Source organism: Candidatus Desulfovibrio trichonymphae (assembly GCF_002355955.1).
Lineage (GTDB): Bacteria > Desulfobacterota > Desulfovibrionia > Desulfovibrionales > Desulfovibrionaceae > Desulfovibrio > Desulfovibrio trichonymphae.
The window spans coordinates 230687-287897 of record NZ_AP017368.1 but is presented as its reverse complement, the minus strand read 5'-3'; the positions used below and the strand labels follow the sequence as shown (position 1 = coordinate 287897).

Annotated in this window: 57 protein-coding genes, 1 tRNA gene, 1 pseudogene and 1 CRISPR repeat array (2 of these 60 cut by a window edge); of the genes and pseudogenes, 27 read left to right on the top strand and 32 right to left on the bottom strand. The window is 56.6% G+C overall.

Translation table 11 applies throughout. From position 1 onward, the window contains the following. Positions 1–214: direct repeats of the CRISPR family, unit length 31 nt; unit sequence GTTTCAATCCACGCCCCTGTGAAGGGGCGAC; it reaches 1131 nt to the left of the window's first position. Between the two features lie 320 nt (positions 215–534). The 5 genes and pseudogenes from RSDT_RS07805 to panC all read right to left on the bottom strand — a co-directional run. Next, a pseudogene (locus RSDT_RS07805) lies at positions 535–2181 on the bottom strand (CRISPR-associated endonuclease Cas3''); the annotation flags it as partial. A gap of 148 nt (positions 2182–2329) precedes the next feature. Beyond that, complete coding sequence (gene recD2 / locus RSDT_RS01385) at positions 2330–4570, bottom strand: SF1B family DNA helicase RecD2 (protein ID WP_408606737.1); 2241 nt, start codon at positions 4568–4570, stop codon at positions 2330–2332. A gap of 32 nt (positions 4571–4602) precedes the next feature. Beyond that, entirely contained in the window at positions 4603–5676 is a 1074-nt protein-coding gene (gene aroC, locus RSDT_RS01380; RefSeq protein WP_096399265.1) for a chorismate synthase, read from the bottom strand. 47 nt (positions 5677–5723) lie between these two features. Next, positions 5724–6896 (bottom strand): methionine adenosyltransferase, encoded by a 1173-nt coding sequence (metK, locus tag RSDT_RS01375; RefSeq protein WP_096399264.1) that lies wholly within the window; start codon positions 6894–6896, stop codon positions 5724–5726. A 44-nt stretch (positions 6897–6940) separates the two neighbouring features. Continuing rightward, entirely contained in the window at positions 6941–7789 is an 849-nt protein-coding gene (panC, locus tag RSDT_RS01370; protein WP_096399263.1) for a pantoate--beta-alanine ligase, read from the bottom strand. 230 nt (positions 7790–8019) lie between these two features. On the opposite strand from panC, the gene ligA reads away from it, so the two are divergent. From ligA to RSDT_RS07285, 7 genes are all read left to right on the top strand, one after another. Beyond that, positions 8020–10101, top strand: a complete 2082-nt coding sequence (ligA, locus tag RSDT_RS01365) for an NAD-dependent DNA ligase LigA (protein ID WP_096400364.1) — start codon at positions 8020–8022, stop codon at positions 10099–10101. Between the two features lie 23 nt (positions 10102–10124). After that, positions 10125–10913 (top strand): 4-hydroxy-tetrahydrodipicolinate reductase, encoded by a 789-nt coding sequence (gene dapB, locus RSDT_RS01360; RefSeq protein ID WP_096399262.1) that lies wholly within the window; start codon positions 10125–10127, stop codon positions 10911–10913. Positions 10914–11043: 130 nt separating this feature from the next. Then, complete coding sequence (rplM, locus tag RSDT_RS01355; RefSeq protein WP_096399261.1) at positions 11044–11478, top strand: 50S ribosomal protein L13; 435 nt, start codon at positions 11044–11046, stop codon at positions 11476–11478. A gap of 44 nt (positions 11479–11522) precedes the next feature. Then, positions 11523–11915, top strand: coding sequence for a 30S ribosomal protein S9 (gene rpsI / locus RSDT_RS01350; RefSeq protein WP_096399260.1), 393 nt, complete (start codon positions 11523–11525; stop codon positions 11913–11915). 319 nt (positions 11916–12234) lie between these two features. Then, positions 12235–12453, top strand: coding sequence for a hypothetical protein (locus RSDT_RS07295; RefSeq protein ID WP_231941869.1), 219 nt, complete (start codon positions 12235–12237; stop codon positions 12451–12453). 105 nt (positions 12454–12558) lie between these two features. After that, entirely contained in the window at positions 12559–12969 is a 411-nt protein-coding gene (locus tag RSDT_RS07290; RefSeq protein ID WP_231941868.1) for an efflux RND transporter periplasmic adaptor subunit, read from the top strand. A gap of 182 nt (positions 12970–13151) precedes the next feature. Then, entirely contained in the window at positions 13152–13310 is a 159-nt protein-coding gene (locus tag RSDT_RS07285) for a hypothetical protein (protein ID WP_231941867.1), read from the top strand. Here the strand turns inward: RSDT_RS07285 and RSDT_RS01335 are convergent. The 10 genes from RSDT_RS01335 to RSDT_RS01290 all read right to left on the bottom strand — a co-directional run bounded on the left by RSDT_RS01335 (position 13295) and on the right by RSDT_RS01290 (position 22134). After that, complete coding sequence (locus RSDT_RS01335) at positions 13295–13936, bottom strand: IMPACT family protein (RefSeq protein WP_096400361.1); 642 nt, start codon at positions 13934–13936, stop codon at positions 13295–13297. The two genes, RSDT_RS07285 and RSDT_RS01335, sit on opposite strands and share 16 nt — an antisense overlap. Before the next feature lie 11 nt (positions 13937–13947). Then, a complete protein-coding gene (locus RSDT_RS01330) occupies positions 13948–14907 on the bottom strand; it encodes an ABC transporter ATP-binding protein (protein WP_231941866.1) in 960 nt (319 codons plus the stop codon). Between the two features lie 42 nt (positions 14908–14949). Beyond that, the gene (locus RSDT_RS01325) at positions 14950–15795 is read right to left on the bottom strand and encodes an MlaA family lipoprotein (RefSeq protein WP_096400359.1); all 846 of its coding nucleotides are present in this window, start codon (positions 15793–15795) and stop codon (positions 14950–14952) included. Continuing rightward, positions 15785–16435 carry an MlaC/ttg2D family ABC transporter substrate-binding protein gene (locus RSDT_RS01320; protein ID WP_096400357.1) on the bottom strand — a complete coding sequence of 217 codons (651 nt, stop codon included), beginning with the start codon at positions 16433–16435 and terminating at the stop codon, positions 15785–15787. Before RSDT_RS01320 ends, RSDT_RS01325 begins: the two co-directional genes overlap by 11 nt. Positions 16436–16437: 2 nt before the next feature. Further along, positions 16438–16887 carry an outer membrane lipid asymmetry maintenance protein MlaD gene (mlaD, locus tag RSDT_RS01315; protein ID WP_096400355.1) on the bottom strand — a complete coding sequence of 150 codons (450 nt, stop codon included), beginning with the start codon at positions 16885–16887 and terminating at the stop codon, positions 16438–16440. A 151-nt stretch (positions 16888–17038) separates the two neighbouring features. Continuing rightward, positions 17039–17854: an ABC transporter ATP-binding protein gene (locus tag RSDT_RS01310; protein ID WP_096399257.1), complete on the bottom strand. Its 816-nt coding sequence runs from the start codon at positions 17852–17854 to the stop codon at positions 17039–17041. An 8-nt stretch (positions 17855–17862) separates the two neighbouring features. Beyond that, on the bottom strand, positions 17863–18648 hold the full coding sequence (locus RSDT_RS01305; protein ID WP_408606735.1) for an MlaE family ABC transporter permease: 786 nt from the start codon (positions 18646–18648) through the stop codon (positions 17863–17865). A 16-nt stretch (positions 18649–18664) separates the two neighbouring features. After that, entirely contained in the window at positions 18665–19498 is an 834-nt protein-coding gene (locus tag RSDT_RS01300; RefSeq protein ID WP_096399256.1) for an SPOR domain-containing protein, read from the bottom strand. Positions 19499–19512: 14 nt separating this feature from the next. Beyond that, positions 19513–21168, bottom strand: coding sequence for an arginine--tRNA ligase (argS, locus tag RSDT_RS01295; protein ID WP_096399255.1), 1656 nt, complete (start codon positions 21166–21168; stop codon positions 19513–19515). 21 nt (positions 21169–21189) lie between these two features. Continuing rightward, complete coding sequence (locus tag RSDT_RS01290) at positions 21190–22134, bottom strand: ACP S-malonyltransferase (RefSeq protein ID WP_096399254.1); 945 nt, start codon at positions 22132–22134, stop codon at positions 21190–21192. A 197-nt stretch (positions 22135–22331) separates the two neighbouring features. Between RSDT_RS01290 and RSDT_RS01285 the strand changes: the two genes are divergently transcribed. Genes RSDT_RS01285 through RSDT_RS07270 form a run of 9 tightly spaced genes read left to right on the top strand, consistent with a single transcriptional unit; the run spans position 22332 to position 29322 of the window. Continuing rightward, the gene (locus RSDT_RS01285; protein ID WP_096400350.1) at positions 22332–22985 is read left to right on the top strand and encodes a 16S rRNA (guanine(527)-N(7))-methyltransferase RsmG; all 654 of its coding nucleotides are present in this window, start codon (positions 22332–22334) and stop codon (positions 22983–22985) included. A 5-nt stretch (positions 22986–22990) separates the two neighbouring features. After that, a complete protein-coding gene (locus RSDT_RS01280; protein WP_231941864.1) occupies positions 22991–25111 on the top strand; it encodes an STT3 domain-containing protein in 2121 nt (706 codons plus the stop codon). Beyond that, positions 25095–25265: a hypothetical protein gene (locus RSDT_RS07280; RefSeq protein ID WP_231941863.1), complete on the top strand. Its 171-nt coding sequence runs from the start codon at positions 25095–25097 to the stop codon at positions 25263–25265. The genes RSDT_RS01280 and RSDT_RS07280 overlap by 17 nt, the downstream gene beginning before the upstream one ends. After that, entirely contained in the window at positions 25252–25956 is a 705-nt protein-coding gene (locus RSDT_RS01275; protein ID WP_231941862.1) for an L-threonylcarbamoyladenylate synthase, read from the top strand. The genes RSDT_RS07280 and RSDT_RS01275 overlap by 14 nt, the downstream gene beginning before the upstream one ends. A 54-nt stretch (positions 25957–26010) precedes the next feature. Beyond that, the gene (locus RSDT_RS01270; RefSeq protein ID WP_096399253.1) at positions 26011–26970 is read left to right on the top strand and encodes a metal ABC transporter substrate-binding protein; all 960 of its coding nucleotides are present in this window, start codon (positions 26011–26013) and stop codon (positions 26968–26970) included. Beyond that, complete coding sequence (locus RSDT_RS01265) at positions 26957–27868, top strand: metal ABC transporter ATP-binding protein (protein WP_231941861.1); 912 nt, start codon at positions 26957–26959, stop codon at positions 27866–27868. The genes RSDT_RS01270 and RSDT_RS01265 overlap by 14 nt, the downstream gene beginning before the upstream one ends. Beyond that, positions 27861–28727 (top strand): metal ABC transporter permease, encoded by an 867-nt coding sequence (locus RSDT_RS01260; protein ID WP_096399251.1) that lies wholly within the window; start codon positions 27861–27863, stop codon positions 28725–28727. Before RSDT_RS01265 ends, RSDT_RS01260 begins: the two co-directional genes overlap by 8 nt. Then, entirely contained in the window at positions 28693–29091 is a 399-nt protein-coding gene (locus tag RSDT_RS07275; RefSeq protein WP_231941860.1) for a DUF1848 family protein, read from the top strand. The genes RSDT_RS01260 and RSDT_RS07275 overlap by 35 nt, the downstream gene beginning before the upstream one ends. 54 nt (positions 29092–29145) lie before the next feature. Further along, complete coding sequence (locus RSDT_RS07270) at positions 29146–29322, top strand: DUF1848 domain-containing protein (protein ID WP_231941859.1); 177 nt, start codon at positions 29146–29148, stop codon at positions 29320–29322. Between the two features lie 20 nt (positions 29323–29342). On the opposite strand, the gene RSDT_RS01250 is transcribed toward RSDT_RS07270, so the two are convergent. Genes RSDT_RS01250 through RSDT_RS01240 form a run of 3 tightly spaced genes read right to left on the bottom strand, consistent with a single transcriptional unit; the run spans position 29343 to position 35114 of the window. Beyond that, a complete protein-coding gene (locus RSDT_RS01250; RefSeq protein ID WP_096399250.1) occupies positions 29343–31058 on the bottom strand; it encodes a 4Fe-4S binding protein in 1716 nt (571 codons plus the stop codon). Between the two features lie 6 nt (positions 31059–31064). After that, positions 31065–31985 (bottom strand): DUF362 domain-containing protein, encoded by a 921-nt coding sequence (locus RSDT_RS01245; protein WP_096399249.1) that lies wholly within the window; start codon positions 31983–31985, stop codon positions 31065–31067. A gap of 57 nt (positions 31986–32042) precedes the next feature. Next, positions 32043–35114 (bottom strand): autotransporter outer membrane beta-barrel domain-containing protein, encoded by a 3072-nt coding sequence (locus RSDT_RS01240; RefSeq protein ID WP_096399248.1) that lies wholly within the window; start codon positions 35112–35114, stop codon positions 32043–32045. 583 nt (positions 35115–35697) lie between these two features. Here RSDT_RS01240 and RSDT_RS01235 point away from each other — a divergent pair. After that, entirely contained in the window at positions 35698–36369 is a 672-nt protein-coding gene (locus tag RSDT_RS01235; protein ID WP_096399247.1) for an adenylate kinase, read from the top strand. A gap of 133 nt (positions 36370–36502) precedes the next feature. Here RSDT_RS01235 and ilvC read toward each other — a convergent pair whose 3' ends face one another. The 6 genes from ilvC to RSDT_RS01205 form a co-directional block, all read right to left on the bottom strand. After that, complete coding sequence (ilvC, locus tag RSDT_RS01230) at positions 36503–37546, bottom strand: ketol-acid reductoisomerase (protein WP_408606734.1); 1044 nt, start codon at positions 37544–37546, stop codon at positions 36503–36505. A 42-nt stretch (positions 37547–37588) separates the two neighbouring features. After that, positions 37589–38068: an acetolactate synthase small subunit gene (ilvN, locus tag RSDT_RS01225; protein ID WP_096399245.1), complete on the bottom strand. Its 480-nt coding sequence runs from the start codon at positions 38066–38068 to the stop codon at positions 37589–37591. Between the two features lie 11 nt (positions 38069–38079). After that, positions 38080–39771 carry a biosynthetic-type acetolactate synthase large subunit gene (ilvB, locus tag RSDT_RS01220; RefSeq protein WP_096400346.1) on the bottom strand — a complete coding sequence of 564 codons (1692 nt, stop codon included), beginning with the start codon at positions 39769–39771 and terminating at the stop codon, positions 38080–38082. Positions 39772–39773: 2 nt separating this feature from the next. Further along, the gene (locus tag RSDT_RS01215; protein ID WP_096399244.1) at positions 39774–40004 is read right to left on the bottom strand and encodes a DUF465 domain-containing protein; all 231 of its coding nucleotides are present in this window, start codon (positions 40002–40004) and stop codon (positions 39774–39776) included. Positions 40005–40125: 121 nt separating this feature from the next. Then, complete coding sequence (locus RSDT_RS01210; RefSeq protein ID WP_096399243.1) at positions 40126–40428, bottom strand: YggT family protein; 303 nt, start codon at positions 40426–40428, stop codon at positions 40126–40128. A gap of 78 nt (positions 40429–40506) precedes the next feature. Beyond that, positions 40507–41154: an HAD family hydrolase gene (locus tag RSDT_RS01205; RefSeq protein ID WP_096400344.1), complete on the bottom strand. Its 648-nt coding sequence runs from the start codon at positions 41152–41154 to the stop codon at positions 40507–40509. A gap of 461 nt (positions 41155–41615) precedes the next feature. On the opposite strand from RSDT_RS01205, the gene RSDT_RS01200 reads away from it, so the two are divergent. The 3 genes from RSDT_RS01200 to carA all read left to right on the top strand — a co-directional run bounded on the left by RSDT_RS01200 (position 41616) and on the right by carA (position 46188). Then, positions 41616–41692, top strand: a tRNA-Arg gene (locus tag RSDT_RS01200). A gap of 95 nt (positions 41693–41787) precedes the next feature. Further along, positions 41788–45039: a carbamoyl-phosphate synthase large subunit gene (gene carB / locus RSDT_RS01195; RefSeq protein WP_096399242.1), complete on the top strand. Its 3252-nt coding sequence runs from the start codon at positions 41788–41790 to the stop codon at positions 45037–45039. Positions 45040–45057: 18 nt separating this feature from the next. Next, the gene (carA, locus tag RSDT_RS01190; protein ID WP_096399241.1) at positions 45058–46188 is read left to right on the top strand and encodes a glutamine-hydrolyzing carbamoyl-phosphate synthase small subunit; all 1131 of its coding nucleotides are present in this window, start codon (positions 45058–45060) and stop codon (positions 46186–46188) included. Positions 46189–46192: 4 nt separating this feature from the next. Here the strand turns inward: carA and RSDT_RS07265 are convergent, their stop codons facing one another. The 3 genes from RSDT_RS07265 to RSDT_RS01180 are packed head-to-tail and all read right to left on the bottom strand — an operon-like array spanning position 46193 to position 47290. After that, positions 46193–46366 carry a hypothetical protein gene (locus RSDT_RS07265; protein ID WP_231941858.1) on the bottom strand — a complete coding sequence of 58 codons (174 nt, stop codon included), beginning with the start codon at positions 46364–46366 and terminating at the stop codon, positions 46193–46195. A 19-nt stretch (positions 46367–46385) separates the two neighbouring features. Then, positions 46386–46559 carry a hypothetical protein gene (locus RSDT_RS07260; protein WP_231941857.1) on the bottom strand — a complete coding sequence of 58 codons (174 nt, stop codon included), beginning with the start codon at positions 46557–46559 and terminating at the stop codon, positions 46386–46388. A gap of 14 nt (positions 46560–46573) precedes the next feature. Beyond that, positions 46574–47290 (bottom strand): hypothetical protein, encoded by a 717-nt coding sequence (locus tag RSDT_RS01180; RefSeq protein WP_096399240.1) that lies wholly within the window; start codon positions 47288–47290, stop codon positions 46574–46576. Positions 47291–47549: 259 nt separating this feature from the next. On the opposite strand from RSDT_RS01180, the gene RSDT_RS01175 reads away from it, so the two are divergent. Beyond that, the gene (locus tag RSDT_RS01175; protein ID WP_096399239.1) at positions 47550–49907 is read left to right on the top strand and encodes a heavy metal translocating P-type ATPase; all 2358 of its coding nucleotides are present in this window, start codon (positions 47550–47552) and stop codon (positions 49905–49907) included. A gap of 7 nt (positions 49908–49914) precedes the next feature. Here RSDT_RS01175 and dnaJ read toward each other — a convergent pair whose 3' ends face one another. From dnaJ to RSDT_RS01155, 5 genes are all read right to left on the bottom strand, one after another. Then, positions 49915–51024 carry a molecular chaperone DnaJ gene (gene dnaJ / locus RSDT_RS01170; RefSeq protein WP_096399238.1) on the bottom strand — a complete coding sequence of 370 codons (1110 nt, stop codon included), beginning with the start codon at positions 51022–51024 and terminating at the stop codon, positions 49915–49917. Between the two features lie 24 nt (positions 51025–51048). Then, positions 51049–51288, bottom strand: a complete 240-nt coding sequence (rpoZ, locus tag RSDT_RS01165) for a DNA-directed RNA polymerase subunit omega (RefSeq protein WP_096399237.1) — start codon at positions 51286–51288, stop codon at positions 51049–51051. A 246-nt stretch (positions 51289–51534) separates the two neighbouring features. After that, positions 51535–52038, bottom strand: coding sequence for a DUF4910 domain-containing protein (locus tag RSDT_RS07115; RefSeq protein WP_197702117.1), 504 nt, complete (start codon positions 52036–52038; stop codon positions 51535–51537). 24 nt (positions 52039–52062) lie between these two features. After that, positions 52063–52350 (bottom strand): DUF2172 domain-containing protein, encoded by a 288-nt coding sequence (locus RSDT_RS07110; protein ID WP_197702116.1) that lies wholly within the window; start codon positions 52348–52350, stop codon positions 52063–52065. 40 nt (positions 52351–52390) lie between these two features. Continuing rightward, positions 52391–52582 carry a P-loop NTPase family protein gene (locus RSDT_RS01155; RefSeq protein ID WP_096399236.1) on the bottom strand — a complete coding sequence of 64 codons (192 nt, stop codon included), beginning with the start codon at positions 52580–52582 and terminating at the stop codon, positions 52391–52393. 212 nt (positions 52583–52794) lie between these two features. On the opposite strand from RSDT_RS01155, the gene rpmH reads away from it, so the two are divergent. The 6 genes in view from rpmH to mnmE are tightly spaced (at most 37 nt apart) and all read left to right on the top strand, a layout consistent with a single transcriptional unit that may run on beyond the window. Next, positions 52795–52929 carry a 50S ribosomal protein L34 gene (gene rpmH, locus RSDT_RS01150; RefSeq protein WP_096399235.1) on the top strand — a complete coding sequence of 45 codons (135 nt, stop codon included), beginning with the start codon at positions 52795–52797 and terminating at the stop codon, positions 52927–52929. Positions 52930–52943: 14 nt separating this feature from the next. Continuing rightward, a complete protein-coding gene (gene rnpA / locus RSDT_RS01145) occupies positions 52944–53345 on the top strand; it encodes a ribonuclease P protein component (protein WP_231941856.1) in 402 nt (133 codons plus the stop codon). Next, positions 53342–53605 (top strand): membrane protein insertion efficiency factor YidD, encoded by a 264-nt coding sequence (yidD, locus tag RSDT_RS01140; RefSeq protein WP_096399233.1) that lies wholly within the window; start codon positions 53342–53344, stop codon positions 53603–53605. The genes rnpA and yidD overlap by 4 nt, the downstream gene beginning before the upstream one ends. Positions 53606–53613: 8 nt before the next feature. After that, positions 53614–55266: a membrane protein insertase YidC gene (yidC, locus tag RSDT_RS01135; protein ID WP_096399232.1), complete on the top strand. Its 1653-nt coding sequence runs from the start codon at positions 53614–53616 to the stop codon at positions 55264–55266. A 37-nt stretch (positions 55267–55303) separates the two neighbouring features. Beyond that, the gene (jag, locus tag RSDT_RS01130) at positions 55304–56269 is read left to right on the top strand and encodes an RNA-binding cell elongation regulator Jag/EloR (RefSeq protein ID WP_096399231.1); all 966 of its coding nucleotides are present in this window, start codon (positions 55304–55306) and stop codon (positions 56267–56269) included. 5 nt (positions 56270–56274) lie between these two features. Next, positions 56275–57211, top strand: partial view of a tRNA uridine-5-carboxymethylaminomethyl(34) synthesis GTPase MnmE gene (gene mnmE, locus RSDT_RS01125; protein WP_096399230.1) — the 5' portion only. It continues 461 nt past the right edge of the window; only the first 937 of its 1398 coding nucleotides appear in the window; the start codon lies at positions 56275–56277; its stop codon lies beyond the right edge, outside the window.

Genomic DNA, 57211 nt, shown 5'->3' with positions numbered 1-57211 from the left:
CCCCTGTGAAGGGGCGACTGAGGTCGACCTTGGGTTTCACCAAGTTGACATAGGTTTCAATCCACGCCCCTGTGAAGGGGCGACGGCGGAAATTGTGTGATTCTGGCTATATATATATGTTTCAATCCACGCCCCTGTGAAGGGGCGACCCTTGTAGTTCTGCGCGTTCTCTACGCTTGTCTCGTTTCAATCCACGCCCCTGTGAAGGGGCGACATGATGTTAAAAAAAAGGGCTTCGGCGTCGATGGTAAAAGCATCGGCCACAGAACGATAAGGCATATATCCATCCTTGGCCGTTGCGGCAATGCTTCCCAAAATATCTTTTTTATCCAATCCGCTCTCCCCTTCCATACTGTACAACTCGTCAAAATAACGACCCACAGCCCGACGGGAGAAAATGTTGGCCACTTCCCGCAAAGCCGTACAACAAGCAGACGCCTTGCGGCTCTGTTCTCCGCGCAATATACTGTTCGACTCAAAAATATATACCAAGCCTGCGTCGAGCGCGCCTTCCCGGTTGCAGCGTCCCGCAGCCTGATGGATGGAGTCAAGTCCGTTCATGGCGCGGTAAAGCACCGGAAAGCTGATGTCCACACCTGCTTCAATGAGTGATGTGGCAACAAGCCGACAGGTCTTTTGCGGATCCTTCAATCGGTCGCGAACCTGCCGTAGCATTGCTTTTCTGTGGGCAGGGCACATCCATGTGCTGAGGTGAAACACATCATCCCGCCCTTTATTTCGCAAAGCATCACACAGATCACGGGCGTGCGCTCTGGTGTTGACGATGCACAACACCTGCGGCTGTTCCGCCAGACGCATCGTCAGTTCTCCATCATCCAACTTGCCCAAACGTTCCACAGTAACACGCTTCAGGTCCGTAAACATCGCGTCAGGGCGTTGCACGATTTCACTGACGGTATCCAGGCCACCCTTGAGCCAGGGTTTGACGCCCACCTCCGGCTGTGTCGCCGTACACAGCACAATGGACGTTGCGTACAGGCGGGCCAGTTCCTTCAGAGCGGAGAGGCAGGGACGAAGAAACCGCACAGGCAGGGTCTGCGCCTCATCCAGAATAACTACGCTGCTGGTGATGTTGTGCAATTTGCGACAGCGAGAGGATCGAGCGGCAAAAAGAGACTCGAAGAACTGTACGGCAGTGGTTACAATAATAGGCGCATCCCAGTTTTCCCATGCCAGTGTAGGCAAATCTTCCAGTGCGTCAGCGTCTTCAGGGGCTTTGGGCTCATCCTGCCCACTCACATTGCAGTGATGTTCCACAACAGCGTGCGCCAGTTCTTTTCCAAAAGCTTTACGAAAAACGTCGGCTGTCTGTTCAATGATGCTGGTATAGGGGATCACATAGATGATGCGGCGCAGAGCGTGTTTTTTAGCGTGTTCCATGGCAAACGCCAACGAAGAGAGGGTCTTGCCGCCGCCCGTAGGCACAGTGAGGGAAAAAATGCCCTGCGCCGTTACTCCTGCATTACGGCAATCGTGCAGCACTTCGGCCCGATATTTATTGATTGGCAGTTTTGCCGCGCTTGTTATCTTTTCCGCCAGATGGGCGTCCAGCCGTTCGTGCAGCAACGACAGGGCAGGATAGCTGCCGCGCTTTTCATTTCTCTCTGGTTTCATAAAGGCTTCTGTATCAAGAAAATCCGCATCCACGAGACAGGAATAAAGCATCTTGCCCCATAGAAAAAGAGGAAAAGCGGGATCAGCGATATGGGCAACCTTGGGTAGTGGCGGCGTGTCAGGCAGCGTGATTTCGTTTTTCCAGGCTGTGTAATCCGGCAATTCAGCGGCCTTGTGTATCCGTTCAGCAAGAGACGGATACCCGTCGCTGTTGCTTGCGCCGTCGGCAAGTCCGGTATGGTGACCAGAAATAACATGGGCCAAAAGTCGTCCCAAGGCCTTGCTCCGTTGCCTGTCTTCGGCGTAACGCATGACCTCGGCCGCTCCCGCTAGGGAATGATCCACTTTTTTCCCACCGTGCAGTCGTTTTTGAAAGGCGAATGAGTACTTGCCGAGATCGTGCAGCAGGCCACAGAGAAAAGCCCACTCTGCGGAATGAAAAGAAGCGGCAAATTGCGCTGCCTGTTGGGCGACCTGCTTCAGATGCTCAACGAGAGGCTGCCATGCTTCTTCCGGCGAGTCTGCGCGTGAATGGGCGTAGTACAACTTTCTCTTAAGATTAAAATTTACGATGTTGGAGACCAGTTCGGACAAAAATTGTCCTTTTTATACGGCTTGGTATGCGGACTTGTCAACTCTTTCTTTTTTTTCAGATTTGTGGATATGTGCAGTATACGGCCCAGGCATGCTTACATCAATCTTCAGAATTCAGCCGCTTTGCCAGTCGCGTGTACCGCCTGCGGGTCTTGTCGTTTTTAACGGCCATGTGCAGCGCGCGGGCCTCGCCCACCAGCACGACAAGTTTTTTGCCCCGGGTGACGCCGGTATAGATGAGATTGCGCTGCAACAGTACGTAATGCTGCATCATAACAGGAATAACCACAGCCCCGTATTCCGACCCTTGGGATTTGTGAATAGAGATGGCATAGGCCGGCACAAGTTCATCCAGCTCATTAAAATCATACGGGACGACGCGGTCATCAAAATTGACGCTCAACGCGCGCTCGGCCGCATCCATAAAAACAATGCGGCCAAGATCGCCGTTGAAGACGTCTTTGTCATAATTATTGCGCAGCTGCATCACCTTGTCGTGCAGACGAAACGCCCTCTCACCGCGCCGCACTTCCAAACCGTTGGGGTTCAGGGCATCCTGCAAAAGGACGTTCATGCGGCCGGCGCCCACTGCCCCCTTGTGCATGGGGGTCAGCACCTGAATATCATCCATCGGGTTCAGCCCAAAACGACGAGGGATATGGTTGCGCACCAGATCCACCATGATGTCGGCAGCTTTTTCCGGATCATTCTGGTGAATGAAATAAAAGTCCGAAAGCCGGTTTTTGTTCGATTCCAGCGATGGCACTGTTCCGTGATTGATCTGATGGGCATTGCAGATGATTTCGCTCTCGGCAGACTGGCGAAAAATTTCCGTCAGTTCCACAACCGGCACAATGCCTGAGGCGATGATGTCCGCAAGCACATTGCCCGGCCCGACAGAGGGCAACTGATGCACATCGCCCACAAGCACAAGTGTCGCCCCCAGAGGCACAGCCTTGAGCAGATGGTAAAAAAGCAGACAGTCCATCATGGATGATTCATCCACAACCAGAAGGCCGCACGCCAACGGACGGTCCTCATTGCGGGCAAAGCCGTCCTCTTTGGGGCTGTATTCCAGCAGACGGTGGATGGTGCACGCCTCGCGCGCGCAGGCCTCGGCCATGCGTTTTGCCGCGCGGCCCGTCGGCGCGGCCAGCAAAATACGCGCGCGATGCTCACTGAACAGGCGTATGACGGCGTTGATTATCGTCGTCTTGCCTGTGCCCGGCCCGCCGGTCAGAACCATGATCTTGCTGCGCGTTACCGTGCACAGCGCGTTGCACTGTTCGGGGGCAAGCGTCATGGACATTGCACCGGCCACCTTGTCCACTGTCCCGTCCGCGTCGGCAAAGCTCACGGATCTCGGCGAATGAATCAAGCGCTGCAGATAAGACGCTGTTTTAGACTCGCAATGATAGTAGCGACTCAGATAAGCAGCTGTTTCCCCATCCATTTCCTCGCGAACAATGCGTTCTTCTCCTTCCAGAGAAGCAATGGCTTCAGCCACAAATTCTGGTTCAAGGTTCAGTTGAGCCCCGGTGTCTGCCAGAAGTTTTTCTTCCGGCAAGTAAACATTCCCGTCATCTATGGATTTTTGCAGCACATAGAGCGTACCGGCCTGAACACGCAGAGGGTGCCCGCTCTCAAAGCCCAGCTTGTGAGCAGCCGCATCGGCCGTGACAAAACCGATGCCGTGAATATCCATTGCCAGACGGTAAGGATTTTCCCGCACCACTTCGAGCGCCTGCACGCCATAGGCCCGATATATGCGCATGGCATAGGCCGGCGTAATGCCGTGCGGCTGCAGAAAAAGCATAAGATCCCGCACAGCCCTGTGCTCTGCCCAGCTCCCGCAAATACGATCAAGGCTCTTGCGGCCGATGCCGTGCACCTTGAGCAGACGTTCAGGCTCTTCATCAAGCACGCGAATAGTATCATCGCCGAAAAGCTTGACAATGCGCCCGGCCATGCCTTCACCCACACCCTTGATCAGGCCGGAACTCAAATAAAGGCGAATGCTTTCGCTGGTAGCGGGCAACATTTCTTCAGCCGCGTCAAAAACAAACTGTCTGCCGAAGCGGGGGTTGTTCACCCAACGGCCTGTCAGCTTGATCTGCACTCCACCCCGGGGTTTCAGCAGATGCCCCACACAGGTCACGGCATCAGGCGAACACGGCAAACGGCGCGCCGCCCTGCCGCCCTGCGGACTTTTGCCCGACAAAAGACGCAACACAGTATAGCCGTTTTCCTCATTGTGAAAAATCACCAGGTCTACCGTGCCGGTCAATTCCACAGTGTCCGCGTCAGCCGGCAGACATGTGTCGGTCGGCTCCCCCGGCAGAAGCGCACTGTGGCCTTGCGCTGCCTTCGGATTCACCGGCCCGGCTCCATGCGCGTCTGCAAAAGCAGAGCATCGGCAAGCGCGAGAGCGGTCATGGCGCAAAGGACGGGAATGACGCGTGGTATGGCGGCGAGATCATGACGACCGCCGACAAGAATCTCGGCCGCGCGTCCCTCCCTGTCCACAGTGCGCTGTTTTTGCGCAATGGAAGCAATGGGTTTTACAGCTGCCCGCAAAACAATATCCTGCCCGCTGGAAATCCCGCCCAGAATGCCGCCCGCGTGGTTGGAAGCGAACATGCCTCCAGGCAGAAGCGGATCGTTATTGCGTGAACCGGTTGAGCGGGCAGCCGCGAAACCGGCGCCGAATTCCACACCCTTCACAGCGCCGACACTCATAACAGCATGGGCCAGCACTGCCTCCAGTTTGTCAAAAACAGGCTCGCCGAGACCGGCGGGTACGTTCTGCACTGTAATCAAAACAATGCCGCCCAGCGTATCGCCGTTTTTGCGTGCCTCGGCGACACGCGTGTCCCAAAGGGCGGGAGCGGCATCCGAAGCCGCAAAATAAGGACGGGCGCCCGCCCGTGCAATATCCACATCCTCAGGAGGCACGGCAATGCCGCCAAGCTCAACGCATGCGGCACTGATTGTGACGCCGCGCCGACACAGAATTTTTTTGGCAATCACACCACCGGCAACACGGGCTGCCGTCTCCCGCCCGGAAGCGCGCCCGCCTCCGCGATAATCACGAATGCCGTTGTATTTTTGAAAATAACTCCAGTCAGCGTGCCCCGGCCGAAAAACCCCGGCCAAATCGCCGTAGTCATGCGAACGCCGGTCTTCATTGACAATATAAAACGCAATGGGCGTGCCGGTTGTCACGCCCGCAAACACGCCGGAGAGCAGGCGCACGCGGTCTGATTCCTTACGTCTGGTGGCGGTGGGGCCGTGACCCGGCTTGCGCAGCTCAAGTTCCGCCTGCATGTCCGCTTCGGAAAGCGCAAGCCCGGCCGGGCAGCCGTCAACCACACCGCCCAGACCAGACCCATGCGATTCGCCGAATGTCGTCAGACGCAACAGGCGTCCAAAGCTGCTGCCGGCCATAAATAACCCCAATCCGCAACGATAGACAACAATGTGTCGGAATGATTTTACACTTTCGCCGCGACGCGCAGATCTGCGGCGGCGTCTGTGATTTCCCATGTAAATTCAGGCAACTCGCGACCAAAATGACCATAGCAGGATGTCTTTTTATAGACGGGGCGCTTGAGATCAAGACGTTTGCTGATAAAATACGGCCGCAAATCAAAGATTTCCCGAACAGCTTTCGTGAGGATTTCATCCGGTATCTCGCCGGTTCCCTGTGAAGAAACCAGCACGCTCACCGGCTGCGCCACACCGATGCAGTAGGCAATCTGCACTTCACATGCAGGCGCAAGCCCGGCAGCCACGATATTTTTGGCAATATAGCGACCCATATAGGCGCCTGAACGATCCACTTTGGAGGGGTCCTTGCCGGAAAAAGCGCCGCCGCCGTGATGGCCGCTGCCGCCGTATGTATCCTGAATAATTTTTCGGCCGGTAAGTCCGCAGTCGCCCATAGGACCGCCCACCACAAAACGGCCGGTGGTATTGATAAAAATTTCGCAATCTTTTTCATCAAAATACCCGGAAGACGACAAAACAGGCAAGATGACCTCCCGCCTCACCGCTTCCGCCACGTCATCATGGCTCACACTCTCCGTATGTTGCGTAGAAACAACCACATTGTTGATTCGCACGGGTTTGCCGTCGTGATATTCAAAGGAAACCTGCGTCTTGCCGTCCGGTCTGAAAAAATCAACAATCTCTTCCTTGCGCACAGCGGCAAGACGCTGAGAAAGCTGGTGAGCCCAATAAATGGGCGCGGGCATCAGCGTGGATGTTTCATTGCAGGCATAACCGAACATCATGCCCTGATCTCCGGCCCCCTGATCCTCTTGTTTTTCACGCACAACGCCCTGGGCGATATCCGGAGACTGGCGGTCAATGGAGGAAATAACGGCGCATGTCTGCCAGTCAAAGCCCATTTCAGAGCTGCTGTAGCCGATCTGTTTAATGGTTTCACGCGCCACGGTGGGGAAATCAGCATAGCCGCGCGTGCTGATTTCCCCGGCAATAACCGCCATGCCGGTGGTCACCAGAGTTTCGCAGGCAACATGGGCTTCAGGATCCTGGGCCAGCAGGGTGTCCAGCACTGCATCGGAAATCTGATCCGCCACTTTATCGGGATGCCCTTCAGTGACGGATTCAGACGTAAAATAGTATTTGCCCTTGGTTTGCATGGAGCCTCCTCCACGGGAGCCGGGTTTACAAAATATACAACAGATCAGGTGTGCAGCAGGATATTGTCTATAAGCCGGGATCTGCCCAACTGCACGGCGCATGCCATAAGAGCCGGCCCATCTATAGCGGAAAGCGGCACAAGCGTGTCAGGGCGAACCACCGCAAGGTAGTCAAGCCTTCCCAAAGACAAATGTTCCGCCCAGCGTCGCAACACGGCCTGCTGCAGTATGGCCGCATTTTTTTCCCCCCGGCTTGCCATCTCCTGCGCACAGCGCAGAGCGCGCCGTATTTCCGGCGCCTGAGCGCGTTCTTCCACAGTAAGGTAAACATTGCGCGACGACAGGGCAAGTCCGTCAGGATCACGCACAACGGGACGGCTTTCAATGCGCGTTTGCACGCCGAGATCGCGCGCCATGCGACGGATAATTGCCTGTTGCTGCCAATCCTTCTCGCCGAATACAGCCACATCAGCCAGAGTAAGCAACAAGAGCTTGAGCACCACGGTGCAGACGCCGCGAAAATGCGTCGGCCGGCTTTTGCCGCAAAGCCCGGCAGCCATATCCGGAACATCCACCCATGCAGCATGATCAGGCATGTAGATGTCGCCGGGCTGCGGCATAAAAAGCACGTCAGCGCCGCACGCTTCGGCAACCGCCTCGTCCCGCGCCTCGTCCCGCGGATAGGCGTCAAGGTCTTCACCGGGGCCGAACTGGGCAGGGTTGACAAAGAGGCTGACCACAAGGCGCGTTGCAACGGTGCGGCCGTAGCGCATCAATGCCTCATGACCTGCGTGGTAACAGCCCATTGTGGGGACAAGGGCGATACTCTGCCCCTGCGTATGCCAGTTGCGGCACTGCCCGGCTAATTCCTGCGGATTTGCGAGTGTCTGCATGTTGAAAAATTATACATGCACACCAACAGCTTGTAAAGAAAACGGCTTTAAGCAATATCTAACACAACGTTGCGTTCAGTAACAGGATTTCATATCCATCTTTCTTTTGGACCGATTTTTTGATCATATCCGGAGTGTTTTCCAGGGGCAAACCGGAAGACAGAGGCCGCCGTCAAAATCCGCGATTTTTGGACTGGCTTAATGGCCCTGAGTGCGGTAATTATCGCTGCATGTCGCATCCAAAAAATCAGCCGGGCGCGCCGGAACAACACGATTCCCTTTCTGAACAGCCTGCCGCCGGGGCGCGCTCACGCGTGGAACGGCTGACCGCGGATCTGGAACGCCACAATTATCTGTACCACACGCTGGACGCGCCGGAAATCAGCGATGACCTATACGACGCCCTGTTTCATGAGCTGCAGACGCTTGAGCGCCTGTATCCCCGCCTGCGCAGCGGGTACTCGCCCACCTTGCGCGTGGGCGGCGGACTTCTGGACGGCTTGACGAAAAAAAACCACAGCCGTCGTATGTACGGTCTGGAAAATGTTTTTTCCGGCGCGGAACTGCGGAATTTTCTGGCCCGCATGCGGCGAGTCCTGCCCGAAGCCCCTCTGCTTTTCTGGTGCGATCCCAAGCTGGACGGACTGGCTCTGGAAATCATTTATGAAAACGGCGTGCTGACGGAAGCGCTGACCAGGGGGGACGGCGCAAGCGGCGAAATGGTCACCGACGCCGTGCGGACTATCCAAACCGTCCCCTTGCGGCTTGCCGGCGCGGGGCCTTTTCCGGAACTTCTGGAAGTGCGCGGCGAAGTGATCATTTTTAAAAAGGATTTCGCAGCCCTGAACGAACGGCAGGAGGCCCTCGGCCGGAAGCAATTCGCCAACCCGCGAAACGCAGCCGCGGGTGCGGTGCGTCAGTTGAATATCGCCGTCGCGGAATCCCGCCCTTTGCGTTTTCTCGCTTACAGTCTCGGCAGCGTCATCTGGTCACCCGCGCCGGCCAGCGGGCGGCAGCACGACGTTATGGAACGCCTTGCGACCTGGGGTTTTTTGACGCCGCCGGAAGGCAAACTCTGTGCCGGCGTGGGTGAGGTGGAAACATATGCGGACTTTGTGCGTGAACGCAGGCCGCAATTTACCATGGAGATTGACGGCATTGTGATCAAGCAGGACAGTCTGGAGGCCCAGGAGGCTTTGGGCTTCACGGCCCGCGCGCCGCGTTTTGCCGTGGCATATAAATTCCCGGCCAGTCAGGTGGAAACTCTGCTCAGGCGTATTGACGTACAGACAGGGCGCACCGGCGTGCTCACACCTGTGGCCGTGCTTGAGCCTGTGTCTGTGGGCGGTGTCATGGTTTCCCGCGCCACACTGCACAATGAAGATGAAATTTGCCGGCGCGATGTGCGTGAGGGAGATACGGTCATTGTGCAGCGGGCCGGCGACGTCATCCCCGAAGTGGTGGGGCCGGTGCCGGGCAAAAGGCGGGCGGGGTCCAGGGCGTATGTGTTTCCCCATGTCTGTCCGGCTTGCGGGGAAACGGCGCACAGAGAGACCGGCGAAGCGGCCTGGCGTTGCGGCAATCTTTCCTGCCCGGCGGTTCGTTTGCTGCGTGTCGTCCATTTTGTGTCCAAAGCCGGTCTGGATATTCAGGGCATAGGGCAAAAACGGATTGGACAGTTTGTAGGGGCGGGCATTGTGCAGTCCCCGGCGGATCTGTTTGTGCTGACGGTTGAAGCTTTGCTTCATTTTGAACGCATGGGCGAAATTTTGGCAAAAAAAATTGTGTCCGCTTTTGACGAGGCGCGGCTTTCGGCGACATTGCCGCGTTTGATCAGCGCTCTCGGCATCCGCCATGTGGGCGGGCAGACAGCGCGTTTGCTGGCCGGGCGCTATCGCACGCTGGACGAGTTGGGCCGGGCTGATGCGGAAACCTTGCAATCCCTGCCTGATGTCGGTCCGGAAGTGGCGGCGTCCATCCGCAATTTTTTTGACAGTCCGACGAATCGCGCCCTCCTGGTCCGTTTTCGCGAGCTGGGGCTCTGGCCGCAAGGCGCAACGTCTGCGTCCGGCGAAAACGCGCTGCGGGGCAAAAGCGTGCTGTTTACCGGCAGCCTCTCGCTTCCGCGTGCCAGAGCTTTAGAGTTGGCGGAGGCGGCAGGCGCCGTTCCCGCAAGCAGCATGAGTAAAAAACTGGATTATCTGGTGGTCGGGGAGAAGCCGGGCGGCAAACTGGCAAAAGCCGATTCGTTGGGCGTTGCTGTGCTTGACGAGACGGCATTTATGGCATTGCTCGCTTCTGCGGGCCTATAATCTGAAAAAATGCGGAGTGCGGCATGAGTACGGCGATCGTCGTTGTTGGCGCTGACGGGCGTATGGGCAAAACCGTCGGCAATCTTGTTACGGCGGACCTGGCTTACAGTCTGGCAGGGCTTGTTGACCGCGCGGAGCATCTGCAAGCCCTGTCTTGTGCGGGTTGCCCTGTGGACGACAATCTGGAAGCGGTTTTGCCCAAGGCGCCGGGAGCGGTTATTGTTGACTTTACAGCGCCGTCCGTGAGTTTGCAGTCTGCGCGTGTCGCGGCGAGTACGGGGCATGCCCTTGTTGTCGGCACCACCGGTTTTACGGATGCGCAAATGGGCAGGTTGCGAAAATTGGCTGAAAAAACGCCAATTTTTTGGTCGTCCAATATGAGCGTCGGCGTAAATGTGTTGCTGAAAATCCTGCCGGGGTTGGCGCGCACGCTGGGCGAGGGCTATGATATTGAACTGGTGGAACTGCACCACAACCGCAAGAAAGACGCCCCCAGCGGCACGGCCCTGACGCTCGGCGCCTGTCTGGCACAGGCCAGGGGCTGGGATTTCGGAAAGGCGCGGCGCGTCTCCCGCGACGGCATCACAGGAGAGCGGCCCAAAGCCCAGATAGGTGTTCAGGCTGTGCGCGGCGGTGATGTTGTGGGCGTGCACACCATATATTTTATGGGACAGGGCGAACGCATAGAAGTGACCCATCATGCCCACTCCCGCGAAAATTTTGCGCAAGGGGCTTTGCGGGCCGCCGCCTGGCTTGCCGGCCGTACTGCCGGCAAGATTTACGGCATGCAGGATATTTTCAGTCAGATATAGAATATATAATTATTAAAAATAATTATTATGCAACTTAAAGCGACGGAGACTTTTGCCGTATTTTACTTGACGCATTGTGCTGAATGGCGTATCAGAACTGTCTTCAGAGCGTAACGAGGAGTTTGTTTGAATGAAGACGTTCAGTCCCACACCTAAAGATATTAACCGCCAGTGGTTTGTGGTTGACGCGCAGAGGCAGATTCTCGGCCGTCTTGCCAGTCAGATTGCTCATCGCCTGCGCGGCAAGCACAAGCCGGAATTCGCGCCGCATATGGACAACGGCGACTTTATCGTGGTTGTCAACTGTGAAAAAATAAAAGTAACCGGTGCGAAACTGACGGATAAAAAATACTACAGGCACTCCGGCTGGGTAGGGAGCCTCAAGACGACGGTTCTCGGCGATATTCTGGCCGACAAGCCCGCCCGTGTGCTGATGCACGCAGTGCGCGGCATGCTGCCCAGAAACCGTTTGGGACGCGCCATGCTGAAAAAACTCAAAATTTATGCCGGCGCTGAACATCCGCACGCGCCGCAGAATCCGCAGCCCCTGACGTTGCCTTATTAACGTTCTGCCGCTTTTGTTTTGTCCAATTTTAAGGAGTACACTCTATGCGCGAGAAATTTGAATACGGCACCGGACGCCGAAAAACGGCTACAGCCCGCACGCGCCTTTATACCGGGTCCGGCGCCATTGTCATAAACGGCCGTTCCTGTGAGGAATATTTCCCCCGCAAGACGCTTCAGATGATTATCCGTCAGCCGCTTGTTTTGTCAAAAATGGCTGATAAACTGGACGTCAAGGTCAATGTTTCCGGCGGTGGCGTTACCGGTCAGGCTGAAGCCGTGCGTCACGGTATTTCTCGCGCCCTTTTGCGGGTGGAGCCGGAATTGCGCGCAGTGTTCAAGAAGTCAGGTCTCTTGACGCGTGACGCGCGCAAGAAAGAACGCAAAAAATACGGTTTGCGCGCAGCCCGCGCCAGATATCAATATTCCAAGCGTTAATGCGTTTTTATGGGGCGCCTTTCAGGGGATTCCTGAGTTATTGAAGGCGGGGACGAGCTGCGGAAGCAATGATTGAGTCACAGCCGCACCCTTTTTGACCAGCCTGACCTTGGGCAATATCTTGCTTGTAGGCTCCCCGGCGCTCCCTGATTCTCGCGGAGATATATGCTGCTTAACCTGTTCAAGACCACTCGGTACGCCGTCGTTGATCTGCGCGTAAGTTTTGTTCCCTCCACGTATGCGTATTTGCCGGTTGACCGCCGCCCACAGTTCCTGAAATTCCCGTTTGTGAAAGTTGAACACCGGCCGTATGGAGATTATGAACAGTCTACTTCGCTGTTGTCTGGGGGCACTGCCGCTGCTTATGCTCTGTACAGCCGCGTGTTCCGGCGGCGACTCCAGGGACAAGGCCCCACCGGCCGCGCCCGTACACGCAGAGCCCGTCAAACGCGCGGACATGCCGCGCCTGCTGTACGCTGTCGGCAACGTCAGGGCATCCAGCCACAGTGGGCGTCAAGCCCGAAGTGCATTTTACTGAGGGCCAGGACGTCACGGAAGGTCAACTGCTGATTACCTTGACCCCAGACCCTTTGAGGCTGTTCTGCGCGAAAAACGCGGCCTGCTGGCCAAATCTGAAGCGCAGTTGAACAAGGCCAGTGAAGACATGCGCCGTTACGGCAAACTTGTGGGCGGCGGCTATGTAAGCCGGGAGGCATATGACCAGACCGCCACCGAAGCGGCGGCGCTCAAAGCCACTGTGCAGTCAGACAAAGCGGTGGTGGAAAGCGCTGCGCTCGACCTGTCGTACTGCAGCGTGACAGCGCCTATCAACGGGCGGGTCGGCGCGTTCACCGTGGACAAGGGCAATATGATCAAAACAGCCGACGCAACGCCCATTATCACTATCGACACCCTGTCGCCCATTTACGTACTTTTTTCTGTGCCGGAAACACGACTGCCCGTGATTCTGAAACGCATGCGCGAGGAGGGCGGTGCAGGTGACTGCCGCCCCCGCCGGCGGCGAGCCGGAAAAAGGCGTTCTGACGCTCGTTGACAATACAGTGGACACGCGCACCGGCACCATCCGCCTGCGCGCCACATTTGAAAACACCAGCCATCGCCTCTGGCCTGGTCAGTTTGTACAGGTGGAACTGCCCCTCGGCGTGACGAAAAACGCTCTTGTGGTGTCCAGCCGCGCCGTGCAGTCAGGTCGGGAAGGAGTCTTACATCTATCTGGTGGACAAAGACAACACGGCGCTTTATCGCAAGATTGCCGTAAGTTTTGAATATCAGGGGCAAAGCGTCATTGAGGGCGATGTGGCTGAAGGCGACATGGTTGTTGAAGAAGGGCAGGTGCGCCTGGCCCCTGGGCTTCCCGTTCAGATTTTGCCGTAGACTTCGCCTCCCGTCCGGTGAAATATTGCCGTCCCGTTAGACATGTTTGCTAGCGCCTGCTCAAAATTCTGAACATGCGCCTGCGGCAGCTCAATGCGCAGCTTTGCCGCATCTTCGCAGGACTGTTCCATGATGCGCGCTTCCCAAAGGGGCAAAAGGCGATGCATCCCAGCCAGATGCGCATATTTCAGCGTAACGGCGACCTGCTGTGAGGGAATGCGCTCCGCCAGCGCAAGATTTGCCAGATTTTCGCGCACGGCGTCCTGATATGTCCGAACAAGGCCGCCGGTTCCCAGTTTGACGCCGCCGAACCACCGGCTGACAACAACACACAATTCTCCGATGCCGCAGTGCAGAAGCACGCTGAGCATGGGCCGCCCGGCTGTGCCGTGCGGCTCGCCGTCGTCCGACGAGCCGATATGTGCGGTATCTCCGGGAGCTCCCGCCGCATACGCCCAGCAATTATGATCAGCGTCGTTGCGGCAACGGCCTGTAGCCTCAATAAAGGCCTTGGCGGACCCGGCATCCGGCGTGTGTGCGCATTGGGCCATAAAACGACTGCGGCGCACAACGAGCTCTGTGCAGTACGGCTGTTCCGCGGAAGCGGCGGGAATCGGGAAGCGCATGGCCGCCGGCGTCACCGCGAAGAAAATGAGGGTTCCGCCCGCCAGCAGGCCGTCCGACCGCTGCCGTCGGCAAACAGCGGCGGCATTGCCTCACTGCAGCGGGGCAGCGCTTCGGCGCAGCGCGGCTGAAAAGGACAGCCCAGAGGAATATCCCGCAAGGCAGGAACCACACCGTCAATGGCGGGCAGACGCTTGAGACGCATGGACTGTCGCCCCGGCGCTGAACGCATGAGCCCCCTGCTGTACGGATGACGAGGCGCAGCAAAAAACTCTCCGGCAGGCGCGTCTTCCACAAGCCGTCCTGCGTACATGACCCCCACAACGTCCGCGATTTGCGCCACAATGCCCAGATCATGCGTGATAAAAAGCACAGTCATGCCCCATTCCCGCATCTGATCAGCAAAAAGCCGCAGAATCTGCCCCTGTACTGTCGCGTCAAGAGCCGTTGTGGGCTCGTCAGCGAGCAGGAGTTCCGGCCGGCACGCAAGAGCCATAGCGATCATAACCCGCTGCCGCATGCCGCCGGAAAGCTGATGGGGATAGTCGTCATAACGGCTCCGAGGCGCGGGAATGCCAACTTCGGCAAAAAGATCTTCCGTCTCCTGACGGGCTTGCGCGCGGGTCATGCCGAAGTGCAGCCGCAGGGGCTCCGCCGCCTGTTCGCCCACTGTCAATACAGGATTGAGCGACGTCATGGGTTCCTGAAAAACCATGGCTGCCCGACGCCCCCTAAAACGCCGCAATTCGATTTCTGAAAGAGCGAGAATGTCTGTGTCTCCAAGAAAAATGCGCCCGCTGATTGCTGACTTTTCAGGCATCAGACGCAGAACGGCGCGAGCTGTGAGACTTTTGCCGCAGCCGGATTCTCCGACAAGGCAGGTCACGGCGCCGGGGGGAAGAGCGAGGTCCACATTGTTGACCGCGGCGAGAGGCTCTCCTTCATGCGCGAAATACACAGAAAGATGCTCCATGCGGAGCGAGCCTACGACAGCAGGCTTCATCCGGGAGACACGCTAACGTCTCACCTGGGTGCTGCGGAAATTGACATAGGCCTGACGCATGGCAATATACGGATCCACGGCGGCGCTGTTCATGTCTTCATAAAGCGGCAGCACGTCCCCCAACGCATTAAAACGCAACGCCCCTTCTGAGCCCGCAGCCAGTTCCCACGGGTGGACATAGAAAAAAGGATCGGTAAGGAGATCGCCGATCCTGCCCAGACTGTCACGGGGCGAGCTGGGGCCGATAAAAGGCCAGACAATATAAAATCCGTGACCGATGCCCCATCTCCCCAAAGTCTGACCAAAGTCTTCACCATCCGGATCAACCGGCACAATGGTTTTTTTATTTTTTGCGACGTCCGCGAGGCCGAAACTGGAGGTGGTGTTAATAAAAAAATGGCCGAATTCCACACCGGCCTCCAGAAATCGCAATTGAAGAATATTGTTTACAAAGCGCACGGGGAAAAGCAGATTGGAAAAAAAATTCTTCATGCCGCTGCGGAACTGACGCGGAGCAACAAAAGAATAGGCATTATACACCGGTCTGGCGACATGCAGATAAAAGATGTTATTAAATCCGAACCAGAAACGATTCCACGGCTCCAAAGGATCCGCAATGTTTGCCGCCGCGATGTAATCTTCATAATCATCCAGATTTTCAGTCTTTTTCACCTGTCCGTTGGGATGAACCGTCACAGCCTCCGACGGCAGCGCAGGGCTTTGGGCGTACACAGCGGACAGCGCCGGTGCAACAGGCTGCCGCGCCGTTGCTGCAATAGCGCAGAAACCGGACGACAGCCAGAAAAAAACGCACAGCAGGGCGCAGAGCAAGGGCAATAATACGGATTTATTTCGCATGTTGCCGCCGCATTTCATCAGCTTTTGCCTGTATGCGTTCTATGAGCTTGTCAGCCTCCGTCTTGTTCAGGATATCCTGAAACTGCGCGCGGTAATTTTTGACAAGACTGACGCCTTCAATCAGCACGTCATAGACTCTCCAGGAACCGTCCTTCGGCAGCATGCGATACGCCACAGGCACTTTTTTAACGTCTTTCATGGTGATAACCGTGCGCACCTCAGTACGGTCGTTCGAGGAAGACGCCTGACCTGTGTAGACCACCCGCTCGCCGTTATAACCGTCAATTTTATTCAGATAGGTGGAAATCAAAAGGTCGGCAAACGCGTCGCTGAACCGCTGCTGCTGCTCCGGAGTAAAAACATGCCAGCGCTGCCCGACTGTGCGTGAGGAAAATTCCCTGAAGTCAAAAATATGCAGCACTTCATCCTCAATCTGCTGGCGCAAGGGGCCGCGCGTAGCCGGATTGACGTAATCAGGATTTTTAATGCAGTTCAAAATACGGGTTATGGAAACTTCCAGAGACTGACGGGCCTGCGCCACAGAAAAAGAATCTGCTGCAGAAGAGGGAGCGGCCGAACACAACAAAAAAGCGGCACAGCAAACAGCAAGCGCGCGACGCCATGACCATGAAAGACTCATGTTCATACACCCCCAAAGGCATATTTGCCGATCAGAGATTCCAAATCAACAGCGGATTCCGTTTCTTTTATCATGCCGTCCGAAACAAGCAGCTTCTCCGAGCCCCCACGCGAAAGGCTGATATATTTATCGCCGATCAGACCGCTTGTTTTGATGGAAGCGATACTGTCGTCAGAAAGGCGGAAATCTGCCGCAAGCCGCAAACGCACCACGGCCTGCGTACGGAGCGGATCAGGATCAAGTGTGATATTGACAACGTGCCCGACAGGCACGCCCGCAATTTCAACATCCGCTCCCACGCGCAGCCCGGAAGCTGAATCAAACCTGGCGGAAAGCTCAAAGCCCTGACTTGAAAAAACTTCCATTTTACCCAGTTTGACAGTCAGCCATGCCACGCAGACAAGGCCCAGCAGCACAAAGACGCCAACGGCGGTTTCACGGACGCTGTTCATCATGATTGACTCAGGCTCCACAGTATCGCTGCGTTGCGCAGACGGTGCAATTGTTATTCACGGCGGCAAAAATTGTCAACAATTTTGTCATATACCCCCGGCAAAGCCGGGGCAGAGATGCCAAGAACCGCTTTTTTATTATTCTTTGAGATCAGGATGCAAGCCAGGCATCCAGCGCGGCGCGCGCAATCGGATTCAGCGCCGCGCGCTGAGCCTTGCTCCGATCTCCGGATTGACGCTGCAAAAACTGCCGCACATAGGGATCTTCACCGCGTTCCAGTTCATCCGGCCGTCCGGAAAAAATCGCGCTGCCGTCCCTGAGCACCAGCGCATGCTCCGCAATGGCCCGAAAACTGGCGAGATCATGGCTTACGACAACAAGCGTCATGTCGGCAAACTGCTCGTGCATGGACAGCAGCAGCTCATCCATTCTGGCGGCCGTCACAGGATCAAGCCCTGAAGTGGGTTCATCACAGAGCAGGATGCGCGGTTCAGCTATAATCGCCCGCGCCAGACCAGCCCGTTTGCGCATGCCTCCGGAAAGCTGGTTGGGGTAATAATCGGCAAAATCCTGCAGGCCGACCATGCCGAGCACACGCAATGCCGCTTCGCGGAGCAGGGGCTTCGGCAGGGCAAAATGTTCGCTCAAAGGCAGGGCCACATTTTCAGCCAGAGACAGCGCGCCCAAAAGCGCGCCGTCTTGAAAAAGAACGCCCATCTGACGCCGTACACGACGAAATGCGGCGGCTTTCAAGGCAAAAAAATCCTGACCATCTATACGCACAGTGCCGGCCATAGGTTGAGAAAGCCCGATGATGTGCTTCAGCAACGTGGATTTGCCGCAGCCGGATTCTCCGAGAATCACGGAAATCCTGCCTGCGGGCAACACGGCGCATATGTCGCGCAGCACGGCGCGTTCGCCGTACCCGGCGTCAAGGTGAACAAATTCTATATCCCAGTTATGCATAAGACAGCCTAAAGCAAAAAAGAAGTCAGAACATAATCAGAGGCCAGTATAAGCACACAGGAAATGACGACAGCCGATGTTGTCGCGTTACCCACAGCCTCGGGACCAGCGCTGTCGCGACGACGATGCGTGTTATACCCCTGCCGGCAACAGACTGTCGTGACAAGGAGGCCGAAAACCAGGGCCTTGATAAAACCGCCCGCCACGTCGGACATCTCAACGGAACTGGCGATACGGTAAAAATAAGCCCCCTCGTTGATATCCAGCATCAGCACGCCTGTCAGATAGCCGCCGACAATGCCGATCACGTCAAAAATTGCCGTGAGCAGGGGAAAAGAAATCATCGCGGCCAGAAGACGCGGACTGACAAGGTAACTCATGGGATGTATGTCCAGCACATCCAGAGCGTCAATCTGATCCGTGATGCGCATAACGCCTATTTCCGCCGCCATGGATGAGCCTGCCCTGCCGGTGAGCATGATCGCCGTCAGCACGGGCCCGAGCTCGCGAATCAGGGTAAGGGAAACCGCTGACCCCAAAAAGCCGACAGAACCGAACCGAACCAATGTATAATATCCCTGCAGGCCAATCACCATGCCGCAAAAAATGCCGATCAGCAAAATCACAAAAAGCGATTGATACCCGATCACATAGAGTTGCCTGAATGTTCTAGGGAAAATTTTAGCGCTTGAAAAAATCCGGCTTAAGCCGAGCAGCATGAACAAGGTCGTGCCGCCCACAGCGCCAACGCCGCCAAGAAACGAACGCCCCACATAAGCCGGCAGGTTGCGCAGTTTCGCCACAGTTTCCTCAATGTTTGGGCTTTCGGCTGCCGTTGATGCCGACGTTTTTTTTAGATTGCACAATCGGCATGCCCAGTTTCAGCTTGCGCATTTTTTCACGCAGATTTGCCGCATCAGTTTCCGCGCCGCGCAGACTGACCAACACCAAAAACACCTTGCCGCTTTTGGCCTGACGCGCGCGAAAGCCCCCGCCTTCCAGCCGCGCACACAAATCGTTCGCTTCCGCCTTGTTCTTGAAAGCGGCAACCTGAAAAACATAGTCAAAAAGCGGCATTTTCGGATCTGCCGGCAAGGTTGAAGCTGTTCCGTCAGCATCTCTTTTCGACATAATCGACCCGGCGCCCGGCGCTTTGTCTCGTGACGGCGCGCCGGCTGCGGGCGCGTTGCGTATGCCCCATGCGGCCCAACCCTCGCCCTGGGGGCTGTCAAAAGGCTCATGCTGCTCGTTCTTTTTTTTGTCACCTTCAGTCTCTGCCGCCGCAAGAGCAGAAGAGTCTTTGTCATCCGGCGCCGCGGCCGCGCCATGTCGCATCGGTTCCGCCTGCGGATTTTCCGTGACCTGCCCGGAAGCGCCCGGCACCGCGGACGGCGCATTACCGTCTTCCTGCACGGGATTCTTCTGTTTATCCCCTTGCATAATAGTTGCCATCTGTCCCACGCGCTGTGCCGGGTTCTGCCCGCGCCCCACCATCAAACCCATATAAAAGGCCCAGCCGACAGCCGCCGCCAGTACAAGACAGCCCGCCAGAACAGCCACGGAGGAAAATCTGACGGTAAAACGGCGCGGATCCCTGTCTGCTGAAACGTTTCTCGCGCGCACCTTGCGCAGCGGCTGCGGCATTGCTGCGTTGCCTCCTACATGCTCTCAGGGGCACTGACCCCTAAAATGTCAAGGCCGTTGCGCAGCACTTGGGCAACGGCCCGCAACAGCGCAAGGCGGGCCGTCGTGCGCGGCATGTCGCCAGACATGATCACCTGATGTTTCGCGTAATAACTGTGCAAAAGCCCCGCCAATTCCGTCAAATAGCGGCTTACGTACTGTGTCGCCAACGCTCTGGCCGCGGCGGCCAGCGTATCTCCATAAGCGGCGGCCTTGCGCAGCAGGCCTGTGTCTTCCGGAGTGTCAAGACGCAGCAGCGCCTCTTCCGTCACTGTCTTCGGCAGCGTGATCCCGCGATCTTCCGCGCGGCGCAGCACGGCGTGAATCCTGGCATGGGCGTACTGCACATAGTACACAGGATTGTCAAGACAGCGCTGTTTGACGAGATCCAGATCAAAATCCAGCGGGCTGTCGCTTTTGCGTGAAAGAAACATAAAACGAGCCGCATCAACGCCGACTTCCTGTATCACATCGGCCAGCGTTTCAAATGTGCCGGCACGGGTGGACATGCTGACAGGCCTGCCGTCGCGCAAAAGATTAACCAGTTGAACCAAGACCACGTTAAAGCTGTCGGCAGACCGGTTCATAGCCGCCATCGCCGCGCGCATCCGCGCTATATAACCGTGGTGATCCGCGCCCCAAATGTCGATGAGAAATTCATAGCCGCGTTCAAATTTGTCATGATGGTAAGCAATGTCGGCAGCAAAATAGGTCAGACTGCCGTCAGATTTTTTCAGAACACGATTCCTGTCGTCGCCCAGCTTTTCCGTGGCAAACCAGAAAGCATTGTCCCGCGTGTAAGTATAGCCCGCTTTTGCCAACCCGGCAAAAGCCGCATCCACAGCCCCGCGTCCAAGCAGGGATTTTTCCGAAAACCAGCTCTGATGTTCCACGCGGAAATTGCGAAGATCAGCCTTGATCCCGATCAGAATTTCTTCCGCCGCCCACGCATAACAACGTTCCAGCCCTTCAGATTCTGGCAAGTCGGGAAGAGAAGGCATGGCGGCAAGCATCTTTCCGGCGATATCCCTGATATACTCGCCGCGATAATATTCTTCAGGCCATGTCACAGGCCGGCCGACCAGTTCAAGCGCCCTGAGCCAGACAGAAAGGCCAAGAAGCCGCATTTGCCGTCCGGCATCGTTGATATAATATTCCGTATCCACAAGATACCCTGTCTTGCGCAGCAAGCGCGCAAGGCTGTCGCCCACGGCGGCGCCTCTGCCGTGCCCTATGTGCAGTGGCCCGGTGGGGTTGGCGGAAACATACTCCAAAAGCACCTTGCGCCCCTGCCCGACACAGCTCGCGCCGAAGTTTTCACCTGCGGCCTCAACATCGCACACTGTACGCCGCCAGAAGGCCTGATTGAACGTGACGTTGCAAAAACCTGGCCCGGCCGGGTCGGCCCGTTCCAGATCGGGACAATGCTCAAAAAGTTTAAGGGCGAATTTTTCGGCCAGCGCGCGTGGCGGCATCCCGGCCTCTTTGGCCAACAGCATTGCCGTGTTGACGGAAAGATCGCCGTGTCCGACGTCACGCGGCGGTTTAATGACGGTTTTTGACGGCCAGGCGAGGCCTTCTTCAGCAAGTATTGCCGCGAGGGCGGTGCGCAATGTATCTATGGCGCGCATCTTTTTGGTATCCTTGACAAATTACAGACTGAAGGATGTGACACCTGCAAAATCACTGACGAGGTCGACACGCGGAGCGTCAACATCGTCCGCACAAGATGCAAGACAGGGTTTCACCATCTTGCCGAGCAGCGCTTTTGTGCCGAGTTCAAGCCAAAAGCGCGCGCCGTCATTATACTGATTGCGCACGGTTTCCACCCAGCGCACAGGAGAGATCATCTGTTCAAGCAGGCTTTCCTTCGCGCTTTCACCGTCGTGGACGGCGGCACCGCGCATATTGCAATACACAGGGAAGCGAGGGTGCCGCCAGACAGCCTCCCTGAGCCGCACTGCCAGCTCGCCCGCCGCCTCCCTCATCATGGGGCTGTGAAACGCCCCGCTGACTTTTAGTTCAACGCCGCGCCCATTGCGGTCTTTTGCTTTTTGACACGCCAGCGCCACCGCTGCCCTGTGTCCGCTGACGACTGTCTGGGCCGGAGTATTGTAATTGGCGATGAACAAAAGCTCATGTGTCTCCCCGGCCGCCTCGCCGACAACTTCCGTCACCGCCGCCGCGTCAAGTTTCAGCAGGGCGGCCATGCCGCCCCTGCCATCAGGATCGGCTTCGGCCATCAGCCGGCCACGCAAGGCCGTCAGTTCAAGCACATCCGTAGGCGAAAGAACCCCGGCGGCGGCAAGCGCGCTGAATTCGCCAAGGCTGTGGCCGGCTGCCCCACGCGGAGCGGTTTTTCCGGCCATCTCGCGCCAAAGATTCAGATTGACCACAGTCAGGGCAGGCTGAAGGGCACGCGTGTCGCTCATGGCCTGTTCGTCCCCTTCCCAGTAGATTTCGCGCAAAGGCAAACGACTTATGCGCTCGGCCTGTTTCCAGAAATCCATGGCCTCTGACGAAAATTCGGCAATATCCCGCCCCATTCCGGATTTCTGTGAACCCTGGCCGGGAAAAAGCAAAACCGGCTGCGGCATATATGCGGTTCTCCCCAATAACGGGCTGTTCCCCGTAACATCGCCGATGTTTTATAAGATATGGATGTATATAATTACTTATTTCCTTATGAAACATGATTTTTACGGCATTCCCGAAACTCTTGCAAGTCCGGGTTGTGGAGCGTATACGGTCAGTGCCGGCTGCATGCGGCACAGGACAACGAGAGAGTTATGATATGCCGCGACAGACGGTAGACAGAACAGAACTGGCGCGCCTCATCGCGGCTGTGAAGATGGCCTTGCCCTCGGAAATACTGGAGCCGCTTGCCGTCTATCTGGAAATGCTCTGTCAGTGGAACAGCGTTGTCAATCTTGTCGGCCTGCGCGCATGGCAGGAAATTCTGACGAAACTTGTCGCGGACAGTTTTTATCTGTCCGCCTTTCTCACAAGACTTCCGTTCCCGGAAAACGCCATGATCTGGGATCTTGGTTCCGGCGCCGGCCTGCCCGGGCTCCCCCTGCGTCTTGTCCGGCCGCGCGGCGTGTATTGCTTTGTGGAACGTCGCGAAAAACGGGCGCTTTTTCTTTCAAACGTTCTTTCCCGCCTGCGGCTGCCCGACACGCGCGTTTTTCGCGGCCCTGCGGAACAGTTTTTTCAAACCCGGCGCTGCCGCCCGGCGGACTGCATTGTGAGTCGGGCATTTATGCCCTGGCGTGCCCTGCTTGACCTGACGTTGCCACACCTGCGCCCTTCCGGGGCGCTGATTGTTCTCGCGCTGACGCGCGCGCCGGATTCTCCGCCCGGGCCTTGGCGCGTCACAGCCGTACAGTCATACACAATCGCAGGAAACGAACGCTGGTTCTGGGCGCTTACACCGTCAGGAGCGTGAACGGAATGCTGTTTCAAACACTTTTCGCATCCGCGTCTGTTCGCGGAACACGACCTTTCCGCATTTGGCGGCGCGGCACCTTCTGGGCGCTGGCAACGCTCGGGTTCGCCTTTACGTTGCGCATGACAGAATGGCCCTGCTGGCAGAACCCGGAATATCGTTTAGGCAATGAATGGCTGCTCGCCACCCACGACGCTTATCACTGGGTTGCCGGCGCTGAAGGCTTCGGCCTTGCCGCAGGCCACCCCATGGCGGAAATGCTGCGCCTGATAACAAAAATTGCGCACAGTTGCCCGGCGGTTGTCGCCTTTTGGTTCCCCGCCATACTGGCAAGTCTGATGGCCTGTATTGTCTTTGCCTGGGTATGGGCATTCGGCAGCATGGAAGCAGGCTTTGCGGCCGGGCTTCTGACAACGCTGGCGCCGGGTTTTTTAGGCAGAACCCTGCTCGGGTATTACGACACCGATCTGGTGACGCTTTTTTTCCCCATGCTGATGAGTCTGGCGCCGGCCTGCTGGACTATGCGATACATGCTCCTGCCACAGATGATCCTGCGCCGTCTGATTATCAGTTCCGGTTTTACAACGGCGCGGCGTCTGTTGCCCCAGCCGGACAAAGACGGCAAAACGCATCCTGGTCACCTCGGCAACCCGTTGCGCCCGCATTGGGTGGCATTGCTGAGCCTTTCTGGAATCCTTTCCTGGTGGACACAGGAATGGCATTCGGTGTTTCCGTATCTGATCCGCTACAATATCGCGCTGTTTGTCTTCATGGGGCTTGTGATGGCCCAGCGCGGCCGACGGGCCTTACTGATGCTGGGGGCTCTGGCCTATGCCCTGCCGGCGCTGACAGGGCCGGCAGGCCTTGTGTGCGGCCTTTTTCTCGCATGGGCCGGAAGCAAAAACGGCGGAACGCTGCGGCTCATTCTCCGCCGCCCCGCGATACCGGCACTGCTGTGGCTGGGCACAGCGGTCCTTTTCATTCAAGGTGAAATACTCACGGCAATCATCAATCACGTGAACGCCTATCTGAAACACGCGGGAGACGTAAAAAGCACGGGTGCCGGCACAAGCCTGGCGTACCCTTCTGTCGCGCAGTCCATCATTGAAGTGCAGGATCTCGGCTTTACAGCGATTCTGGCCTACTTTCATCCGTGGATGGAAGCTGCCGCGCTCGGTCTCGCCGGCTTTTGCATTGTCGTTGTTCGACGGCCCGGCGCACTTTTTCTGCTGCCGCTTGCCGTGCTTGGACTTTTGAGCACAAAATTCGGCGGCCGCATGGTCATGTTCGGCACGCCTGTTGTAGCGATAGGCTTAACATTGCCGATCTACTGGCTTTTACAGCGACTGCTTCGCGCAGAACAGGGGGGAGCGGGCGTCGGCGCGCTGACGTCAGCCATTCTAATCGCTTTATTGGCAGCGCCGCTTGTAAATATCATCTCAGACATGTCCCAAGGGCCCATGATCAACCGCCGCCATGCCGAAGCGCTCACACGGGCGAGAAGCATTACTCCTGAGGACGGCATGCTCTGGCTCTGGTGGGACTGGGGCTATGCCGCACACCATTTTGCCCGTCGCGCGACCATCGCTGACGGTGCGCGGCACGCAGGGCCTTCACTGTATCTCCCGGCCGCTGTTTTTGCCACAGACAACACGCGCTTTGCCCGTCAGTTGATATGTTATACAGCCAATGCCGGCAATCAGCCCGGCAACGTCTTTGAAGGCATGGACAGCCATGCGGCTCAGGAGCTGATGGACAGGCTCCGCTCTCCGGAAACGGCGCTTCTTGAAACAAACAGGCGGCAGTTCATTGTCGTCAGTTTTGAAATGCTGCGTCTTGGTTTCTGGATCAGCAATTTCGGCAACTGGAATTTTATCTCCCGTCAGGGAGAGGGAGGGGCGCTGTCTATCGTGCCGCAGGCTCTGGCCTATCAACTGAATTCAGGGGCCGTTCAGCTTGAGGGCGGCGCCGGTGCTGTCTATGCCTCGTCCATCAGCGTCTTTGAGGAAACGGGCGTCACTCGCCGTAATTATGTGCAGGAATGGTTCGACGCCAATCCTGACGCCGATCTTGAAACACAACGCGATTTTTTTGGCGAAACGACGAAACGTGCATTTTTTCTTTAACCGGATTACCGATGAAAAACTGGTTATGGATGAAGGCCTGTATAATTCGCTGATGGTGCGGCTTTTGATCGGCGACCCGCGGGACGCGCGCGTTTCGCCTTATTTCAAACTTGTTTATGACAATGTTTTCGCAAGAATATATGAAGTGCTGTGAACACGGTTTTTCTGTCATGCCTGTATGTTCCGTTTTTCGCATGCCGGACGCCGCGTCCGCGGCAGAATGCCTGCGCGGCGGCGGCGTACTGATTTTCCCCACAGAAACATTCTACGCCATCGGCTGTCTTGCCGCCGACACAAGGGCCGTATCCCTTATTTACCGGGCAAAACGACGCCCGGCAAAGCGGCCTTTGCCGATTTTGGCCGCTGACGCGCGTCAGGCGGACACCGTCGCGCAACTCAGCGCGGCGCCCGCAAAACTGTTCTCGCGATTCTGGCCCGGCCCCTTGACGGTATTGCTGCCGGCCAGAGCCTCTCTTGCCGCGCCGCTCGTCAATGATGCCGGCAAAATAGCCATACGGGTCACCTCCCACCCTCTGGCCGCTGAATTGTCGCGGCGTTCAGGCGGCGTTCTGACGGCCAGCAGCGCCAATATGCACAACGGCCGTCCCGTCTGCTCTCCCGACAAACTGGACAGGGAACTTTTGGCCTCGCTGCGCGCATTGCAGGTTCCATGCGGCATTCTTGAAGGCGGATCCACGCCCGCCGGCGGCCTCCCTTCCACGCTTGTCGAACCTGTGTCCGACCGTGACACCGCGACACGCCCGTATCTGCGCATTGCGCGAGCCGGCGCCGTCAGTGCGGAAGCATTGGCCGCAACGGGATTTGCGTGCCGGGCGGACACTTGACAGCTACCCCGGTACGCCTTATGAAACTGCCTTACCAAAAGACAGGCTCAAACCATGTTCACACAAACAGTCAACCGCCGCTGCCCAAGTCTTGTTCTGGCATGCCTGGCTCTGGCCGGACTGTTCTTCAGCGTATCCGTCCGCGCCGCCCCTGAAAAGGAACTGCGCGTTCTGGCGACTACTTTTCCCGTCTGGCTTTTCACACGCAACGTCGTTCATGACTGCCCCCACGTCAGGACGGAGCTGCTCATCCCTACCAACTTCGGTTGCCCCCATGACTATGCGCTCACCCCGCGCGACATGCAAAAACTTTCCCGGGCCACGGCGCTTGTCATCAATGGCCTTGGAATGGAAAATTTTCTCAATGCCCCGCTGGCCGCAAGCAACGGCGGGCCGACAATCATTGACGCCGGCGCCGGCATTGCCACCCCGCCCCAACCGGAATCTCCTCGTCACATAACTGCAGCCGGCTTCAACCAGCACAGTCACGACGGCATGAACCCCCATATTTTCTCCGGGCCAAAACAGGCGGCGATCATGACGCGCGCCATAGCCGAAGGTCTAGCGCGCATTGACCCGGCAAACGCGGATGTCTACTGCGCCGCCGCAGGGGCGTATATCACCCGCCTGACGGCGCTCGGCGAACGTCTGGCCGCTCTCGGCGCCGTCGCGTCGCGCAAGGGTATTGTGCTGCAGCACGATTCCCTGTTCTGGCTTGCGGCCAACGCCGGTTTGGAGATACTGGCCGTGATGCAGACAAATGAAGACGCGCCGCCTTCGGCGAACGAACTCATCCGCCTCACGGCGCTCGTCCGCCGGGAGCGGCCGGCGCTCATCGCCGCTGATCCGCAGTATGCGGACAGGCTTGTCCGAACGCTGGCCCAGGAAACAAACGTGCCCGCCGCGAGTCTCGATCCTGTGTCTTCAGGGCCTGAAAACGCCCCTCTTGACTGGTATGAAACTGTCATGTCCGCCAACTGCCAAACACTTGAGCGTTATTTTGATCCCCGCTGAATCGCCTCCGGCCTTCCTGAAATTTGAACACCTGGGCGTTCGCTTCGGACAGAATCAGATACTTGAGGATATCTGCGCCACAGTGCCGCGCGGCGGTTCAACCGTGCTGACAGGCCCGAACGGCGCCGGAAAAACAACGCTCCTGCTCTGTCTGGTCGGCGCTGTGCCTTATTCCGGCAGAATATGCCTCGCTGCGGGAAAAAACGGGGCGCCTCCGCGCATCGGATATGTGCCGCAACAATTGCGGACAGACAGCGGCCTGCCTTTGCTTGTCGGTGAATTCCTTGCCCTGGACTGCCAGCGACGGCCTCTCTGGCTCGGCGTCAGGCCCGAGGCGCGCGTACGCTCTCTTGAAATGCTGTCTTTGGTACAGGCCGGGCATCTGGCGCGACGCCGCATTGGCGAGCTTTCCGGCGGGGAGTTGCGGCGCGTCCTGCTGGCCGCCGCTCTGGCCGGAGAGCCGGACCTGCTGTTGCTGGACGAACCGGCCGGCGGCGTGGACATGCGGGGAGAACGACTCTTCTGGGAAGTCCTGAACACGGCGCGCATTGCCCGCAATTTTACCCAGCTTATGGTCAGCCATAATCTGCCCCTCGCGGCCCATCATGCGACGCACATAATCTGCCTGAACAAAAGCGTATGCGCACAGGGCGCGCCACGCGCCACGCTGACGGCCGCGACGCTGTTGCGCCTCTTCGGCGCGCCTATTCATCTCTACCCTGATCAGTGTGACGTCGCGGACCCCGCCTGCCCGCAGTGCGGCGCGCTTGACGGTCCTGATCATCCGCCCTCGGACAGGCCGTGTCCGAGGGCATGCAACGGCTGTTCACCACATGCCGCGCAAGGAGACGCGGGCGCAACGCAGGCACACGCAGCCGGGGAACGTCCGTATGCCTGACTTTTCTCCGATCTATGCGGTCATTGCGCTCCTGCCTCTGGACTGCATGCAGGTTCACTTCATGCAACGGGCTGTTCTGGCGCTCCTGCTGCTTGTCCCAATGACATCCGTGCTTGGTGTGGAAGCAATCACCTTTCGCATGGCGTTTCTTTCTGACGCCATCGGCCATTCCGCCTTGACCGGCGTTGCTCTTGGACTGCTTTTTGACATCAATCCGAGGCTGAGCATGCCGCTTTTCGGTGTGCTGATGGGCATGACCATTATGGCTGTACGCCGAAAAAGCAGACTGTCCGCAGATACCGTCATCGGCATTGTTTTTTCCGCCGCAATCGCGTTCGGCCTGGCCGTTGTCAGCCGCTTCAGCGGCATGGCCCGCGACATGCAGCAATTTCTCTATGGGGATATTCTAACGATCAGCGAAGGCGAGATCGCCTTTCTTGTCCTGCTTTTCCCGGCCATGCTCCTGTTCCAGATCACAGGGTACAACCGTCTGCTCTCCATTGCCCTCAATCCGGTTACGGCAAAGGCCCAGGGCGTGCGCACCGCCTTCTGGCAGTATTGTTTCGTCAGCATGCTCGCTCTGGTCGTCGCCTTTTCCGTCCGGGCCGTCGGCATTTTGCTGGTCACGGCCCTGCTGATCGTGCCGGCGGCGACGGCCCGCAATCTTGCCGGGACAGCCGGAGGCATGTTCTGGTGGGCGATATTCGTCGGGCTGACTTCCGCTTTAACCGGGATCACGCTCTCAGCTCAGGAGAGCCTGTCCACAGCCGCCGGCGCAACGATTATTCTTGTGGCGTGCGTCTGGTTCGCCGTGAGCTTTTTATATGCCGGCCTGCGCTGCGGACGACGGCCTGTCTGAAATTTTCACCCTGACCGCGGGCATGTTTTCATCAGTGACCAGCGTTTCCACAGCCGATGGGGAGCACGGCGCCGTTGCCCCGCTTGTCATCTCGGCAAGCCGCGCCACGGACATCCCCGCTCTGCATGTGGAATGGCTTCTTGAACGCCTGCGCGCGGGCTGTGGAATTCTTGTATTCTGGAGCAAAAACCCCACCCTCCTCCTGACCCGGCTGCAGGGTGTCGCGAGCGCGAGTTTCACATTTTATTTTCACTTCACGCTCAATGATTATGAGCGAGAAGGCCTTGGCCCGGCCTGCCGCCTCTGGCGGAACGGGTGGAGACGTTTGTCCGTCTCTCGCAACGCGTCTGCAGGGAGCGCGTGATATGGCGCTGTGATCCGCTGCTAGCTGTGCGACGGGCTGTCTCCAGAAGGTCTGTTGCGGCGCATCAATGCGCTCGGACGCGTGCTGAGCCCGCATACAGACAAACTGGTTTTCAGTTTTCTGGACGTATACCGCAAAATCCGTAAACGTCTGGCAGCCCATCCATGCCGTCCCCGCGCCCCTGCGGCAGCGCGTCACACCGGCGTTTTGCAGGATGCCGCCAATGCCTGAAGGACAACGCGGCGCGAAGGCTATTCGTTGAAGCCCGGCGGCAGTTCGCCTTCCGGCAGTGCCCGCGTCTTGTCAGGAGCGGCGCCCGCACCCTCCCTGTTCTGTGGCTTCAGGCTCAAACCGGCTGACATGCCGGCTTCCATATATGATCCTCTGTTCAAACGCAGGGCATTGAGAGGCTCAACCACAACGGCCGACACCCTGACCGGGCAATGGCGTTCGCAATACCCGCAGCCATAGCAGCGTGCCGCGTCGACAACAGGCGCCGGCGCCGCAATGCCCTTCTGTTGCAAAATCTTTACCGCGCCATAAGGGCAGACTTCCTGGCAGACCATGCAACGCCGCCCTTCCGCCCACACAAGACAACGCTCGCGCAGCACAACGGCCGTCCCCACTTTTGCCCATTGTTTTTCCGGCAAAGGCAATGCGGCAATGGCCTGGCTGGGGCACACACGGCCGCATGCATTGCACCCCGGTTCACAGGGCCCGAGTCTGGGCGTGAGCACAGGACTGAACAAACCTTCCGGCCCGGCAGCCAGCCACGCAGGCTGCAAAGCATTGGCAGGGCAAACCTTCATGCATTCGCCGCACCGCAGACAAAGCGCCGAGAAACGGGATTCCGGCACTGCTCCGGGCGGACGGATGCAGGCTGCCGACAGGATCCCCTCTCGACTGTCCGCGCCCAGCAGGCTGTGCGCGCCGGAGCGCTGCACGCCTGCCAAAAGCATGCCCATGCCGGTCGCGCCCAAAAAAGCCCGCCGCGACGGCAGGGGAGAAGAAGACGCCCCGACGCCGACAGCATCGCGCCCGCCCTCTTCGTCCACAGTCGCCCCGCCGGAGAGCGCGGCAAAAGAGCCGCGCCCGAACGCGACGCCGCGCTCGGGGCATGCGGTCACACACGCGCGACAGACAAAGCATTCACCGTGCCGTGTTTCCATAGTGTCCGGGTCAATGGCCCCGGAGGGACACTCCCGCATGCAACGTCCGCAATGTGTGCAGGCCGCGACCCTGCGCCGCCAGAAAGGACGTATGGCGAAAAGAGCGAGCAGCCCTCCCGCCGGACAAAGATAGCGGCACCAGAAACGCGGCCGTATGTGCTCAAGCAGAAACAGCGTGCCAAAAAAAGCCAAAAGAAAATACAGGCTGTCAAAACGACGTAAATTCACCTGCAGGTAACTCAGGCCTGTCCAGTCGAAAGCCGCAAACAACGGCTGCCCGACCGTCAGACCGAAATTGCCGAGCAAGAGCAGCAAAGGGTGCAGCAGAAGCGCATAAAAACGGGTTATCAGCGGGATGGGAGAACCCCAGTAAAAATCGTTGACTCCCAGCGCGGCCGCACCGAGCATAGCCAGCAGGGCGAAATACTTGATATGCCGCCATCCCGCCTTGGACAAGGCGTCTTTTTTCAAACAGGGCGCGAATGACTTTGTCAGTCGGCGAATCAGTGTCAGCGTGGCGCCGAAAGGGCAAATCCAGCCGCAAAAAAACCGGCCGGCCGCCACGGTCAGAAGCAGAAGCGCGAGACCGGGCGCAAGTGTCGGAACCCATTGCCGGTCGGCCGTGGGCATGAGCAGGGCCGCCAGCGGATCCAAACGCAGAAAAATGTCCGCCGGGAGCCACAGTTCCGCCAATGACCCGGCCACGCTGAACAGCAGAAATAAAAAAGTCGCGAGGCTCGCCGTCTGCACACAAAACGTCAGACGGCGAGCCTCGCGTTTTTTGAAATGCCGCGCCATTTTCGCCTAAAGGACGATTCTTCGAACAGTCAATGCCTCAATATTCATATTGCCGAGCCCGCGCTCATGGGCAAGACGTATATGCCCCACCTGACGCGGCTGCATCTTGCGACCGTACCATTCATAGGACGATACGGCCGTTGCGTCCGCCGCCACCGGATCCGCCGAGGCAATAACCTCGCCCGGCTGAATCACCTTGCCCGGGCCGCCCGGGCCATTGGTCGTCAGCACCCGCGTGGCGTCAATGATTGCCAGACCAGGTTTGACGCGTGTCGCCAAATCAACAATGGAGGTGTTGAGATCATAGCGTGAATGCATGATACGCCTGTCATAAATCAGGCCCATCTGACCTTTGATCGCAAGAGAAACCCCGGCCGAGCCGTGGCTTTTGGCAACAGGCACGGCAATAATCACATCCGCATCAAGCGCGTCGCACATAAAAGCGTTGGTCCGCATCTCCCGGCCTTCAGCAAGCTCTGCGTCCTGATAAAAAGAAACATTCGTAAGGTAACGGCAGACGCCCGGCTCCACCCCGTCGCAAATATCGCGTATTCCCGAACGGGTCATGGACAGTTCCGGGTCTTGCAAAACATGATCCAGCACGCGAACACGGGCGGCGCCCGCCTCTTTGCACATGACAAGCACTTCCCGCACGACTTCAGGATGAGTGTTCGTTGCCGTCTCCGGCCCTTGGGCAAAACTCATGTTCGGTTTGATCACCACTTTCTGGCCCGGTTTAACAAAACGCGACATGCCGCCGAGCATATTGACGGCGGCCCTAGCGGCGGCACCGGGAGCCCCCTTCACAACCGCTACATCGGGGCATGTGTCGGCCAGCGCTTTTCCAGCCAGCGTCAGCATGGAGGCATTGACGCCGAGCATGCCGATGCCGGCTAATTGCCATTTCAAAAAATCACGCCGTTGCATAGTCCGCTCCCTGTCAGTCGATCACACGGTTTCTTCCGTATCCCGTCCACCCGTCCGCTAGAATTCCAGTCCCACGCGGAGGGAACCGCTCACGCCTTCGCGTTTGCCGACATAGCCCTGCACGCCGAGATCAACGAGCCACGGAGATTTGCTGGAAGGTTTAAAAACCAAACCCGCTTCACCAATGCCCGTCTCTCCTTCGAACTTCGCAGCCTTGAGATCATAGCCCCATACAGACGCTCTTGCCTTGCCGTCAAATTCATATTCGAAGGCCGCACCGATATAAGGGCTGATATACTCGTTGATTGCATAGGCAAATCGAGCTCCGCCACGCAGACGATGAGAATCAATCGGATCAAAACTTACCGGTTCGCCTGTGGAAATTGTTGCGTCATTGCCGTCCTGGTGCAACCAGAAGTATTTGCCGTACACATCAAGAGAGGCTTCCTCGGTGATGTTCCACACATAGCCCACACCGGCGTGAATACCGTAATACGTCGATTCCGTATCAAACGAGGCCTTGCGTCCGGAAACATCCTTCAGTCTGGTGGATTCATAATCATTATTGAGTCCACCGATGCGGGCCGCGGCTTCTGTATAGAAGTGACCCGGGCCGACATCATTGAACTTTAAGTGACCCAGCAAACCGCCACCAATATAGGAAGTGTTGCCGCTTCCATGAATATCGTATGAAGCTCCACCATATTCAAAAAAGGCACCGGCAGTCAGTTTACCGATTTCCGTATTTATATTACGTGAAATACCGGCCATCAAATTTACACTGCTTGTGTCAATATATGAACCGGTGTTATAACGCATGCTGCTTGCATCAACAACAGCGAAAGCACCCCAGGCATCTTCTTTCGCAGAATTGATTGCGCTTCCCATACCTGCGCCTGCCGCAAGGTCCGCACCCTGATTGGCAAGAGCTGCCCCAACAGAGGCTCCTTCGGTTATCGATTTGGCACCGGGTACAACAGGAGTACCACCGCCGCCTGGGCCGTCAGATTCAATAAGTTCAGCAACGAAGTCGTTGTCGCCGTCTTTCCTCAACTGAAAAGTGAATTCAAGAAGAGAACCGTGTTGTATTGTTTGAATTCCGCTGTCTTTAATATTACCTGCCAATTCTGTACTTCCGCGAAGCAGATAGTATTTGTCGCCAAACTGCAATGGTTCAACATCGCCAGAGAAATCTAGTTGTGGCCACATTCCATCAATACTGATGCTGTCCGCTGTAACAGTTAACACTGGATTATCTTGATTATTGACTGGAATACCTCGCAGATAAAATGCTAACATTCCTCTTAAATCGGCCGCATGCACAGTCATGCTGCTTCCAGGATATATATGCAGATTTGCATAACGACTCATATTAAAATCGTGATTGGGCGCATCCAAATTGAAACCGCTCATTAACGATGTATTAGTATACTGACGCAAATTGACAATATTTTTTTCAGCATCGGGCGCGTCTACAATAAACTTGTTATCGCCGCCCCAGTAAAAGTATCCATCCTGAGTAACTTCCATTCCGAATGTTTTACCGTTGTCCTGTTCCACATAGATGGGGTCATACAAATATACATCACCACCCGAGAATGGGGAAATGACAAGAGTCGCGTCAGCATTGCTATGGGGTTCGATTATCGGTGTCGTCGATCGGATAGAGATGGAATTGGTCCGTTTTCCATCAATATCATTAATCTCGTTGTTCCGGAAAATCGTTGTGTTGCCGGCAGTTGCAACTATAGTTAAGGACAAAGTCCCAGAAGAAGCGGCGATGTCGGTGCCGGTATCCAGTGTAATGGCACCACCGTATACACGACCCGAATCATACGTCTGCAAAGAAGTAAATATATTATCTGTAAACTGACTATCAGTGACTGTCAAACTATCTTCAAGATACAGTATTCCGGCACGTATATTACCTCTTGCTGTAATTGTATTATCAGCAAATATACTGCCACTGATATCGCCTATTGTACTTGTTAAAGTACCAACAATACCGCCATTAATATCTATAGCAGAAATAACATTGTTGGTGAACGTACAATCAATAATATCGCCAATAGTACTCTGATTTAAAGCACCAACAATACCACCTGTCCAAAGTGAGCCCGTGGTAATTACAGTATTGTTATCGAAAACATTATTGACAATATCGCCTATTGTGCTGTATGTATCAGCACCAACAATACCACCACCAACAACTCCAGAAGCAATGATCGTATTACCGCTGAATATGTTATCTGTAATATCTCCTATATATGTCCCATCGGCACTTTGCAGGTTATCAGTGTAAACTCCAACTATCCCACCACCACGAATTACTGCGTCGATTGTTACCGTATTGTCGCTGAATATATTGTTCTTAACGGCACCAATAGAGGCTGAAGCTTCCTGACTACTATGAACACCAACTATCCCACCACCTGCCATAGTGTCGGCGATTGTTACCGTGTTGCCGCTGAATATATTGTTCTTAAGGGCACCAATGGCTGAAGCTTCCTGAACACCATAAACACCAACTATCCCACCACCACGCATTATTTCGGTGGCTGTTACGATGTTATCGTTAAATATACTGTTGCTGATATCGCCTATAGTTCCCCGATAGGCTCCGATAATGCCGCCACCCTGGAAATCGCCGTCTCCATTTTTTGTTACTGTGTTATTACTGAAAATAGCATTGTCGATGGCGCCTATCTGTTGATTCTCACCAGCTCTTAATACGCCGCCGCCTCGTAGATTGTCGCCCACCTCAAAGGTTACTGTATTATTGTTGAACACAATTTCACTAAGATTGCCGATATTGCCATATAGTACAGCATTGTTACCAGCATAATCCTTGAAATGGTATCCACCAAGATTTGTTGTTGGTTCAATCATCGCATCTGACGGAAAAGCTGTACCACCAAAACTGGTTATAGCAAGCTCTACAGCATCAGAAATAAGTTTTTTCAAACCGCCCGTTTCCCCTCTTGCTAGATCAATCAAGCCGGTGGACAAGTCTGAAGGCAACTTTCCACCACCATTAAGATCTTCCGCCCGGGTAAAAAACGGATACGCTGTAAACATGGTTATGGTTATCAGAGTAACCATAAACTGCTTTACGTAGTTTCTTTTCATAAATTCCTTCCCCTGTTTTTATATGTAAACGATAATGCTGAATTCACCATGTCCGAAGGAAACGCCGAAAGCCGCGCTGAACCTTGCGGCGGACAGCGCGGCACTGCGGAGTTAGTGTGTGTGTGTGTGTGTGTAGCAAGAATCGGGCCGAAACCGTCAGCTTCGCCCGAATCTCTCTCCGCTCCGCGCGGGAAAATTTGTCCTTGCCCTGACCACATGCACTATGCCTTTACGTCCTTTAAGAAAACCAAGCCGAACAATGCAAAAACAGTCCGGTGAAGTAGTTGCTACTTTTACACACAAAACGCGGTGGCTGTCAAGCGGCATTGCGAACGGAAAGCAAGACGCATCTGTATTTCTTTGAGCCGCAACAGGTCATGCTTTTGAACCGTCCGTTTTACGGCTGCCTGAAACCGGGCATGATGGAAAAAGCCGTTGCGTGGAGCCAAAATTTGAGATGCCTCCGCCCTGGCGGGAGTTCCCGAAGTCGTTGACAATGTGTTTTTTTTGTACTACACTTTTGGAAATATATTTTTGTCAGAACTATAAAATTTTTTATACTGTCACACCAAGGAGTCGCAGTGTGAATATTCTGATTTTCGGACCCAACGGCAGCGGCAAAGGCACCCAGGGTGATTTGATCAGGCAGAAATACAATCTTGCTCATATCGAATCCGGCGCCATTTTCCGCGAGCATATCGGCGGCGGCACGGAACTCGACAAAAAAATCAAGGCATATATTGACCGCGGCGATTTGGTGCCGGATGACATTACCATCTCTATGGTTCTGGAAACATTGAAGAGCAAGGGGGAAAACGGCTGGCTGCTGGACGGATTTCCGCGCAACATGGTGCAGGCGGAAAAGCTGTGGGAAGCGCTCCAGAAAGAGGGCATGAGCCTTGACTATGTTGTGGAGATTCTGCTGCCGTGCGAAGTGGCGAAAAACAGGATTATAGGACGGCGGCTCTGCAAGAAAAACAATAATCACCCCAATAATATTTTTATTGACGCCATCAGACCCAAGGACGACAAATGCCGCGTTTGCGGTGCCGGGCTTTCAGCGCGCAGCGATGATCAGGACGAGACCGCCATCAACAAGCGCCACGACATTTATTACAACACGCAGAACGGCACGCTGGCCGCGGCCTATTATTACAAAAAACTGGCCGACGGGGGCAGGACGAAGTATATTGAACTCAACGGCGGAGGCAGCATTGATTCCATCAGGGAGACCCTGCTTTCCAAACTATCGTAGCGGGACCGGATGTTGATTTGTGCTGACAGGACAGACGCAAGAAACCGGTACGCCATACGACGCCAAGTTTTTTGCGTGAGGCTGTTGACAAAGCCGGTCTTTCCATTTTTTTGCGTCGTTGAACTATGCCCGATCAGCTTTTTTTGTCTTTTTTAAGCCATGACATCATGCTTCGCAGCTTTGCGCCCACCTGCTCAATCTGGTGTGCAGACTCGTTGCGCCGCGTTGTCAGAAACATGGGATGGCCGGCACGTGCTTCCACAATAAAATTGCGGGCAAAAGCGCCGCTTTGAATGTCTTTGAGCACGCGTTTCATCTCCTGTTTCACGGCCTCGCCGATCAGTCGGGGGCCTGAGACGTAATCTCCGAATTCCGCCGTGTTGCTTATGGAATAGCGCATGCGCGAAAGCCCGCCCTCGTATATAAGGTCAACAATCAGCTTCAGTTCGTGCATACATTCAAAATACGCCATTTCTGGCTGGTAGCCGGCTTCCACCAAGGTTTCAAAGCCTGCCTTTATCAAGGCTGAAACGCCGCCGCACAGCACGGCCTGTTCTCCGAAGAGGTCGGTTTCCGTTTCTTCCCTGAAAGTGGTTTCAATAACGCCGGAACGTGTGCCGCCAATGCCCCTGGCATAGGCAAGCGCAAGGTGCAACGCCTTGCCTGTGGCGTTTTGCTCTATGGCCACAAGGCAGGGCACTCCGCCGCCTTCGGCAAAGGTGCGGCGCACGAGATGCCCCGGCCCCTTGGGCGCGATCAGAAAAACATCCACGTCTTCAGGCGGTCTGATCTGGCTAAAATGTATATTGAAGCCGTGGGCGAAAAGCAGGGCCTTGCCCTTTGTCAAATGCGGCTTGATGTCTTTTTCGTACACGCTCGACTGCACTTCGTCCGGCAGGAGAATCATGATCATATCAGCCTGTCCTGCGGCTTCAGCGGCGGATACAGGCATAAAACCGTGTTCTTCGGCAAGGTCGTAGTTCTGTCCGCCCTGGCGCTGACCTATAATCACATTGACGCCGGAATCGCGCAGGTTTTGCGCGTGGGCATGGCCCTGACTCCCGTAGCCGATGATGGCCACGGTTTTGTTTTTCAGCACATTGATATCCGCATCCTGATCATAATACACTTTCATCTGCTTGTCCTTTGCAATGGTATAATGGTGACTGTGCGCAATGCTGAAGCTCCCGACGCGCTTCCAGTATAACCGGGCATCCGCTTATTTGGAACGGCGCATGGCGACAGAGCCGGCGCGCGCTATTTCCTTGATGCCGAAGCGTTGCAGCAGGTTGATGATGGCTTCAAGTTTTTCGTGATTCCCCGTGGCCTCAATGGTCATTTCGGTGGGGCTCACGTCCACGACTTTACAGCGGAATATTTCCACCGTGCGGAGAATCTCGTCGCGCGCCGGTCCTTCCGCCTGCATTTTCATAAACATCATTTCCCGTTCCACAGAAGGAATGTCCGTAAAGTCCACCACCCTGATGACAGTCACAATTTTGTGAAGCTGCTTCATTATCTGTTCAACAATCGCGCTGTCCCCAAATGTCGTTATGGTCATGTGGGAAACGCCGTCTTCCAGTGCCGGCGCCACATTGAGAGAGTGAATATTGAAGCCCCGTCCGCTGAACAGCCCCACAACGCGGGAGAGCACGCCGGGCTCATTTTCCACCAGCACGGAAAGCACGTGTCGTTGCATAGTCATTTCCTCTATACGAGCAGCATTTCATCAAGGGCCGCGCCGGCGGGCACAATGGGATAGACGTTTTCCTCCCGCTCCACCATCACGTCAATGAAGGCCGGAGACGGCGTTGCGAGCGCTTTTTTCAGAACAGGCAACATATCTTCCTGTTTTTCAATCCTGTATCCCTCAGCGCCGTAAGCTTCAGCCAGTTTAACGAAATCCGGCTGAGCTTCCATGTTGGTGGAGCTGTAATTTCCATTGTAAAAGAGTTCCTGCCATTGCCGCACCATGCCGAGGTGGCGGTTGTTCAAAATGACCACCTTGACCGGCAGCCTGTTTGCCACAGCGGTAGCCAGCTCCTGGATGTTCATCTGCAGGGAGCCGTCGCCCGCCACGACAATCACCTTTTTATCGGGAAGGGCAAATTGCGCGCCGATAGCGGCAGGGAAGCCGAAACCCATCGTGCCGAGGCCGCCGCTGGTGAGCAGTGTGCGAGGTTTTGTGAATGCATAAAACTGGGCGGTCCACATCTGGTGCTGCCCTACTTCTGTGGCAATAACCGCGTCGCCGCCGGTGATTTCAAACAGGGCCTCCACCACATGCTGCGGCTTGATGTTGCCGTTTTTTTGATAGGCCGGGGGTTTGCTTTCTTTCCATTCCCCCACCTCGTCAAGCCAGTCCGCGTGTTTGTCCGCCCAGTCTTCTCCGGCAAACCTGGTATCGCATATTTCCATGACGCCCTGCAGCGAGAGGCGGCAATCGCCCACCACAGGCACGTCCACCTCAACATTTTTACGGATGGATGTGGGGTCAATGTCAATATGCACAATGCGCGCCTTCGGCGCGAAGGCGGAGAGCCTGCCCGTTACCCTGTCGTCAAAACGCGCGCCGGCGCACACCAGCAGGTCGGCGTTGTTTATGGCGAGATTGGCGGCATAAGAGCCGTGCATGCCGATCATGCCGAGCCAGAGCGGTTCCGTGGCCGGAAAGGCGCCAAGCCCCATCAGGGTGCCTGTCACGGGAATTCGCAGCTTGCGCGCGAGGCTTGTGAGTTCCGTCGCGGCGTTGGACATAATAACGCCGCCGCCCGCCAGGAGCACGGGACGCCTGGCTCTTGCGAGTGCTTCGGCCGTGCGTCTGAGCTGGTTTAAATTGGGCTTGCAGGTAGGGTTGTAACTGCGCATGCCTATTTCATCCGGCCAGATAAACTCTGTTTTGGCCTGCATGACATCTTTCGGCAGGTCCACAAGCACAGGGCCGGGGCGGCCGGACCGCGCCAGATAAAAGGCCCGGCGGATGGTCATGGAAAGCTTTCGCACGTCTTTGACAAGAATATTGTGTTTGGTGCACGAGCGGGTTATTCCCACGATGTCCACTTCCTGAAAGGCGTCATTGCCGATCAGTTGCGTGGGAACCTGCCCTGTGATCACAACAAGGGGGATGGAGTCACAATATGCGGTTGCAATGCCCGTGACTGTATTGGTGGCGCCTGGACCGGATGTGACAAGGCAGGCTCCGACTTTGCCCGAGGCTCTGGCATAACCGTCGGCGGCGTGCACGGCTCCCTGCTCGTGGCGTACAAGCACATGGCGCAGTTCTGGGTGCTTCGGCAGCTCGTCGTAAATATCGAGGATAGCGCCGCCCGGGTAGCCGAACAGCACTTCCACGCCTTCACGCTTTAAGGATTCAAGAACAATCCACGCGCCTGTGCATTCCATAATCATTTTTCCTGTTCTTTCAAACGGTCCAGAATGGTCATCAGTTTTGTTTTACCTTCAAGTTTTTGTTTTTTCAACTGTTTTAATGTCTGTTCTTCTATGGGCGTGCGGAAGGATTTGCCTTCCAGTTTTTCTACCTGCTTGTTGTACAGCACATGGTCTTCCCATAAGGATTTCAGCTCCGGATTATTGGGCATGTGTTGTTTCAGAAGGCTCATCTCATGCTGATCCATAAAAAATCTCCAGTGTTGGATTTTTTGCTGCAATGGCCGAGAGCAGTTGAACCTTGAAAAACCGAACTGCTCTGCAGACATGCCCTGCGGCGCATTCATGTTTTCATGAATACCAGCGCCCTCATCGCAAGGCAAGGGCATATTGGGCCATGGAAGCGATCACAATGCGGTTGACAAGCTCAATAGCCAGTAAAACAACGACAGGCGACAAATCAAGGCCGCTCATATATGTAAAGGGCAGCCATTTGCGCACCCGGTAAAATACGGGTTCCGTCAGAAGACGCAGTGTGTGCACTACAGGATTGTACGGATCAGGGCGCACCCATGTCAGCACAGCGGCAATGATGACAACCCAGAAATACAGATTGAGCAGGGAACCCAGCACCATGGCGACGGCGCCCAGCGTATTGGCAAGAACAATCATATCGTCTCCCGAATTTGCGATAACGACCGACACTCTGTCTTTATTGTTTCTATTTCGCAATAATTAAGTCATGAGGCCTCAAAGCGCGCCGGCAAGCGCCTGTGCAAGCTCCACAAAATTCAAGACCGTGATGTGGCCCTGCAAACCGTCGCCGTTGAACGCGGCAAACACCACGTCCGCGCCGAGCGCCGCTGTTTTGTCGTGTTCGCTGTCTCCCACAAAGAGCGTCCGGCATGGCGCAACGCCCCAGGCTTTGCAGATCATCCTCGTCCCTTCAGGGGAAGGTTTGGGGGCCGCGTTGCTCGCCGTGACGACAGGATCAAAATAAGGAGGCAGCGCGAAAAAGTCCAGAACCGTTTGCAGCCCGCGATCAACGCGGTTTGTCGCAATCGCCATCCGCAGGCCGCCGGCGTGCAGGCGTTCAATAAACTCAAGAAAACCCGGCTGCAGGCGCAGCAGGGGAACAATATCCCTGGCGTAATTGACAGCGGCGTTTGCCGTCTGTTCAAGGCAGGCGTGCAGGTGCGGCGGCAGTATGCGGCACAGCGCCTGACGCGCTGTGGCCATAAAGGCGTAACACTCCTGTTCGGAAGTCATGGCGGGCATGCCCAGATACGCCAGAATGCGGTTGTAGTATTCCCTGTTGGCGTCGCGGGAGTCTATCATCACGCCGTCGCAGTCAAAGATTACGCCGACAAGACCATCGGGAAAAAGTGTTTTTGTCACGCTGTTTGCCTCCGGTGGTACCGGACGATCCGGATACACTTCCTTGTTTCCGCAACAATTCCTGCCTGTTGAAAATGCGTTGGCAAGAGCGGCGCGCAAGGCAGTATACAAATGTGGCACAAAAAGAGCCACCTTTTTGCCGGCTTTCTGGTTTTTCTGTATTGACGGCAAGTTGCGGCGATGTGTCAGGCCCTGTTTTGTTGTTGCGGCGACCTAGGCAGTGTTGAAACTATATCTGATTATCCAACGACGCTGCGGCGTCTTGCCCGGCATGTTTGACAATGTGCTTATCGGTGGTACTGTTTTTGAAATATTGTTACACTGGGACGTTCCGCCGGGGTTGACGGAGCGGATGTCTGTTGTCTGCGCCCCAACGGAGGATGCAGGAATAAGGAATTGACGGCAGCTTCAAAACCGCAATAGACTCCCCCGCATGGCTGTCCGATACCGCAATCCCCTGCGCGCCCATAGCTCAGATGGACAGAGCAGGAGCCTTCTAAGCTCTTGGCCGGGGGTTCGAATCCCTCTGGGCGCGCCAAGTAAAAACAATAGGTATATCCATTGTTTGGAGTGACCTATTTTTCATTATGGACTTTTTTGTTTGCAGCTCCCCGACATCCGCAGAGGAGGTTTATGCCAAAACGTACTGATATACATACTGTTCTTGTCATCGGCGCCGGCCCTATCGTTATAGGCCAGGGCTGCGAGTTTGACTATTCCGGCTCACAAGCCGTCAAGGCGCTGAAAGAAGAGGGCTACAGGGTGGTGCTGGTCAATTCCAACCCGGCCACCATAATGACAGACCCTCAACTGGCCGACGCCACATATATAGAACCCATTGAAAAAGAAACCCTTGCCGCCGTTATACGCAAGGAGCGCCCTGACGCGCTTTTGCCGACACTGGGCGGCCAGACGGCATTAAACGCCGCTCTTGCGCTGGCCAGGAGCGGCGTTTTGACGCAATACGGCGTGGAAATGATAGGCGCGTGCGCCGAGGTTATTGAAAAAGCGGAAAGCCGCGAACTCTTCCGCGAAGCCATGCAACACATCGGCCTCAAGGTGCCGGCCAGCGGCATTGCCCGCACTATGGACGACGTACGCCGCCTTGCCGATATCCTGCCTTTACCCATTATTGTGCGCCCCGCCTTTACCCTCGGCGGCGCCGGCGGCGGCGTTGCCTACAATCAGAAAGACCTGAAACAGATGGCGGCGCACGGTCTGGACGCAAGCCCGACAAGGGAAGTGCTGCTTGAACAGAGCGTGCTCGGCTGGAAAGAGTTTGAAATGGAGGTCATGCGCGACAAAAAAGACAATTGCGTGATCGTCTGCTCCATTGAAAACCTTGATCCCATGGGCATACACACGGGCGATTCCATCACCGTGGCGCCGTCACAGACCCTCTCTGACGTGGAATACCAAAAAATGCGCAACGCCTCCATAGCCATCATGCGCGAAATAGGCGTGGAAACGGGCGGCAGCAATGTGCAGTTCGGTGTCAACCCGCGCAACGGCGAGATGGTGGTGATTGAGATGAACCCGCGCGTTTCGCGATCGTCCGCGCTGGCGTCAAAGGCGACGGGCTTTCCCATTGCCAAACTGGCGGCAAAACTTGCCGTGGGCTACACCCTGGACGAGCTGCGCAACGACATCACCCGCGAAACAGCAGCCGGCTTTGAGCCGGCCATTGACTACTGCGTTATCAAGATACCACGCTTCACCTTTGAAAAATTTCCCGGCGCGGCGGACGAGCTGACCACCTCCATGAAAAGCGTGGGCGAGGGCATGAGCATAGGCCGCACCTTCAAAGAGGCGCTGCAGAAAGGCTTGCGCTCTATGGAAATCGGGGCTTTCGGCCTCGGCAACGGCCTGCGCGGCGCCCCACCTGCGCGCGATGACGCGCTCGCAGCCCTAGTGAAGCCGCATTCACGCCGCATATTCGCCCTGCGCGACGCCCTGCTTGCCGGCGCAAGCGAAGAAGACGTCGCAGCCGCGTCGTCCATTGACCCCTGGTTTATCCGTCAGATCAAAGACATTGTGAACATGGAAATCCGCATACACGACTTCGGCATAGCCAACGACATGACAAGCGCCAACGGGCACCTCGCCAAAGTGCTGCGCGAAGCCAAGGAATACGGTTTCTCCGACCGCCAGCTCGCGCAGATGTGGAAACGCCCAGAAGGCGACATCCGCCGTCTACGCAAAGAAATGGGCATTGAACCAACCTATTATCTGGTGGACACCTGCGCGGCGGAATTTGAAGCCTGTACTCCCTATTACTATTCCACATACGAACAGGGCGACGAACTCGACGTGAGCGGCAAGCGCAAGGTGATCATTCTGGGCGGCGGGCCGAACCGCATCGGCCAAGGCATAGAATTTGACTACTGCTGCTGCCACGCCTCCTTTGCGCTGCGCGAGGCCGGCATAACGGCGATCATGGTCAATTCCAATCCGGAAACTGTCTCCACAGACTACGACACCTCTGACCGTCTCTATTTTGAGCCCCTGACTTTTGAAGACGTTATGAACATTGTGGAGAAGGAAAAACCCGAAGGCGTGATCGTGCAGTTCGGCGGGCAGACGCCGCTCAATCTGGCCGTGCCGCTGATGCGCGCGGGCGTGCCCGTTCTGGGCACCTCGCCCGACGCTATCGACCGCGCCGAAGACCGTGAGCGCTTTGAGGCTGTTATCAAAAAACTTGATTTGCTGCAGCCGCCCAACGGCACGGCCAAAGACCTGAGCGAAGCGCTGGAAGCGGCCCGGCGCATAGGCTGGCCTGTGATGGTGCGGCCGAGTTATGTGCTGGGCGGGCGGGCCATGGCCGTGGTATACGACGCCGAGGAACTGACCGCGTATTTTCGCGAGCAGATGCCGGAAAAACCGGAACATCCCATCTTGATAGATAAATTTCTGGAACACGCGACAGAGGTGGACGTAGACGCACTTTCCGACGGCGAAGAAGTGTATCTCGCCGGCATTATGGAGCATATCGAAGAAGCGGGCATACACTCAGGCGACTCGGCCTGCGTGCTGCCGCCGTTTTCCATTTCCTGCGGTAACATGGCGCTGATCGCAGCTCAGACAGAAGCTCTGGCGCGTGAACTCCGGGTCAGGGGAATGATGAACATTCAGTTCGCCATCAAGGGCGACGACCTCTATATCCTTGAGGTCAACCCGCGCGCTTCGCGCACTGCGCCCTTTGTTTCCAAGGCCACTGGCGTGCCACTGCCCGCGCTCGCCACACAGGTGATGCTCGGCAAAAACCTAGATGAACTCGACCCCTGGAGCATGCGCCGCAGCGGCTTCACCTGCGTTAAGGAAGCTGTGCTGCCCTTCCACCGTTTCCCCGGTGTGGACGTTATTCTGGGGCCGGAAATGCATTCCACAGGAGAAGTCATGGGCATGGGGAGCGGCTTTGGAGAGGCATTTCTCAAAAGCCAGCTCGGCGCGGGGCAGCTGCTGCCGCAAGGCGGCAGAATTTTTCTTTCCGTCAACGACCGCGACAAGCCCTTTCTGCCCGAAATGGGCGCCATGTTCGCCGGTCTGGGCTTTGAACTGCTCGCCACCAGCGGCACGGCAGCCGTGCTGCGCGGCAACGGCCTTGCGGCGGGAACCGTCCGCAAGGTTTCAGAAGGCCGGCCCAACATTGTGGACATGCTGATCAACCGCGAAGTCGCGCTGGTGGTCAATACGGCTTCGGGCAAACGAACCGCGCAGGATTCACGGATCATACGCCGCGCCGCGCTGTTATACGGGGCGCCCTACTGTACCACCATCTCGGGCGCAAGGGCCACAGCCATAGCCATAGGCTCCCGCCGGGACGTGATCCATGTGGAAAGCCTCCAAGAATATTATACGCGCGCCGGCGGGCATGCCGCGTCTTAACCAGTCAGGGGTTGTTTCGTGCAGGCATTACTCACGCTTGAAGACGGCTTCAGCCTTGTCGGCAAGTCTTGTACAGGCGAATTTGAGACCGGCGGCGAAGTTATTTTCAACACCTGCATGACAGGCTATCAGGAGGTGCTGACAGACCCCTCATACTACGGTCAGATGGTGTGCATGACCTGGCCGCTGATCGGCAATTACGGCATAAACAATGAAGATATGGAGTCCGACCGCGTGCATTTGCGCGCCCTGCTCGTGAAGGAATGCTGCAAAAAACCCTCCAGCTGGCGGGCAGTCATGTCTCTGCCCGATTTTTTGCAACGTCATAACACGCCCGGCATAGAGGGCCTAGACACCCGTGCCCTCACGCGCCATTTGCGCATGCACGGCGCCATGCGCGGCATGATTTCCACAAAAAACCTTGTGCCGCGTTTCCTGCAGGAACGCGCCCGCGCCCTGCCGCCCATGCAGGGACAGAATCTTGTGCCGTTTGTCGCGGCGCGGGAACCATATTTCTGGACAAACAACGGTCTGCGGCCGGCGAGCTTTTCTGCGGCCGGCGCCTATGCCTGGCAGGGTAGCGGCGTGCGGCTGCTCGTGTACGACTACGGCATCAAATGGAATATTCTGCGCGAACTTGTCGCCACGGGCTTTGAACCACTGGCTGTGCCGCCTCTTTTCAGCGTGGAGCAGGCAAAAGCCAGCGGCGCACAGGCGGTTTTTCTTTCCAACGGACCGGGAGATCCCGCCGCGCTGACGGAAGAAACAGCCCTCACACGCGAACTGATTGCGCATTTTCCCGTCACGGGCATCTGCCTCGGCCATCAGCTCATCGGCCATGCGCTCGGCGGCACAACGGCCAAGCTCCGCTTCGGCCACCACGGCTGCAACCACCCTGTCAAGGACATCACAACCGGACGCATCGAACTGTCTTCACAAAACCACGGTTTTCACGTTGTGCTTGACGGCATGGATGATGTGGAGGCGACGCACGTCAACCTCAACGACCATACCCTGGAAGGGCTCAGGCACAAAAGCCTGCCTGTCATGGGCGTGCAGTACCACCCCGAGGCGGCTGCGGGACCGCACGACGGGCGGTATCTGTTCAGCCGTTTTTATGACGTGATAACGCAGGCCGCAAGCTTCTGAAAACCTACCCATAATCGGCCGCAAAGCCGGAATAGCCAAATTCCCTGCCTGCCGTAATCTTTGCCGCCCTTCTGCCGATAAGACCCATACAGACGCTTTGCGTCGGACAGATGCACTCTATGATATTGACAAATTCCGACGCCACGCCGTAGGGAAAATTCAGCCGGAACACGCTCACGTCTGCTTCAAACAGATCTTTAAGCTTGTCCTTTGTATTTGGAAGCGGGGCCGATGGTGGCGACGTTTTTTGTTTTCACGGCTGTTTCTTGCGGCAAAGGGCGGCTTTTGAAGAAGCGAATGGCGTACGGCTGTCGCGCCATAACCGCGGCGATGACAAGAGAAGCGTCATCATGCCGCGTCTTGGTCCGCATCCCAGCGGGCGCGGCTACAGACTGCGTTCTTCCATGGCTGACTGTTTTTTGCCGGGCGTACCGGAAGGCGGGGTTGTGACCGGCTGCAGGCCCGGCATAAAATCCTGCACTTCTGTGGGGGCAATCAGCGTGTCATCAGCCGTACGGCTGATGACACGGCTGTCGCGCACATACAGATTGCAGGCCAGTCCAAAACATTCGTACACAGCGGCTGCTGTGCCTTTGAGCTGTTCCGTGTCGTTGCGCGGCGGCGGCACCAGCACATAGTAGTTGCGGCTGCGTCCGCCGCCTGTCTTTGGTTCCACAAGGCAGGAAATGAGCCATTCCGTTTCGCCGTCGCTGTTCCAGTCAACAATCGCCACCATATTCAGGTCGAGCTTCTGTGTCGGGTGATTTATGCTGAAGCCGTTGGGCCTGTGTTTAACTCTGCTTTCCGGCTGAAGGGTTGCGGCAAAGGTGTCCCCCAGATAGACATGTCCCGAATCTCCGAACATGAATGACGGGGAAAGCCTGTGAAAAAGCGTGTCGCCATAATTTCGGAATCCTGCAAGCGAAAGGGCGGGGGTGTAGGCGTTGTCGCTGTTCAGCAGCCGGCGCACCTGAAGTTCTTTCGGCATGCGCCGGGCCATTTGGGCAAATTGCTCTTTTTCTATGACAACAACCGGTTTGGCGCCGCAGCCGGCAAGCAGCGCCCCAAGGCAGAACAGGACGCATAAACGGTATATAAGCATTATTTCTCCGGTGACTTGAAAAACTTTGTTTTTGTATGCGTCTTGCGTCCGCTTGTAAAGAGAGAGGTCTGCATGAGAGATTTACTTTTTCAGGGACGGTTGAGGCCATCGGCATTTTCCTGCCCGGCAGGGCAATGGATATTCCGAAAATAATGGACATGCCGGCTGCGGATATATACGACCTGGATTGCTCTTGGTATGTCCGCCGTGATTCGCTACTGTCTTCAACAGGCGTCTGTGACGACCGTTTGGAGTTTATATGGATAAGAAAACCGCCCCTCCGCTGCGATTCGACATAGGCGGCATGCGCTGCGCAGCCTGTTCCGCCCGCATTGAGCGCGTGCTCGGCCGTGCGGACGGAATTGCGAAGGTCAGCGTCAATCTGGCCGCAGCGACGGCGCTTGTCTGGCCTGTGCCGGGACAGGAAGAGGCCGTTGCCGGCATTGTGCCGGAATGTGCGGCCAAACTTGGCTTTTCCGCCGCGCAGGTTGCGGAGGACGAAAATTCTGACGCACGGGAGGCATTTGCCGCCTCCGAGATAAAAGCACGGGAAGACGCGCGGCGCGCATTGACACGCCTTTGCTGCATGGCCATTTTTGCCGTACCGCTTTTTGTGCTTTCTATGGGGCACATGCTGGGGCTTGCACTGCCGGCGCGGCTTGACCCGCACCACGCTCCGGCGGCCTTTATGCTCGTTCAGCTTGTGCTGACACTGCCGGTGGTCTGGCTGGGCAGGCATTTTTATCTGACAGGCTTTGCGGCGCTTGTTCACCGCGCCCCGACTATGGACAGTCTGGTTGCTCTGAGCACCGGCGCAGCCTTTCTGTTCAGTCTGGTCAACACGGCAGGTGGGCTTTTCGGGCAGGATGCTGGCGCGAGGGCCATGAATCTGTACTATGAATCCGGCACCGTGCTGTTGACCATGATAGAATTCGGCCGTTTTCTGGAGATGGCGGCGCGCCGTAAGGCGGCAGACGCCATAGGCGCGCTGATACGCCTTGCGCCGGACACGGCCTTACGCCTTGACCCGGATGATGCGGGCGCTCCGCCGGTGGAGATTGCCGCGCACGAAGTACGGGCGGGCGACATGCTGCTTGTCCGACCGGGCAGCCGCATCCCTGTGGACGGTGTGGTTCTGGCCGGCAGGAGTGCTATAGATTTTTCACTTTTGACGGGCGAGTCTGTGCCCGTGTCTGTGGCGCCGGAAGACAAACTCGCCGGCGGCGGCGTGAACGGCGCCGGCGTGCTGACAATGCGCGCGGAAAAAGTCGGCGGGCAGACGCAGCTTGCACACATCATACGCCTGGTGCGTAAGGCGCAAGGCAGCAAGGCTCCCATAGCCCGGCTGGCGGACAGGGCAAGTTATTACTTTGTGCCTTTTGTCATGCTTTTTGCCCTACTGGCGGCGCTGGCGTGGCTTGTGTTCAGCAACGAGCCGTATTCCACGGCGTTCACCGTTTTTGTGGCCGTGCTGGTGATGGCTTGCCCCTGCGCAATGGGTCTTGCCACGCCCATGTCCATTATGGTGGGCACGGGCCGGGGAGCACAGATCGGCATTTTGATCAAAAACGGAGCGGTGTTGGAGACCGCATGCCGCGTCACGGTTCTGGCTGTCGACAAAACAGGCACGCTGACAATGGGCCGCCCCGCGCTCGTGGGCTTTTACCCGCCTGACAACGCGGCGTTTGCGGCCGACGGGATCAGCGAAAACGTCTGCCTTGCCCTGGCCGCAGCTCTGGAAGGACGTTCGGAACACCCTCTGGCTCTCGCGCTTGTCAACGCGGCACGCAGGCGGGAGTGCCCGCCGGGCTGCGTTAAAAATGCGGAAGTGTTCCCCGGGTTCGGCATACATGGCACTGTTGTGCTGAACGGGCGCGCCTACATGACGGCTGTGGGCAGTACGGCCTTTATGTCCGGGCGCGCGGTTTCGCTGCCCGGGAGCGCTGCCGGTCTGCTTGCGCGCATGGCCGAGGCCGGGCAGACGCCGCTTGTTCTGGCGCTGGGACAAGGCGGACAGGGAACGAATTTACGTTTTGCCGGCATTTTTGCCCTGGAAGACACGCTGAGGCCGGAATCCGCCTTTGTGGTGCAAAAATTACGCGACATGGGCGTGCGTGTGCTTATGCTGACCGGCGACAATGAACACACGGCCCGAGCTGTCGCCGCAAAAGCGGGCGTGGATGAAATAATGGCCGGAATTCTGCCGGACGGGAAGGCCGCCATTGTGCGGCGTCTGCAGGCCGAGGGCGAAATTGTGGGCATGGTGGGCGACGGCGTGAACGACGCGCCCGCGCTGGCCGCGGCGCATGTCGGCATGGCGCTGGGCACGGGAACGGACGTGAGCGCCGAAGCGGGAGATATAGTGCTTATGCGCGGCGGCATCGGGGCCGTGCTGTCGGCCGTCGCTCTCTCGCGCGCTGTCATGTGGAATATCAAGGAAAATTTGTGCTGGGCCTTTGGCTATAATATTCTGGGCCTGCCCGTTGCAGCCGGTCTGCTGCATGTTTTCGGCGGCCCCATGCTCTCGCCCATGCTGGCGGGCACGGCCATGGCCCTGTCGTCGTTTTCTGTCGTTATGAATGCACTCAGACTGCGTTTTTTTCGCAGCAGTGTATAACGGATAACTATATTCCCATGGCTTTTTTAATTTTTTTTGCTACGCGTTTGACTTTTTCCACCGGGCGGTCTTCTCCGGCTTTTTCAAATTCGCGCAAGAGCTCCACCTGCCTGTCCGACAGGCGGGTCGGCGTGAGCACCCTGATTTCAACGAGCATGTCGCCGCGCCGGCTGCGTCCGGGAAAAGGCAGCCCCGCACCCCCAAGGCGCAACAGAGTGCCGCTTTGTATCCCCTTGGAAATTTCGAGCGGCAGCGGCCCGTCAAGGCCCGGCACTTCTATCCTGTGCCCCAGAGCGGCCTGCACAAAGGTGATTTCCTGCGTGTAGAGCAGATTTTGCCCCTCGCGCCGGTAGCATTTATCCTGTTCTACAGAAAGCACCACATAGAGATCGCCGGGCGGGCCGCCGTGGACGCCGGGTTCCCCTTCGCCGCGCACGCGCAGGCGGGTGTCTGTGTCAACGCCGGCGGGCACACGCACGAGCAGTTCGCGCATTTCAGGCATAATGCCTTCACCGCGGCACCGCGGGCAGGGTTTGAGGATCATCCGGCCGCTGCCCCTGCAGATAGGACAGGGCATGGCGATCTGGAAAAACCCCTGTGAACGGTGTATCTGGCCTGAGCCGTCGCACTGCCGGCAGGTTTCGGCCTTGACCCCCGGCGCCGCGCCGCTGCCGCCGCACTCCTTACATGTCACACGTTTTGGCAGGCTTAATGTAATTTCATCGCCTTTGGCGGCTTGGGCAAAGCTGATGGTCAGGTTATAGCGCAAATCCGCGCCGGACATGGCGCGCGGCCCGCGTGAGGCGGAGGAAAAACCGAAAAGATCGCCGAAAATATCGCTGAAATGGGCAAAGATGTCTTCCGCGTTGCCGAAACCGCCAGCCCCGCCGTCCTGAACTCCCGCATGGCCGAAGCGGTCATAACGGGCGCGTTTTTCAGGATCGCGCAACACGTCGTATGCCTCGGCGGCAGCCTTAAACTTCTGCTCGGCTTCGGCATTGCCGGGGTTGCGGTCAGGGTGGTACTGCATGGCCAGTTTGCGGTAGGCCCGCTTGATCTCATCCCCGTCTGCGTCGCAAGTGACGTTCAGAACCTCGTAATAGTCGCGCTGAGTCATAAATATAGTATCGGCAAAACGGTGTCAGTCTTCCGTACTCGGGGCTTCAATGCCTTCCGGCAGAGGTACGTACAGGCTCATGTCGTTGGGCATCACCTTGCCGGCGGCGATTTCACGCAGGGCGGTGACAGCCTCCTTGTTGCGCGATTCAATAAGCGGTTCATAACCTTCACGGTACTGGCGCACACGTTTGATGGCCATCTGCACCAGCAGAAAACGGTTGTCCACGCGTTTCTGGCAATCTTCCACGGTAATACGGGCCATGTTGACTCCATGCGTAACAATACACCCGCCCGGCCGGTTATAAAGGAAGAAGGGCGGAAAATTCTTGAGGGCCGGATATGCCTGCTCTAATATAAAATGTTATATGCCGCCGGAATAAAAGTCAAGCACGACAGCATAAAATAACAGGGCAATCGCGTGAGTGAACTAAAGCCTCCAGCATGTCCGGCAGTAACGCGCCAAAGCAGCAGCCCACAGTTGCGCAGGAGTGGACAGGGGTATGATGGCTCACCGGCAACTGACGCCTTTGTCAAGTAAAATTTTTGACATTGCCGCACATTGAAATATGTCAAGATTAATGATGTCCGCGAGTTCCAATAATGGTGTTCTCCCGTCGATATAGGCTAGCGGTTCGCACAATATTTTTGAGGAATAGACAACATTCTCTTCCAATGCTTCAAGGCATTGCCGCATCACCGTATATCCGCCGACAAGCCCCTTCTCTGTGACAAGATCAAAATTATCCAATAATGTATGGTAATCGGGGAAAAAATTATATTTCGTACGCATGACTGAACAAAGCGGTAAATCTATGCCCGGCGCGCAATACTGTCGTTCGTCGCTCTCACGGTCAAGAAAGCTGTATCTGGCAAAATCAGGATAAAAATGCTTCAGGACATGAAGCGCACCCCGATCCGCCAAAGTGCCGCCCTTTCTGCTGGAAAGATATGAATAGGCACGCTCGTCCCCCATGCACGTCAGATTGAATCCCGCAACAACCCGTTCCTTCAAGCAAAATCCCCAACGTCTTCATAGTTAGGATGTTACATAAGGAACAGCGTCAGGCATGTCAGGACGCGAGTACAGATGCTCCTGCATTTCTTCTAACGGTAAAATCACGTCAACTGGTTCAGAATAACCAACAATATGCAAATTTTGATTGGTAAAATCTATAATTGTTTCGCCTTCAGGGCCGATCAGGCTGCCGCCGCGTATGTTCCACTCATCCGGAACTGTCCAGTCAAAAACACGTGTTCCCGATGGAACCTCATGTATGGTCAAAGCAGGAATCGATTCCTGCAAAATTGCCAGTGTATTACGCACGCCGTTCCCTGTGATGCTGCGACAGATAGGAAATAAGCGCTTAAGAGCAGCTTGAGCATCTTTCTTCTAAACCCCCTGCCCGGCAGTATACCTGCTCAATAATAAAATCAGCAAGCGGCTTGACCCCCTTGCCGGAAAGTAATTCCGTTAAATTGTCACCGCCGCTTTCAATAAGCACCAGTTCCGGCGCAGGGTGCTTCTCTCTCAAGTCTTCCACAGCCTGAATATTCATAAGGCGCCTTTTATGAATGGCGGGATAAGGGCATCCGCCTGTTTTTATGCCGATAATACGGTCTGGCGTCAAGGCGTGGCATCGCAAGCAGAGCCGAAATTTAGATGCGTCTGCCCTAATTTGAAAGTCCCGCAAACTTGACGGGCGGGATGATGGCGTGTATAAGCCGCTTTTCAGCAGGACATAACTTAAAACTAGCAGGAATTATCGCCATGAAAAGAACATATCAGCCGAGCAAAATCAGAAGAGCACGCACGCACGGTTTCCGCGCGCGCATGGCCAGTCCGGGCGGCCGCGCAGTACTTTGCCGCCGTCGCGCCAAAGGCCGCAAACGGTTAAGTGCCTAATGCCGGCGGTCGCTGTGGCGGCATGCGCTCTTCCCTCACACGCGTTGACGCTGCCGCGGCAGGCCAAAATTCGCCGCCGCGCTGATTTCGCCGTCTGTTATGAGCTTGGCGCACGCTACTACAGTACGCATTTTCTTGTTTTTTTACATACAGGAACACGCTCCGACGAACGGACGCGCATCGGCATGGCGGTTTCCCGTAAAGTAGGGAATGCCGTCACTCGTAATCGCATCAAACGGCTGTTGCGGGAATTTTTTCGTCTGCATTTCGACGCGCTTCCAGCAAAGGCCGATTTGGTGGCTGTGGCAAAAAAAAATGCCGGCGATGCAAGACTGGATCTTTCTCGTGTGGCCGCGGAGCTTCTGCCGCTGTTGAAGCGGATTGCCAGAACCGGCGGACAGGACTTGCCGACATGAACAAACTGCTGACAGGCGTGGTTGTTTTGCCCATACGCGTTTATCAGCGTTTTATTTCGCCTGTGCTGCCTCCAGCCTGTCGTTTTTACCCCACGTGTTCGGCCTATGCGGCAGAGGCCGTTTTGCGTCATGGCGTGCTGCGCGGCGGGCTGCTCGCCTTGCGCAGGCTCGCCCGCTGCCACCCCTTTGGCGATTTCGGTTATGATCCCGTACCGTCCGCGCAGGACAGCCGCGCTGTGGGGCACTTGTCCGAGGAGTAACAACTTGCATGCAAGACAGTAAAAATCTTATTCTGGCCATTGTGCTTTGTCTTATTGTCCTTTTTGGTTGGGGGCGTTTTGCCGAATATATGGGCTGGGTGAAGGCGCCTGAACCCCTGACGCCGGCAGTGCAGGATGCCGCGAGACAAGAAGCGCCCAGGCAGGATGCCGCCGAACAGGCCGAAACCGAAAAAAATCTTCCGCATGTTTTCAACCCTGCGCCCGGCAGGGATCTGACCATTGATTCGCCGCTGTATGACGCCGTGTTGTATACCGGGGGCGGCATTTTGCGATCGTTCAGACTTAAAAAATTCATGACAAGTCTGGCTGCGAACGCGCCGTTCGTGAATATGGTGGATACGCAAACCGCCGGCGTCGCTCCTCTTGGCCTTGTGATCAACGGGCATCCGTCCTGGAGCACAGGGCAATGGACTGTCGATACGGACGCGCCGCGCCTGAGCATCGGCGCCGGGCATAAAGAAACATTGCATCTGACCGGAAAGATGGACAATCTGCGTATTGTGCGTGAACTGACCTTCAGCGCCGATTCCTATCTGATCAGTGAAAAAGTGCGTGTCGCCAACCTGAGCGAACAGGCGCGTAGCGCGCGCATAAGCTATACCACCGCGGCGGACGCAAGCAATGCGAGCGGCGGACGCTATGACAGCATGCGCATAGCCTGGGACAACGGCGGAAGTCTTTCCGAAGAATCCTCTGACAAAACCCTGGAATCCACCGGCGTAATGGCTGCGGGCAACATTCACTGGGCCGGGGTCATGAGCACGTATTTCCTCTCGGCAGTGCTGCCCGCTGACGGGCAAGGCCTTACGATCAAGGGCCGTTTGCAAAAAAACGTTTACCGCACGGCTGTTGAAGAGCCGGAAATCACGCTCGCGGCGGACGAGGAAAAAGAATTTGCGGTTTTCTACTGGTACGGCCCGAAGGAACGTTCTCTTTTGCGCGCCGCGTCTGAAGAACTGGCCAAAAGCATTGACCTCGGTATCTTCAGTCTGATCGCCAAGGGCCTGCTTTGGCTGCTGGAAATTTTTTACGCCTGGGTGCACAACTGGGGCGTGGCCATTATCCTTCTGACCATTCTTATCAAGGCCGTGTTCTGGCCGCTGACGGCTAGAAGCTATGCTTCCATGGAAAAAATGAAAAAACTTCAGCCCATGATGACAGCCATCCGCGAGAAAAACAAAGACAACAAGGAACAAATGAACAAGGAGGTCATGGCCCTCTATAAAATATACGGCGTCAATCCCGCGAGCGGCTGCGTGCCCATTTTGATCCAGCTTCCCGTTTTTTTCGGTCTGTACCAGGCGCTGCTGACCTCCATTGAACTCAGGCACGCGCCCTTTATCGACCATGTGCCCTTTACGGACATTGTCTGGCTGGCGGATCTTTCCGCCCAGGACCCTTGGTACATCACGCCCATTGTCATGGGCGTCACCATGTTTTTGCAGCAGAAGATGAGCCCCCCGGCCGCAGATCCTACCCAGCAGAAAATCATGATGTTTCTGCCGCTAATCTTTACGGTACTTTTTTTGGGTTTCCCGTCCGGTCTTGTGGTGTACTGGCTTGTCAACAACATTCTTTCCATTGCCCAGCAATGGCTGATGATGAAAAAAAATAAAACAGCCGCGCGCGCCGCCGGGTGAAGCCGCAACCTGCCGCTTCGGCTGAGTGAGGTTTTATATGAAAGAGTTCAAGGAATTTCAGGGCAAGAACTTGGACGGCACCATTGAAGAAGCCTGTGAATATTTCAACACGGCGCGTGAAAAACTGGAAATCGAAATTGTACAGGACGCGAAATCCGGTATCTTCGGTATTGTCGGAGCGCGCAAGGCCAAAGTGCGCGCCCGGCGTGCCCAGCCGCGCGAGACGATGAAAAGCCTTTTAAGCAAAGAAACAGCAGACGAAATCCCGAAACAACCTTCCGAAAACGGTGAAAAAGCCCTCTCCCCGGACGCGCACGGCCGCAAACAGAAGCGAAAACCCCCTGCCGCCCGGCAGCGTGAAGCGGACATCCCTCCGGACCAGGCGCCGGCGCCGGCCCATCCGACACTACCTGAACAGTCTGAAGAACATGAAGATTTCGCAATCCCGGGGCCGGACTTTCAAACTCCGGATTTTGACGAAGCGCTTGACGAAGACGACGAAGGCCGGCCGACAACGCCGATGAGGCAGATGGACGCCGAACGGCTGCAGACACTGACGCTGGAAGCCGTGCGCGCCCTTGTGTGCCCCATAGCGGGGGACAACATCCGGATTACGCTGGATATGAGCAAGGAGCACGTGAGCGCTGCGGTGGCCTGCCCGCGGGATTCCGGTCTGCTCATAGGGCGTGAGGGACAAACGCTTGCAGCGGTACAGTACATTGTTTCGCGTATTGTCTCACGAGGCATGAACGCCGCCGTGCGCGTACAGCTGGATGCGGACGACTACCGCCAGCGTCAGGATGAAAAGCTGCGGGATCTGGCAGCCGCGCTGGCGGAGAAAGTGCGCCGCAGCGGACGCCCGTATGCCACTCGGCCGCTTTCTTCCTACCATCGACGTATTGTCCACATTTACCTGCAGGACGACGCGGACGTACAGACGCGCAGCACCGGCGACGGACATGTGAAACAGGTTGTCATCATGCGCAAAAAAACTGAAAAATAGTACTCATGTCCACCATAGCCGCCATAGCTACGCCGCCCGGCGCGGGCGGCATAGCCATTGTGCGCATGTGCGGGCCACAGGCCAAAGAAATGCTGGCGCGCATGTTTTTGCCCTTTTCGCCGCATTTTGAAAATTTTCGTCCCTGGATGCTGTACAGAGGACGCATTCTGGATTCCGACAGAGAAGCCCTGGACGACGCGCTTGCCGTGTTTATGCCTGGACCGCACACCTATACCGGCGAGGACATGACGGAAATTCACTGTCATGGCGGCCCGTTTATCGTGCGGACAGTTCTGGAGAACGCGCTGCGCCTAGGGGCGCGTCTTGCGGAAAGGGGCGAGTTCTCACGTCGCGCTTTTCTGAATGGCCGCATGGAGTTAAGTCAGGCTGAAGCTGTGGCGGAAATGATAGCGGCGCCCTCACGCGAGGCGCTGCGGTACAGTCTCAATCGTCTGGAGGGCCTTCTGGGCCGCCGCACACTGGTCTTGCGGGAAAAGCTGGACGCATTGCGCGCGCAGGTTTGTCTGGCGGTGGATTTTCCTGAAGAAGATGTGGAGTGTCTGGCGCCGCAGGCCTTTGCCTTGGCTGTAGACGACGTGATTGTCGGCGTGCGCCGCCTGCTGGCCGGCCAAAAACGGGCACGACTCATGCAGCATGGGGCGCTTGTGGTGCTGGCGGGAGCCGTCAACGCGGGCAAGTCAAGCCTGCTCAACGCCCTTCTGGGGCGCACTAGGGCTCTGGTGACGGAATTTCCCGGCACAACACGTGATTTTTTGGAAGAAATGTGCGAAATTGACGGTCTGCCCGTGTGCCTCACAGACACAGCCGGTCTGCGGGCAACCGCTGAGCCTGTGGAAAGCCTGGGTGTGGCCGCAAGCCATCAAAAACTGCGTGAGGCCGACGCGATTGTGCTGGTGCTTGACGGCGCGCGCTTGCACGAAC

Excerpts from the sequence above, each read along its gene's own strand:
- RSDT_RS01320 (WP_096400357.1), bottom strand. The coding sequence starts at position 16,435 with ATGAGTCTTTCATGGTCATGGCGTCGCGCGCTTGCTGTTTGCTGTGCC.
- RSDT_RS01250 (WP_096399250.1), bottom strand. The coding sequence starts at position 31,058 with ATGGCGCGGCATTTCAAAAAACGCGAGGCTCGCCGTCTGACGTTTTGT.
- RSDT_RS01270 (WP_096399253.1), top strand. The coding sequence starts at position 26,011 with ATGTTCACACAAACAGTCAACCGCCGCTGCCCAAGTCTTGTTCTGGCA.
- RSDT_RS01275 (WP_231941862.1), top strand. The coding sequence starts at position 25,252 with ATGAAGTGCTGTGAACACGGTTTTTCTGTCATGCCTGTATGTTCCGTT.
- argS (WP_096399255.1), bottom strand. The coding sequence starts at position 21,168 with ATGCGCGCCATAGATACATTGCGCACCGCCCTCGCGGCAATACTTGCT.
- RSDT_RS07295 (WP_231941869.1), top strand. The coding sequence starts at position 12,235 with ATGAACAGTCTACTTCGCTGTTGTCTGGGGGCACTGCCGCTGCTTATG.
- RSDT_RS01155 (WP_096399236.1), bottom strand. The coding sequence starts at position 52,582 with ATGAATATTCAGGCTGTGGAAGACTTGAGAGAGAAGCACCCTGCGCCG.
- mlaD (WP_096400355.1), bottom strand. The coding sequence starts at position 16,887 with ATGAACAGCGTCCGTGAAACCGCCGTTGGCGTCTTTGTGCTGCTGGGC.
- RSDT_RS01310 (WP_096399257.1), bottom strand. The coding sequence starts at position 17,854 with ATGCATAACTGGGATATAGAATTTGTTCACCTTGACGCCGGGTACGGC.
- RSDT_RS01240 (WP_096399248.1), bottom strand. The coding sequence starts at position 35,114 with ATGAAAAGAAACTACGTAAAGCAGTTTATGGTTACTCTGATAACCATA.
- dnaJ (WP_096399238.1), bottom strand. The coding sequence starts at position 51,024 with ATGACTCAGCGCGACTATTACGAGGTTCTGAACGTCACTTGCGACGCA.
- RSDT_RS01290 (WP_096399254.1), bottom strand. The coding sequence starts at position 22,134 with ATGCCGCAGCCGGTTTTGCTTTTTCCCGGCCAGGGTTCACAGAAATCC.
- RSDT_RS01260 (WP_096399251.1), top strand. The coding sequence starts at position 27,861 with ATGCCTGACTTTTCTCCGATCTATGCGGTCATTGCGCTCCTGCCTCTG.
- yidD (WP_096399233.1), top strand. The coding sequence starts at position 53,342 with ATGAACAAACTGCTGACAGGCGTGGTTGTTTTGCCCATACGCGTTTAT.
- rpsI (WP_096399260.1), top strand. The coding sequence starts at position 11,523 with ATGCGCGAGAAATTTGAATACGGCACCGGACGCCGAAAAACGGCTACA.
- aroC (WP_096399265.1), bottom strand. The coding sequence starts at position 5,676 with ATGGCCGGCAGCAGCTTTGGACGCCTGTTGCGTCTGACGACATTCGGC.
- dapB (WP_096399262.1), top strand. The coding sequence starts at position 10,125 with ATGAGTACGGCGATCGTCGTTGTTGGCGCTGACGGGCGTATGGGCAAA.
- ilvN (WP_096399245.1), bottom strand. The coding sequence starts at position 38,068 with ATGCAACGACACGTGCTTTCCGTGCTGGTGGAAAATGAGCCCGGCGTG.
- RSDT_RS01325 (WP_096400359.1), bottom strand. The coding sequence starts at position 15,795 with ATGCGAAATAAATCCGTATTATTGCCCTTGCTCTGCGCCCTGCTGTGC.
- RSDT_RS01245 (WP_096399249.1), bottom strand. The coding sequence starts at position 31,985 with ATGCAACGGCGTGATTTTTTGAAATGGCAATTAGCCGGCATCGGCATG.
- carB (WP_096399242.1), top strand. The coding sequence starts at position 41,788 with ATGCCAAAACGTACTGATATACATACTGTTCTTGTCATCGGCGCCGGC.
- ligA (WP_096400364.1), top strand. The coding sequence starts at position 8,020 with ATGTCGCATCCAAAAAATCAGCCGGGCGCGCCGGAACAACACGATTCC.
- RSDT_RS01300 (WP_096399256.1), bottom strand. The coding sequence starts at position 19,498 with ATGCCGCAGCCGCTGCGCAAGGTGCGCGCGAGAAACGTTTCAGCAGAC.
- yidC (WP_096399232.1), top strand. The coding sequence starts at position 53,614 with ATGCAAGACAGTAAAAATCTTATTCTGGCCATTGTGCTTTGTCTTATT.
- RSDT_RS01180 (WP_096399240.1), bottom strand. The coding sequence starts at position 47,290 with ATGCTTATATACCGTTTATGCGTCCTGTTCTGCCTTGGGGCGCTGCTT.
- jag (WP_096399231.1), top strand. The coding sequence starts at position 55,304 with ATGAAAGAGTTCAAGGAATTTCAGGGCAAGAACTTGGACGGCACCATT.
- RSDT_RS01215 (WP_096399244.1), bottom strand. The coding sequence starts at position 40,004 with ATGGATCAGCATGAGATGAGCCTTCTGAAACAACACATGCCCAATAAT.
- rpoZ (WP_096399237.1), bottom strand. The coding sequence starts at position 51,288 with ATGGCCCGTATTACCGTGGAAGATTGCCAGAAACGCGTGGACAACCGT.
- RSDT_RS01280 (WP_231941864.1), top strand. The coding sequence starts at position 22,991 with ATGCTGTTTCAAACACTTTTCGCATCCGCGTCTGTTCGCGGAACACGA.
- RSDT_RS01285 (WP_096400350.1), top strand. The coding sequence starts at position 22,332 with ATGCCGCGACAGACGGTAGACAGAACAGAACTGGCGCGCCTCATCGCG.
- RSDT_RS07260 (WP_231941857.1), bottom strand. The coding sequence starts at position 46,559 with ATGCGGACCAAGACGCGGCATGATGACGCTTCTCTTGTCATCGCCGCG.
- metK (WP_096399264.1), bottom strand. The coding sequence starts at position 6,896 with ATGCAAACCAAGGGCAAATACTATTTTACGTCTGAATCCGTCACTGAA.
- panC (WP_096399263.1), bottom strand. The coding sequence starts at position 7,789 with ATGCAGACACTCGCAAATCCGCAGGAATTAGCCGGGCAGTGCCGCAAC.
- rpmH (WP_096399235.1), top strand. The coding sequence starts at position 52,795 with ATGAAAAGAACATATCAGCCGAGCAAAATCAGAAGAGCACGCACGCAC.
- ilvB (WP_096400346.1), bottom strand. The coding sequence starts at position 39,771 with ATGGAATGCACAGGCGCGTGGATTGTTCTTGAATCCTTAAAGCGTGAA.
- rplM (WP_096399261.1), top strand. The coding sequence starts at position 11,044 with ATGAAGACGTTCAGTCCCACACCTAAAGATATTAACCGCCAGTGGTTT.
- RSDT_RS01330 (WP_231941866.1), bottom strand. The coding sequence starts at position 14,907 with ATGGAGCATCTTTCTGTGTATTTCGCGCATGAAGGAGAGCCTCTCGCC.
- RSDT_RS01175 (WP_096399239.1), top strand. The coding sequence starts at position 47,550 with ATGGATAAGAAAACCGCCCCTCCGCTGCGATTCGACATAGGCGGCATG.
- RSDT_RS01335 (WP_096400361.1), bottom strand. The coding sequence starts at position 13,936 with ATGCGCTTCCCGATTCCCGCCGCTTCCGCGGAACAGCCGTACTGCACA.
- RSDT_RS07275 (WP_231941860.1), top strand. The coding sequence starts at position 28,693 with ATGCCGGCCTGCGCTGCGGACGACGGCCTGTCTGAAATTTTCACCCTG.
- RSDT_RS01210 (WP_096399243.1), bottom strand. The coding sequence starts at position 40,428 with ATGATTGTTCTTGCCAATACGCTGGGCGCCGTCGCCATGGTGCTGGGT.